Below are 55295 nucleotides of genomic sequence, written 5' to 3'. Positions count from 1 at the left end.
CCAACCCATCCTGCGCCGCTTCGGCCTGGAGGCGACGGTACGGCCCTCGCTGGCCTTCTACAACACCTGCGAGGAGATCGACCTGCTGACCGATGTGGTGCGGCGCCTGGCCACCAGGCGCTGATGAAGCAGCGGCAGGCCCTCAGGCGCGGGCGAGGCGCGAGGCGGCGGCGGCCAGGCGATGCCAGGCGCCGCTGCCCAGCAGCAGGCCCGCGCCGATCAGGCCCATGCCCGCGAGCTGGGTCGCGTCCGGCCGGGCCCCGCCCAGCAGCAGGCCGAAGCCCAGCGCCCAGATCGGCACCAGCAGAGCCACCGGCGCCACCGTCGCGGTGCCATGGCGCAGCAGCGCCCGGTTCCAGACCCAGTAGCCCAGCAGGGTGACCGGATAGACCTGGAACAGCAGCGAGCCCAGCGCCGGCCAGGCCGCGAGACGCCCGGGCAGCGCCAGCATCGCCGCGCCGCCGTTGATCGCCCAGGCCGCACCCAGCAGCGGCAGGGCCGCGAAGGGCGCGGACCAGACCATCAGCCCCATCAGCTCGGCAACCGGCAGGCCGCAGCGCCGCAGCAGCAGATTGGCCAGGCTCAGGCTCAGCGCGGCGGCCAGCGCCGCCGCCAGGGCCGCGGCCGGCGTCGCACCGCGCATCGCGAGCAGCACCAGCGCGAAGCCGAAGAAGGCCAGTATCGCGCCGCGCCGCTGCGGCCCGGTCCAGGGCTCGCGCAGCAGCAGCGCGGCCAGCGCCGGGGTCAGGAAGGCGCTGGCCTGCAGCAGCCAGGCGCTGGGCCCGGCGCCCAGGCCCAGGTGCAGGGCCACCGTCATCAGCCCCCAGGTGCCGGCGCCGAACAGCAGGCCATAGGCCGCCAGCCCTCCCCAGCCGATGCCGCGCGGCCGCGGCAGCCAGGCGATCAGCGGCAGCGCGCAAAGCAGGAAGCGCAGGCCGGCGAGGCTCAGCGGGTCCAGGTGGGCCACCCCGAGCTTGATGACCGAGAAGTTCAGCCCCCACAGGGCCGTGATGGCGAGTAGCGGCAGCCAGTCCTTGTGCTTCATGGCAGCGATTCTGGGCGCGGGCAATCCGCACGAAAAGCGCAATCGGCGCGCATTAAGCATGCGCAGCACGCACAATGGCGCGATGTCCCGACTCGACCTTCCCCCGCTGCATGCGCTGCAGGCCTTCGAGGCCGCGGCCCGGCTCGGCAGCTTCAGCGCGGCCGCGGCCGAGCGCCACCTGACGCACAGCGCGGTGAGCCGGGCGGTGGCCCTGGTCGAGCATGGCTGCGGCGAGGCCCTGTTCACCCGCAGCGGGCCGCGCATCCGCCTGACTCCCGCCGGCCAGGCCCTGCTGGCGCGCCTGGCCGAGCCGCTGCACGCGCTGCATGCGGCCCTGCATGGGCCGCAGCAGGCCTCGGCCGACGCCGCGCCACAGCCGCTGGCGATCCACACCCTGCCCTCGTTCGCCCAGACCTGGCTGCTGCCGCGGCTGCAGGACTTCATAGAGCGGCATCCGGCCATCGTGCTGAGCCTGCAGGTCGGCTACACGCCGGTCAGCCTGCCGCCGCTGGAGCCGGCGGTGGCGCTGCGCTTCGGCCAGTTCGAGCGCAGCGGGCTGCAGAGCTGGCTGCTGTGGCGCGACATGCTGGTCGCGGTCGCGACGCCGCGCTGGGTCGAGGCCCGGGGCCGCGATCCCGGCGCCTGGCCGGGCCGGCAGCTGCTGCGCCTGGCCGGCCAGCCCTGGCCGCGGCGCCTGGAGGGCGCGCGGCTGGAGCCGCCGGCCGCGCTGGAATGCGCCGACGCGCTGCTGGTGCTGCATGCCGCGCTGCGCGGCCTGGGCGTGGCCTGGCTGCGGCGCTCCCTGGTCGAGCCCTGGCTGAGCTCGGGCGAGCTGATGTGCCTGTCCAGCCAGGCCGCCGGCGCCACCGACAAGGCGATGTGGATGGCCTGCCGCCAGGAACTGGCGGAGAAGCCCGCGGTGCGCGCCTTCACCGACTGGATCGAACAGCAGGTCGCGCAGGGCCCGCTTTGATGCCACCATCGGCCGATGCCCGCCTATTCCCTCGAGCCCCCCGACCCCGCCGAGCTGGCTCGTGCCCGCGCCGGTGATGACAGTGCCTTCGAGCGCCTGCTCGCGCCCTGGCGCCGCCCGCTGCACCGGCATTGCTACCGCCTGCTCGGCTCGCCGCTGGATGCCGACGATGCGCTGCAGGAGACCCTGCTCGCCGCCTGGCGCGGGTTGGCCGGCTTCGAGGCGCGCAGCGCCCTGGGCACCTGGCTCTACCGCATCGCCACCCATGTCTGCCTGCGCCTGATCGCGCAGCGCCCGCGCCGCCTGCAGTCGCCCGACTACGCCCCGCCGCTGCAGGACACCGCCGAGCTGGGCGAGATGGTGCCGGGCCCGGTCTGGCTGGAGCCGCTGCCCGAGGAGGACGCCGCAGACCCGGCCGCGCTGCTGCTGCGGCGCGAGCAGGTGGCGCTGGCCTTCGTTAGCGCGCTGCAGCACCTGCCGGGCCGACAGCGCGCGGTGCTGCTGCTGCGCGAGGTGCTGGAGTACAGCGCCGCCGAAACGGCCGAGCTGCTCGACAGCACGGTCGCCGCGGTGAACAGCGCGCTGCAGCGGGCGCAGGCCAGCCTGCGCGCGCGCCTGCCCGGGCCGCCGCAGGAGCTGGAGCTGCAGCGCCTGGGCGAGGACGGCCTGCGCGCGCTGCTGGCCGATTTCGTCGGCGCCTGGGAGCGGCGCGACCTGCCGGCGCTGCTGCGGCTCTTTACCGAGGATGCCCGCTTCACGATGCCGCCGCTGCCGGCCTGGTTCGATGGCCGGCATTGGGTCGGCAGGTTCATCGCCGAGCGGGTGTTCGCGACGCCCTGGCGGCTGCGGCCGCTCTGGGCCAACGGGCAGCCGGGTTTTGCCTGCTATATGGGCAGCGAGAAAGGTGACGATGGCCCGTTCCGGCTCGGCGCGATCGTGCTGCTGAGCCTGCGCGAGGGCCGCATCGCCGGCCTGCACAGCTTTCTCGAGCCCGCGCTGTACCGGCGCTTCGGGCTGGCCGAGCAGCTTTACTGAGCTGGACCGATGAGTTTTGCCCGCACCGCGTCTCTGAAGCAGTGACGGCTCGCGCCGCGCGCGGCCGTCGTTGCCTCAATCAGACCCCAGCAACGATGACGAAAGGTGCTCTCCCATGGCCAAACTCGTGTTCAGCCACATGGTCTCCCTCGACGGTTTTTGCGCCGGCCCCGGCGGCGTGCTCGACCGCCTGCCGATGGGCCCGGCCTTCGACCGGCACAATCTCGAGCTGCTGCGCGGCGCCGGCACCCTGCTGTTCGGCCGACTCACCTTCGAGCTGTTCCAGGACTTCTGGCCCCGCCTCGCGCAGGATCCGCCCGCCGACGATCCGGTGCTGGCCGAGATCGCGACGCGGGTCGCGCGGGCCGACAAGCTGGTCGTCAGCGACGGCCTGACCTTGAGCGCGGATGCGCCCTGGCGCGACGCGACCGTGCTGCGCCGCGCGCAGGCGCACGCGGCCATCCGCGCGCTGAAGGCGAGCGCGCCGCGCGACCTGCTGGCCTATGGCAGCCGGCGGCTGATGCAGGGTCTGCTGGCCGAGGGCCTGGTCGACGAGCTGCGCCTGCTGGTCGCGAACGTGCTGCTGGGCGAGGGCCAGCGCCTGTTCGAGGTGGCGCCGCCGCCGCTGCGCCTGGAGCTGCTGGAGCAGCGCCGCCTGGCCGACTCCGAGCTGGTGCTGCTGCGCTACGCCTGCAGCGCCGAGGCCTGAGAGGTCGCTCAGTTGAGCTGGCCGCCACCGGCCCGGATCTCCTGGGCCGTCAGGGCCAGCTCCAGCGCCAGCCGGGTGCCGGCCACCAGGGTCTCCAGCGGCAGGCTGGGCTGGCCCGGGTGCTGGGCCGCCTGCTGCGGCAGGTAGGGGATGTGCATGAAGCCGCTGCGCGCGCCTTCTTGGCCGCGCAGCTGGTGCTGCAGGCCGTAGAAGAGATGGTTGCAGACGAAGGTGCCGGCGGTCTGCGACACCGAGGCCGGGATGCCGGCGGCGCGCAGGCCGGCGACGATGGCCTTGATCGGCAGGCTGCTGAAATAGGCGGCCGGCCCGTCGGCGATCACCGGCAGGTCGACCGGCTGCGCGCCGGCGTTGTCGGGGATGCGCGCATCGTCGACATTGATCGCGACGCGCTCGAAGGACAGGTCGCTGCGCCCGCCGGCCTGGCCGGTGGCCAGGGTCAGCACCGGCGCGACGCGCTTCAGCGCCTCGGCCAGGCTGTGCAGGGCCGCGCCGAAGCGGCAGGGCAGTTGCACCGCCACGACGCGCGCGCCGGCGATCAGCTCGCCGTCCAGCGCCCGCGCCAGTTCCCAGGAGGGGTTGATCGACTCGCCGCCGAAGGGCTCGAAACCGGTCAGGAGGATGTTCTTCATGTTTGTCGGACTCCGCTTCACTCGATGCGCGCCAGCGCGGCGCCGGCCGCGAGCTGCGCGCCGGCCTCCGCCAGGCGGCTCAGGCGCCCGGCATGCGGCGCCAGCACCTGGGTCTCCATCTTCATCGCCTCCAGCACCGCGATCAGCTGGCCGGCGGCAACCTCGGCGCCCTCCTCCACCTTCCAGGCCTGCAGCTGGCCGGCCATCGGCGCGGCGACCACGGCCAGGTCAAGCACGGGCTCGGGCGCAGCGGCCGCGAGGGGCGCCTGCGCGCCGCTGGCCAGGCCGCGCAGCAGCTCGCTGGGCAGGCCCAGGCTGACACGCCGGCCGTCGATCTCGATCGCCAGGCGCTGCAGCGGCTGCGCGGCCAGCGGCTCGGGGCGCAGCGCGGCGGCCAGGGTCGGCGCGAAGTCGGTCTCGATCCAGCGCGTGTGGACCTTGAATCCGTCCGCGGCGATGAAGTCCGGATGCTCCAGCACCGCGCGGTGGAAGGGCAGCACCGTCGGCAGGCCCTCGATGCGGAACTCCGCCAGCGCACGCCGCGCCCGCGCCAGCGCCTGCTCGCGGGTCGCCCCGGTGACGATCAGCTTGGCCATCAGCGAGTCGAAGGCCGGCGGCACGATGGAGCCGCTGGCGACGCCGCTGTCCACCCGCACGCCGGGGCCCGAAGGCGGCGCGAAAAGATCGACCGGCCCGGGCGCCGGTAGGAAGCCGCGGCCCACATCCTCGGCATTGATGCGGAACTCGATCGCATGGCCGCGCAGCGCCGGCGTCTCGCGCAGGCTCAGCGGCAGGCCGTCGGCGATGCGCAGCTGCTCGACCACCAGGTCCAGCCCGCAGGTCTCCTCGGTGACCGGATGCTCCACCTGCAGCCGCGTGTTGACCTCCAGGAAGGAGATCGCGCCGGAGGCGCTGAGCAGGAACTCCACCGTGCCGGCGCCGACATAGCCGGCGCGCGCGCAGACATCGCGCGCCGCGGCATGGATGCGCTCGCGCTGCGCCTCGCTCAGGAAGGGCGCGGGCGCCTCCTCCACCAGCTTCTGGTTGCGCCGCTGCAGCGAGCAGTCGCGCGTGCCCAGCACGAGGACATGGCCCTGCGTGTCGGCGATGACCTGGGCCTCGACATGGCGCGGCCGGTCGAGGAACTGCTCGACGAAGCATTCGCCGCGCCCGAAGGCCGCGGTCGCCTCGCGGACCGCCGAGGCGTAGAGCTCGGCCACCTCCTCCAGCTGCCAGGCCACCTTCATGCCGCGGCCGCCGCCGCCGAAGGCCGCCTTGATCGCGATCGGCAGCCCATGCTCGCGCGCGAAGGCCAGCACCTCCTCGGGGCTGGACACCGGCCCGGGCGAGCCGGCCACCAGCGGCGCGCCCGCCTCCATCGCCAGGCGGCGCGCCGAGACCTTGTCGCCCAGCTGCTCGATCGCCTCGGGCGGCGGGCCGATCCAGATCAGGCCGGCGTCGAGCACCGCGCGCGCGAAGGCCGCGTTCTCGGACAGGAAGCCGTAGCCGGGATGCACGGCATCGGCGCCGCTGCGCCGCGCCAGCTCCAGCAGCTTGGCGATGTTCAGATAGGTGTCGGCCGGGCGCTGGCCATCCAGCCCCCAGGCCTCGTCGGCCAGGCGCACATGCTGGGCGTCGATGTCCGGATCGGCATAGACGGCGACGGAGCGGACGCCGTAGTCGGCGCAGGCGCGCACGATGCGCACGGCGATCTCGCCGCGGTTGGCAATGAGGACCTTCTGGATGGGCATGATGGAAAAGCTCGGAAGATGTCTGGAATCAGCGCGGCAGCCGCTGCGGCTCGAAGCCGGCGACGATGTTGAAGCGCAGGCGCGCGCCGACCGGCATCTGGCCCGCGAGGTCCAGGTGCCAGGGCGCGATGCAGGCGATGACGGGATAGCCACCGGTCAGCGGATGGTCGGCCAGGAACAGCACCGGCTGGCCGCTGGCCGGCACCTGGATTGCGCCCAGCGCGGTGCCCTCGCTGGGCAGCTCGCCGCCGACCGCGCGGCTCAGCGGCTGCGAGCCCTGCACGCGCAGGCCGACGCGGTTCGACTGCGGCGTCACGGCCCAGTCCTGCTCGCCCAAGAGGCGCAGCGCCTCGGGCGTGAACCAGTCGCTGCGCGGGCCCAGGGTCACGTCCAGCGTGACCAGATCACCGGCGCGCGGCCAGGCGGCCAGCGGCGGCTCGGCATGGCCGACCGGCGCCGCGCCGCACGGGGCTTTGAGCGCCAGGCGCTGGCCGGCGCGCAGCGGCGCCGGACCGACCTCGGCCAGCGAGTCGTAGGACAGGCTGCCCAGCACCGGCGCCTGCGCGATGCCGCCACGCAGCGCCAGATAGCTGCGCAGGCCCGCGACCGGGTCGCCGATGTGCAGCCGGTCGCCGGCGGACAAAGCCAGCGGTGCGTGCCGCTCGACCGGCCAGCGGCGCCCGTCCGGTGCGACCAGGGTCAGCGGGCCCTCGGCGCCGGTCACCGCGACGACGCAGTCGGTCAGGCTCTCCAGCTCGAAGCCGCCCAGCAACAGCTCGATGCCCGTCTCGCCGGCGGCATTGCCGACCAGGCGGTTCGCCGCCTTCAGCGAGCCGCGGTCCATCGCGCCGGAGGCGGCCACGCCCTGAGCGGCCCGGCCCGGCCGGCCCAGGTCCTGCAGCAAGGCCTGCAGGCCGGTGGCGCGGATCGCGATCGCAGGATGCTGCGGCGCCTCGGCCACCGGCTCGGCCGGGGTCGCGAGCGCGGCCGGCCGCGGCCCCGCGTCGACGAAGCGCACGCGCTGCCCCGGCTGCAGCAGCGCCGGCGGATCGCGGCCCAGGTCCCACATCGGGGTCGGGGTCTGGCCCAGCAGCTGCCAGCCACCCGGGCTGGCCTTGGGGTAGACGCCGCTGAAGCCGCCGGCCACCGCGACCGCGCCGGGCGGGATGCGGGTGCGCGGGCTCGCGCGGCGCGGCAGCTGGCGCAGCAGTTCGTCGCCGCCGGTCAGATAGGCAAAGCCGGGCGCGAAGCCGGTGAAGGCGACGAACCAGTCGCTGCCGGTATGGCGGCGCACCACCTCATCCGGCGTGATCTGCAGCAGGGCCGCCACCTCGGCCAGGTCCTCACCGTCGTAATGCACCGGGATCTCGACGCGCGGCCCGTCCTGCCGGTCAAGCAGCGCCAGCGGGCGCCGTGCCAGCTCGGCCGCCAGTTCTGCGCGGCTGAGCTTCAGCGGGTCGATGTCCAGCAGCAGGCTGCGGGCGCCCGGCACGATCTCGCGGATGCCGTCGATCGGCTCGGCCTGCAGCGAGGCCAGCAGGCCCAGCATGTGGGACAGGTCGTCCAGCTCGACCAGCACCGCCTCGCCGGCGGGCAGCAGACGGATCCCTTCGTTCATGCCGCGGCGTCCATGAAGGGGCGGATCGTGACGCCCTCGGCCACCAGCCGCTCGCGCAGGCGCCGCGCCATCGCGACCGCACCGGGGCTGTCGCCATGCACGCAGATCGAATCGGCGGCGATGCGCACCGCGTTGCCGTCGTTGGCAGTCACCGTGCCCTCGCGCACCAGGCGCAGCATGCGCGCGGCCACCGCCTCGGGATCGTGCAGCACGGCGCCGGGCTCGTGGCGCGGCACCAGGCTGCCGTCGGCACGGTAGCCGCGGTCGGCGAAGGCCTCCTCGATGGTGCGCAGCCCGGCGGCGCGGGCCCAGCCGGCCAGGGCCGAGCCGGCCAGCACCACCAGGCCCAGGCTCGCGTCGAGCGCGTGCAGCGCGGCGATCACGTCCTGCGCCTGGCGCTCGTCATGGGCGATGAAGTTGTAGAGCGCGCCATGCGGCTTCACATAGCGCACCCGCGTGCCGGCCGCGGCGGCCAGGCCCTGCAGCGCGCCGATCTGGTAGATCACGCTGGCGCGCAGGTCGGCGCTGGCCATGTCCATGTTGCGGCGGCCGAAGCCGACCAGGTCCGGATAGGCCACATGCGCACCGATGCTCACGCCGCGCTCGGCGGCCGCGCGCAGGGTGGCCAGGATGCCGGCCGGGTCGCCGGCGTGGAAGCCGCAGGCGACGTTGGCGCTGCTGACGAGGTCCAGCATCGCGGCGTCGTCGCCCATGCGCCAGGCGCCGTAGCTCTCGCCGAGGTCGCTGTTGAGATCGATCAGGTTCATGGCAAGCAAGGAATCAGCGGAACATCAGGAAGTTCAGCAGGAACACATTGACGAGCAGCAGGGTCAGCGCGGTCGGGATCTGCGCGCGGATCACCGCGTTCTTGTCCGGCAGCTCCAGCAGCGCGGCCGGCACGATGTTGAAGTTGGCCGCCATCGGCGTCATCAGGGTGCCGCAGTAGCCCGAGAGCATGCCGATCGCCGCCATCACCGCCGGGTCGCCGTGGTAGACGCCGACCAGCACCGGCACGCCGACGCCGCCGGTCATCACCGGGAAGGCCGCGAAGCCGTTGCCCATGATGACGGTGAAGAGTGCCATGCCGATGACATAGACGGCCACCGCGACGAAGCGCAGGTCCATGTTGATATAGGTGGTCGTCACATGGGCGACCGCCTTGCCGACGCCGGCGTCGGAGAACACCAGGCCCAGCATGCCCAGCATCTGCGGCAGCACCAGGGCCCAGCCCAGCGCGTCGATCAGGCGGCGCGCCTCGCGCACGCCCTGCACCGGGGTCTCGCGGGTCTGCCAGCAGGCCAGCCCCAGCGCGACGATGCAGGCCAGGCCCAGGCTGACCAGGGTGGCGTTCTTCGGATCGATCAGCGGCGCGCCGCCGACCACCAGATGCTTGGCCGACAGGGTGCCGACCATGGTCAGCAGCGGGATCGCCAGCGCCGGCACGAACAGGCGATGCCCCAGGCGCTTCGCGCTGGCGGCGCAGGCGGCCGCCGACGGCAGCCGGGCCTGGCCCGCGCCGACGCCCTTGCAGGCCACGATCAGCGCCATCGTCAGCACGCCCGCGCCGACCAGCTCCGGCGGCAGCAGATGGCCGCCCAGGAACATCGCCGCATACAGGCCCCAGAAGAAGCCGGTCGTGTAACGCTTCGGATGCTGGCGGTCCAGCAGGGTCATCACCGCGATCAGCGCCAGCAGCACGCCGGCCAGATTGAACAGCAGGTCCAGAGAAATGGTCATGTCAGGCCTCCTTGGTCTGGCCGTTCAGGGGGCTGGCGCGCGGGGCGTCCAGTTCGCGCTTGAGCGCCTCGTCCAGGCGGCGCAGGCGCCAGGCATGGATCACGAAGGCGGCGATGCCGGTCGGGATGCCCCACAGCGCGACATGGATCGGCTCGACGTCGATGCCGGCCTCGTGCAGGAAGGTGGTCATCAGCACCACCGCGCCGAAGGCGACGAAGATGTCCTCGCCGAAGAACAGGCCGACGTTGTCGGTCGCCGCCGCATAGGCGCGCAGCTTGTGGCGGACGCGGTCCGGCAGGCGACCGTGGCGCGCCTCGGTCGCGCCCTCGGCCATCGGTGCGAGCAGCGGACGCACCATCTGCGGATGGCCGCCCAGGCTGGTCAGGCCCACCGCGGCCGACAGCTGGCGCGCCGCCAGATAGACCAGCAGCAGGCGGCCGGCGGTGGCCGACTTGAAGCGCGCGATCCAGTCCTGCGCATGCTGGCGCAGGCCATGGCGCTCCAGCAGGCCGATCACCGCCAGCGGCAGCAGCAGGATCAGCGGCAGGTTGCGCGTCTTGATGAAACCGGTGCCGATCGTGGCCAGCACCTTGTCCAACGGGAAGCCCGCCGCCACCGCGGTGACGAGCGCGGTCACCGCCACCACCGCCATCGGGTTGAAGCGCAGGACAAAGCCCAGGATGATCACCGCGACCCCGATCAGGGGCCACAAGGAGGGGATGGATGTCATGGTGTGAGAAGCTCCAGATCGTTTTGATTGAAGGGCAACACGGATAAATTGTTCAACAATTCATATTGTGTTGATCATTCAAAAAACTGTAATCCTGGTACAAACCCGCGAACTTGTGCAGGTTTAAGGGCGGTCTGCGCCACAATGCGGCGCGGCATCCCGCCCGCAGCCACGCCCACTTCTCGACGCACCACGCCATGACCGCCACGACGACGCCTCCGCCCGCCCCGCCCCTGAGCGAAAGAGTCGCGGAGCAGCTGCGCCAGAAGGTGACGGCCGGCGAGTTCGCGCCGGGGCAGCGCCTGTCCGAGCAGGCGCTGGCGGATGCGCTGGGCATCTCGCGCAACACCCTGCGCGAGGTGTTCCGGGTGCTGACCAAGGACGGCCTGCTGCGCCATGAGCCGAACCGCGGCGTGTTCGTCGCGGTGCCCAGCATCGCGGCCATCATCGACATCTACCGGGTGCGCCGCCTGATCGAGTGCCAGGCGCTGGCGCAGGCCTACCCGCGGCATCCGGCCAAGAAGCACATGCACCAGGCGGTCGAGCAGGCCTTCAAGGCACGCGAGGCCGGCGACTGGCTGGCCGTGGGCACGGCCAATATGGCCTTCCACATGGGCGTGGTCGAGCTGGCCGACAGCGAGCGCCTGAACCTGCTGTTCGCCCAGGTGCTGGCCGAGCTGCGCCTGGCCTTCGGCCTGCTGCGCGACCCGGAGTTCCTGCACGCGCCCTATGTCGACATGAACCGCGAGATCCTGGAGCTGGCCGAGGCCGGCGAGTTCGGCAAGGCCGCCGCCAAGCTGAACGACTACCTGGTGCATTCGGAGCGCATCGTGCTGGCCGTCTATGCGCGCAAGCTCGACGAAGGGGACTGGGCCGCCTGAGACACTTGCCGCATGGACACCCTGCTGCATATGCGCGCCTTCCGGCGCATCGTCGAACTGGGCGGCCTGGCGCGGGCGGCGGACGACCTGCAGGTCTCCTCGGCCGGCCTGAGCAAGCAGCTGCGCACCCTGGAGGCGCATCTGGGCGTGGTGCTGCTGCAGCGCACCACCCGCCGCATGGGCCTGACCGACACCGGACGCGCCTATTACGCCGAATGCTGCCGCCTGCTCGACGAGGTGGACGCGCTGGAGAAATCGGTGCGCGAGCAGACCCAGCGCGTCGCCGGGCGGCTGCGCGTCAATGCGCCGCAGTCCTTCGCGCTGGCGACCTTGGCGCCGCTGCTGGCCGAGTTCATGGCGCTGCACCCGGCGCTGGAGCTGGACCTGGCGATGGAGGACCGGCTGGTCGACGCGGTGGGCCAGGGCTTCGACGTGTCGATCCGCCTGAGCGCGGCGCTGGCCGACTCCTCGCTGATCGCGCGGCGCCTGGCCTCGCTGTCGCAGCTGCTGTGCGCCGCGCCGGACTATCTGCGCCGCCGCGGCATGCCCAGCAGCGCGGCGCAGCTGCGCGAACACGACCTGCTGGCCTACAGCCTGGCCCATGAGCCGGGCGTCTGGCCGGTGCCCGAGGAGGCTGCGCCCGAGGCCGCGCCGCGCATCCGCGCCAACAACAGCCTGATGCTGCGCGAGCTGCTCATCGCCGGCCTGGGCATCGGCGCGCTGCCCTCCTTCCTGGCGCGGCCCGCGATCGCGGCGGGACAGCTCGTGCGCATCCAGCTGCCCGACGCGGCCGAGCCACCGCGCCATGTCTACGCGGTCTATCCCACGCACCGGCATCTGCAGCCCAAGGTGAAGGCTTTTGTCGACTTCCTGGCCGAGCGCCTGCCCGCCGCCGTCGGCGCGGACTGATCGACCGACCGATTCTTAAGCGCCAGCGAAGAGTCTCGCCACCGCGCGGGGCTTATTCGCCAAGCCCCCGAAGCCTACGCTTGCGTCCATCGGCCATGTCGGCCGGAGGACCTTTCGAATGACGCTTCTTCCCTCTTCTTCCCGCATCACCGCTACCCTGCTCGGCTGGATCACCGCCGCCGCGCTCGGCGCCCTGGCCATCCCGGCAGCACAGGCCCACGGCCCGCATGGCCACCCGGCCGGTGCCAGGCAGGATGTCGGCACCAGCCCCTGGGGCCCCACCGACGAGATCGGCCGGCTGAACCTGATCACGCCGGCCTCGCGCGCCGCCATCCTGCAGCGCATCAGCGGCGGCCAGGTCTACGACTTGGCCACCGAGTACTACATGGGCATGCCCAGCTGGCAGGACGCGGGCGACCCGCATTACCAGTTCTGGATGACGCACACGCCGCGCGGCACCGTGGTCGACGACCCGATGAACGTCGGCAAGGACATGAACGCGACGCGCAGCTACACCGGCACCGCCTTCTCGATGTACAGCCACACCGGCACCCATATCGACGCGCTGAACCATTTCGGCATCCGCGGCAAGATCTGGAACGGCTTCAGCGCCGACGAGCATCTGGGCGACCGCGGCTGGCGCCGCACCGGCATCGAGAAGTTCCCGCCGCTGGTGGCGCGCGGCGTGCTGATTGACGTGGCCGGCGCCAAGGGTCTGGACATGCTGCCCGACCAGTACCGCATCACCCGCCAGGACCTGCAGGACGCGCTGGCGCGCCAGAAGGTGAGCCTGCGCGAAGGCGACATCGTGCTGGTGCGCACCGGCCGCATGAAGCTCTACGGCCAGCCGCAGGCCTATATGGCCAAGCCACCCGGCCTGGGTCTGGACGCGGCCCGCTTCCTGGTCGAGGACGGCGGCGCGATGATCCTGGGCGCCGACAACCTGAGCCTGGAGACCTTCCCCTCCGAGGTCGATGACGACTATGTGCCGCTGCACACCTACCTGCTGGCGCAGAAGGGCGTGCCCATCATGGAGCTGGTGGCGCTGGACGAACTGGCCCGCGACAAGGTCTACGAGTTCGCCTTCATCGGCGGCCCGCTGAAGATCCGCGGCGGCGACGCCGCGCCACTGCGGCCGATTGCGATTCCGGTGCGCTGAGGAGACGGCCCGATCGTCACGGATCGGGCAACTCAACGATAGGGGTTGGCCGCTGGCACAACATGCTGCCGATGACCAGCAACGTGCCGTTGCGGCGCCCCTGTCCCGCCGTCCAATCATGTCGCGCTGGCACAGGCCACCCCACCCAGGCTGATGGCGGCGTCGACGTCGTCAGCGGCCGGCCAGGGGTGGCTCGTGGGAACTGGGCCGCGGGCATCGGATGGCGGCGATGGACGCAGCGGTAGGCGACAAGCCCTGCTGCATCGACTACTTGCCTTGGAATTGCGAGCCATGTCGCCACGGTCGCCTCGGCACGGTCGATGACTTTGCCGACGAACTCGATGTCGCCCACGGCCTCCCCCGGGAAAGCGCCAGCACTATGTACGGGCCATGTTGAAACCGATTGACCACACCAAATTCGCTGCCCATGATGGCGGAGAAGTGGCAAGCCAAGCGATAGTTCACCGATGGCCGCTCCGATGCGACGTGACAGAGTCGCGGCAAGTCAAGGAACTGTCCAAGCACCCCAATATGTAAACACCCGCTCGGCAGGGTCATAGGCGATAGCTCGCTGCAAGATCCCGCGCCGCCTGCAGACCGGACAGGGTAGCCGGAGGGCTCCACGACGACACGTACGAGGAACGATCTTGAAGACACGGATTCCCGTCACCGACCTGCAGCTCGGCATGTTTATCCACAAGCTGGGGGGCTCCTGGTTGAAACATCCGTTCCTGCGAGGCAGTTTCCTGCTGACCGACACCCGCGACCTGATGGCGATTCGCGAGTGTGGCATCCAGGATGTTTGGATTGATCCGAGTCAAGGCCAGGTTGTGGACACGCGATCGAGGCTCGCCGCGGATGCCCAGGCACCCAGCCCTCCAACAACGCCCGAACCCGATACCGCCTCTCGTCCTTCCGGCGAAATGACGGAAGGGACCGCGTCATCGACCAGGTCATCCCCTGGCCCGACCTCGATCACACAGGAGATCGAGCGCGCGAAGCGGATCTGCCTGTCCGCAAAGTCCCAGGTCAAGGACATGCTCCAGGCTGCGCGCCTCGGAAAAGCGATCGATGCAGGAACCACGCAGCTCCTCGTCAGGGAAATCGCGGCCTCGGTCGAGCGTCAACCCGTGGCGCTGCTCAGTGTGGCCAGGTTGAAGACCCACGACGACTACACCTACATGCACTCCGTGGCCGTCTGCGCATTGATGATCGCGATGGCCCGTCAGCTCGGATTCGATGACGAGCGCACCCGGCTGGCCGGTGTCGGCGGACTGATGCACGACTTGGGCAAGGCGGCGATGCCCCTTGACGTGCTCAACAAGCCGGGCCGCCTGACCGATGCCGAGTTCAGCGTCATGAGAAGCCACACGGTAGCCGGCGCCAACATGCTTCGCTCAAGTGGCGCCGATTCGACGGTAGTTGACATCGCGCTGCACCATCACGAGAAGATCGACGGCACCGGCTACCCGCATAAGCTGCCGGGCGCCAGGATCTCCGAGCTCGCGCGCATGGGCGCCATCTGCGACGTCTACGATGCCGTGACCTCGCAGCGAGCTTACAAGGAAGCTTGGAATCCTGCTGAAGCCATGCGCCAAATGGCCAAATGGGAGGGCCACTTCGACAAGCAGCTCTTCAGCGCTTTCGTGAAGTCGGTCGGCATCTATCCCGTCGGATCGCTGGTGAGGCTGGCTTCTCAGCGATTGGCCATCGTCCTCGCGCCGGGAGCCGAGTCGCTACTCACGCCGGTGGTCCGCGTGTTCTTCTCATTGCGCTCCGAAGAGCAGATTCCGGTCCAGACAATCGACCTGGCCGCGCCCAATGCAACCGATCGCATCGTCGGCCCTGAGGATCCGTCGAAATGGGGGTTCCCGGGATTGGAGGACCTGTGGCTGAAGTAGGCATCGGGTGAACGCCAGCCGCGCCACGATCACCGGCTTCGCCTCCAACAGCAATTGCTCAACCGCCGCATGATTTTCGCCTTGGGCCCGCACCAGCGTCAGCCGCGTCAACGCGATCAGCAGCTCGTTGTCCTGTTTGCGCCCATGCGCCTCCTCAATGAGCTGGCGCCCCGTCCTGTGCGCCTCCTCGAGGGTCTCGCCCATCGACAACGCAAAGATCAGGTCCAGCCGCATCAAATCCCGACTCACTCGAGAGTTCGCCAACCAAGAAAAAGCCCAGCAGGCCTCCCGGCCTCTGGGCAAATGCTCAAGGTCCTTGGGGGGCGGCCTTGAGGTACACGGTGCCCAGGCTGATGTCGGCGTTCTCTTCCAGCAGCACTCGATAGACGTCATCGGCAGACAGGTGCCGGTGCTGGGACTGATGAAAGACTCCGAGGACCTTCAGGCGAGGCACCGTGGCCTTCAGACCGTTGGTCTTCAGCTCGTCCGCTCTCACGTTCACGGGACTTCTTCGCGCCATGCGCTGCCTCTCCATCCACGGCATGGCCGCTAACACCACGTTCCACCGAACGTGTCTTGCACTTCATCATCAGGGCTCGGGCTCAAAGAAGCGCCCCAGGGCCTCGCGGCACCGGGGCGAGAAAGCAATGCCGCTGTCATCACGGCATGGCGTCCTGCTCAGGGGGGAGGAAAAACAGGGGCAAGCAACTTGCCCACCTCGGCCATGGACTTGAACGCTGCTAGGTCCCCTTAGTAGCTGGCTTTGAGCGTCAACACGGCGTTGCGCGGTTCGCCATAGAAGTTCCCGTAGCCGCTCTGCCCGATCGTGCTGAAGTAGTGCTTGTCAAACAGGTTGTTCAGATTCAAGGCCAGGCTCAGTTGGGGCGTGATGTCGTAGGCCGCTCGCAAGGACCAGACCCCGTAGCCCCTCTGCACGAACGCGTAGTTCTGCCAGGCACCATCGAACTCGCCAGAGGCCGGGTTGTAGGCCTGAACCGAACCTGACTGGTAGCTCTTGCTCTGCGCCGAGACCCCCCAGCCCATGCTGAAGCCGGGGATGTAGGCTTGCAGGTCGTGGTTGGACCAGATCTTCAGCAGGTTTCTCGGGGTCAGGGTGTTGAAGCGAGCGTCATCGGCTCTTTCGTTCTTGTTGTCGTTGTAGGTGTAGCCCACGGACAGATTCCAGCCGGGCTGCACCAGACCGTTCAGTTCCAGGTCTGCACCACGACTGGCCTTGCTGCCGGTAGCGACGTAACAGCATGAGGCGTTGTTGCCTGTGGGCGTCCAACTCTTGTAGACAGCCTCCTTGTCCTTCTTGATGTCGAAGACAGCCAGGCTTGCCGCCAGACGCCCTTTGACCAGTTCGCCCTTCACACCGAGCTCGGTGTTCTTGCCGGTAGCGGCAGGAAGCGATGGACCCGTGGCCGACTCGAAGTAGTTCAGCTGGGATTGGTTGATCTCCGCACGGCTGAAGTACAGGGCCCACTGAGGCGTCAGGTCGTAGACCGCGCCAAGGTAAGGCACGAAGTCGCTCTTCTGCGTGAAGTCATTGCTGGCATTGGTGTTCTTGTTGAGGATGCTCTGGGATTCGCTGAACACCTTGCGTCCGCCGACCATCACAGCCAGTCGATCGACAGGGCGCAAGCGCAACGACGCGTAGACGGCGGAGGCGTCGCCCGCATTGCGCGTGGACGTGTCCCAGCTGCTCGGCGGGAAATCCCAGGCCGGGGGTGGCGTGCGGTCAAAGGCATTGCCTGAACCGTAGAAGACCCAGTTCTGCTTGTAGTGCTTGGTGGACTTGGCGTGGTCCAGGCCGACGATCACGTCGTGCGTGCGGCCGAGGGCATCGAAGCGGCCTTGCAGGTTGGCATCCAGCAGGGTCTCGCTACCTCGGTTCTTGTCCTGATAGCGCCACCAGTCCGACTGGCGCGTGCTGTACTTGACACTGCCTTCCATCTCCGCGCCGTTGATCGCGTCATCGCCTTCCATATGCCGCATGTTCAGGGTTGCCTTCCAGCGCGGACCGAACTGTTGGGACACGATGCCAAAGAGCACGCGGTTCTCTCGCTCGATCCAGCCCCAAGGCGCGCCCATGGTCGTGCTGCGAGGGAACTGGGGATCCGCGCCGTCCACATAACGCGGCAGGCTGGCATTGAACGCGTCCTGCCTGTCTTTCTGGAAGCTGATTCCGGCCAGCACGGAGGTGTCGGGGCTGGGATCAAACTGCAGCGCGCCATAGACCATATGGCGACGGCTGTGGCTGGGCTTGAAGAAGTGGTCCCGATCCTGCAACACGGCCACGGCACGGCCCTTGAGCCGGTGGTCCCCGGTCAACGAGCCGGTCGCGTCGATCTCGGCTCGGTAGTTGTTCCAGCTGCCGGCGCTGACGCTCGTCACGAGCGCGCTGTGGGCTTGTGGTCGCTTCGACCGCAGGTTGATCACCCCGCCGGCATCACCCGCACCGAACAGGCCGTCCACACCGCGCATGATCGAGACTTCCTCGAACTGCGCCAGGTCGGCATTGTTGTTCCGATCGGTGATGACCGACGTCGCGCCACCGTCGTAGCGGATGTTCTTGATCTCCAGGCCGCGCGAGTAGTACTTGTTGTTCAACCAGAGCTGCTCGCGTGTCACGCCTGTCGTTTGAAGCATGGCGTCATCGAGTGTCTGCAGGCCCTGCTGTTCGATACGCTCCTGGGACAACACCGTGACCGACTGAGGAATCTCCTTGAGCGCCTGGTCAAGCTTGCCCACCGTGGCGTACAGCGTCTTGATCTTCGTCCCCGTCAGCTCCACCACTGGCAGCGTGTTCTTGCCGGAAGCATCAAGCTGGGACACGACGACACTGTCGCCCCGCTTGTCCGATTTCTGCTCGGTCGAAGCAGCCGAGACGGATCGTGCTTCTTGGGCCTGAGCGCCCAGCGGCAGCAGAGCACCAAGTACGACCACGCTGCACAGCGCGTGCCCGGGTAGGCGACGCGCTTTACCGGGAGTTCTAAAGGGTGAGGGAGATGACGAGTACGACTCGCGAGTTTGAAGGGTGAGGACCTGCATCTTCTTTAATGCTATTGAGAATGATGCGCATTATCTTTTTAGACTGGGTCCGGGCTTGTTGGGTGCTCGCCACGTCACCCCAGGGGAAAGCCTTTTCCACTTGCCCGGTGCTAACTGAGCCCTGCCGTTTCCGGGACAAATCCAACAGTCGCAGCGGGAACCTGAGCGTGCGGCAATCGCACCCTGCATCAAACGATGCCCGTGCATCTGCATCAGCAACGGGTCATTGGCCTCGACTGCGCCGACTGCTGAGCCTCAGCCAAGCTCTGTGCTGGACACGGAACGTCACCAGGCAATGCATGCGGTTCTTGACGGAGCCTGCAGCAGAACGCTCTGCGGGCAGCGGACTCACCGATTCAGGCTCCAGACCGCCTCAAGATAGCCTGCGTCTGTCCCGCAACCATCCCACGCCTGCCGCCGGTACTGCCGGCGGTCCGGCGCAGCGCAATGGCCTTTACGGCCCCCGACAAGCTGCAAGCCCCAGTGGGATTCGGTTGCCAATACGCTGCCCTGCCGGCTTTGGATGCAAGACATCTTGGCGCAATGACCGTCAATGCGCCCGCACCTGCCGAACGCATCCAAGCAGGCTGAGCGCTAGTTTTTCTTGCCCTTGCCGTCGCTTTGCGCGGTCCCCCTGAAAGGCTAGACTGACCCCCAATGCAACTTTGCCGCGACGATGTGCATTGGCACGACGTGGGGACCGTTTGGGGGTCAGGCGGCAAGACACAAATAAAAATACCTTAATAATCAACAAGTTAAGATGCCAATACAACTTGCCACCTGGAACGTGAACTCGCTGGCGGTGCGCCTGCCGCAGCTGCTGGACTGGCTGGCCGCGAATCCGGTCGATGCCATCGTGCTGCAGGAGACCAAGCTGACCGACGACAAGTTCCCGACCCAGGCGATCCTGGATGCGGGCTATCAGGTGCAGTGGTTCGGCCAGAAGACCTACAACGGCGTCGCGCTGCTGAGTCGCGAGCCGGCCACCGATGTGGTGAAGAACATCGTCGGCTTCGCCGACGAGCAGGCGCGCGTGATCGCCGCCACCGTGGCCGGCGTGCGGGTGATCGGCGCCTATTTCCCCAACGGCCAGGCGCCGGACAGCGACAAGTTCGTCTACAAGATGGGCTGGCTGGACGCGCTGCGCGCCTGGATCAAGGCCGAGCTGGCCGCGCATCCGCAGCTGGTGCTGATGGGCGACTTCAATATCGCGCCGGAGGACCGCGACGTCTACGACCCGGTCGCCTGGGCCGGCCAGATCCATTGCACGCCCGAGGAGCGCGCGCATTTCCAGGGCCTGCTGGAGCTGGGCCTGGTCGACGCCTTCCGCCTGTTCGAGCAGCCGGCCAAGAGCTGGAGCTGGTGGGACTACCGCAACCTGGCCTTCCGCAAGAACCAGGGCCTGCGCATCGACCATATCCTGGTCAGCCGGACGCTGCAGCCCCAGGTCAGTGCCTGCGTGATCGACAAGCTGCCGCGCAAGAACGAACGCCCCAGCGACCACACGCCGGTGGTCGTGACACTGACGCGCTGAAACGGCAGCTCAGGCTTCCTCGCCATCCAGCGCGGCCTGCATCGCCGCGTAGAAGCGACCGACATGCAGCCCGTCCATCAGCGCATGATGGACCTCGACGCCCACCGGCATCAGCCGTTGCCCCTGCTGCTCGACGATGCGGCCGAAGGCCAGCTTCGGCACGTCGTCGCCCGCGCCGCGGGCATGGCTGAAGCTGCTGAAGAACAGCCAGGGAATCGTCGTCATGTGGATCAGCGGCGCCTGCTCGTCCAGCGCCGCGCCCTCCGCGCCGAGCCCGGGCGCCGGCCGGCGCGCGGCCGCCAGCACCGGCAGCGCCCGCGCGACGAAGTCCGCCAGCTTCGGCTCATAGGGCAGATCGGCGAAGCCCAGGCTCTCGCCGTCCTCGCGCAGCACCGTGGTGCTGCCATTCACCCGCGCATGCACCCGCACGCCCGCGCCGTCCAGCCGGTAGCGGAAGGGCTCGACCACATTGGCCGCGCGCAGCGCCGCATGGTGATAGACCAGGAAGGGCGTCGCGCCGGGGCAGGCCCGGACCCGCGCGGCCAGCGCGCCGACATCGACGGTCGCGCACAGACTGAAGAAGGGCTGGGCCAGACCGCGGAAATGTTCGAACGCCGCCCGCCGCGGCCAGCCTTCCAGCCGGAGTTGTTTAGCTGCACTCATCGTCATCGTGACATCGTACCGGCGCCCGCGCCCACACCCGCGCGCCGGTCCGCGACTTGAGCCATATCAAGTCCACACGGTGCAAACCCTGACAAGCTGTCTCCAGAACACCGGAGACCTTGATGCGAGACAACCAGCCCGTCACCCAGCGCGAGTACCCTTTTCCGACGGGGCGCAGCCTGGTCTCGACCACCGACCTGAAGGGCCGCATCCTGCATTGCAACGCGGCCTTCGTCGAGGTCAGCGGCTACACCCGCGAGGAACTGCTGGGCCAGCCGCACAACCTGATCCGCCACCCCGACATGCCCGCGGAGGCCTTCCGCGACCTCTGGGCCACGATAGCCGCCGGCAAGCCCTGGTCCGGCCTGGTGAAGAACCGCCGCAAGAACGGCGACCATTACTGGGTGCTGGCCAACGTGACGCCGCTGCTGGACGGTGGCCGGCCGGTGGCCTATATGTCGGTGCGCAGCGAGGCGAGCCGGGCCCAGATCGAAGCGGCCGAGACGCTCTACGCCCGCATGCGCGCCGAGGCCCACGAGGGGCGCTCGCCCCAGCACCGGCTGCACGAGGGCCAGGTCTTGCGCGGCGGCTGGTCCGGTGCGCTGCTGGGCCACGCGCGGCGCGTGGCGCGCCAGTTCGACGGCTGGCTCGGCTACCTGCTGATGGGCGGCGCCGGCGGGCTGATGGCCGCCCTGCCCTGGTACGGCGCCCTGCCCGCGCTGGCGCTGCTGGCCGGAGCGGCCGGCCTGTGGCTGCAGGCGCGGCGGCGCCGCGCGCTGGCGCCGGTGCTGGCCTTCGCGAACCGCCTGGCCGCCGGCGACCTCAGCCAGCAATTGCAGACTAGCGGCAACGGCCTGACCCGTGGCCTGGAGCTGGCGCTGAATCAGCTGGTGGTCAATATGCGCGCGCTGGTCTCGGACAGCCAGCGCGAGCTGGGCCGCATGGTGGCGGCCAGCGACGAGATCGCACGAGGCAACCAGGATCTGGCGGCGCGCACCGAATCGCAGGCCGCCAGCCTGCAGCAGACCGCGGCCAGCATGGAGCAGATCACCGCCACCGTGCGCGCCAGCGCCGAGGCGGCGCGCCAGGCCCATGGCGTGGCGGACCAGCTCAGCGCGGTGTCGCAGCGCAGCGGCGCGGTCGTGCATTCGGTGACCGACACGATGGGCGACATCGCCGGCGCCTCGCAGCGCATCGCCGAGATCATCCAGCTGATCGACGGCATCGCCTTCCAGACCAATATCCTGGCCTTGAACGCCGCGGTCGAGGCGGCGCGCGCCGGCGAGCATGGACGCGGCTTCGCGGTGGTGGCGGCCGAGGTGCGCGCGCTGGCGCAGCGCAGCTCCGGCGCGGCGCGCGAGATCAAGCAGCTGATCAGCGATTCGGCCGCGAAGGTGGAGGTCGGCGAGCAGCAGACCCGTGCGGCGCGCCAGAGCATCGACGAGACCCTGCTGTCGGTGCGCGAGTTCGCCGGCCTGATCGACGGCATCGACCAGGGGGCGCACGAGCAGCTGCAGGGCATCTCGCAGGTGCACGAGGCGGTGCAGCAGCTGGACGGCATCACCCAGCACAACGCCGCGCTGGTCGAGCAGCTGGCGGCTTCGGCCGAGCAGCTGCAGCAGCAGGCCGGCGAGGTCAACGCGGCGCTGCGCGTGTTCCGCTTGCAGGAGCACCTGTCACCCGTGGCGCAGCCGGATGCGCCGGCGCTGCGCCGCGCCGCCAAGCTGCGACGCGAGGCAGCGCAGATGACCTAGTCAGCCCGGCTGGCCGGACTTGCTCTGGCGGGCCACCGGCTGGCCGCCCTCGATGCGGCGCACCTCGGCCAGGAAGGCAGGGCCCTGGCGCAGGCGCTGGTACTCGGCGAACGCGGCCTGGTAGCTGGCGCTGCTGGTATCGACCGTCTGCTCGCCATAGGCACCCGGCACGCCGGCACGGCGCCACAGGGCCAGGTCGGCCTGCACCTCGGCGCGAGTCAAGGTCGAGGGCTTGCTAGCGTTCTGCAGCGCGGGGTCGATGTCGTCGCGCGAGCTGTCGGCCAGGGCCAGGCCGCTGGCGGCGATCAGGGCCAGGGCGATCAGGGGCTTGTGGTTGAACATGGTGGCGTTCCTTCCTTCGTTGCGGTGCCGCGCGGGATGCGAGGCCATGGACCGAAGTCTGCGCGGCCGGCCGCGGCCCCGCAGTGCCTAAACGCACAGTTCCGGACAGATGCTCGTCAGGGCCTGCGGCGATAGGCCGCCAGCGGCGCGCTGCGCCCGCGCAGCTGCAGCAGCAGCCGCTCCCCGGCCGCCGGCAGCGGCTCGGCGGCGGCCTGCAGCACCGCCTCGGACACCAGCAGGCGCGTGCCGGCCTGCTTGCACTGGTCCTGCAGGCGGCTCGCGGTGTTGACCACCTCGCCGATCGCGGTGAGGCTGGTGATGTCGCGATGGCCGACCTCACCGATCGCCGCGGCCCCGCAATGCAGGCCCATGCCGTAGTCGATCGCGTGGCCGAACTGCTGCTCGATCTCGGCGCGCCAGGCCTCCATGCGCGCGGCGATCAGCCCGGCCGCCCGCAGTGCGCGGCGGCTGGCCTCGGGCAGCGGGCAGTCCAGGCCGAAGATCGCCATCACGCCGTCGCCGACGAACTGATTCGCCAGGCCGCCGGCCTCGCCCACCGCCTCGCCGACCAGGGCGAAATAGCGGTCCAGCACATAGACCAGGTCGGCCGGCCAATGCCGCTCCGAGAAGCCCGACCAGCGCCGCAGGTCGACGAACAGCACCGCCACCTCGCGCTCCGGCCGCTCGGCCGGCCGGCGGCTGTCGATCAGCGGCGTGATGCGCAGCGCGCCGCGCGGCCGCAGCTGGCAGGCCAGGCGCACGTCCGGCCCCGCACCGACCCGCGCCAGGGTGCGGCGCTCGTCGGCGCCGATCGGATTGGCATGCGCGGCCGGCCCCTCGACTCTCACCCGGCAGGTCGAGCAGCGCGAGCGCCCGCCGCACATCGCCGCATGCGGGATGCCATGCGCCAGGCTGGTCTCCAGCACGCTCCAGCCGGCGCGCGCCAGCACGCGGCCCTGCGGATAGTCCAGCGCCACGGTCGCGCCGCGGCGCCGCTCCAGCAGCGCGCGCAGGCTGCGCAGCGCCACCAGGGTCAGCAGCGCCAGGCCGTAGAGGCTCCAGGCCAGGCGCTTGAACTCGGCCACCAGCGCGGCCTGGGCCGGCGTGGTGCGCAGCGCCTCGGGCAGCTCGCGCCAGGCCAGCTCGCGCCCCATCATCAGAAAGCCCAGCGCGGCCAGCAGCGGCAGCAGCACCGCGACCAACAGCAGGCCCGGCCGCGAGCGCCGGTACAGCGGGCGCACCCGCCAGGCGATATGCAGGCCCAGGCAGGCGTGGCTCCAGGCCACAGTCATCAGGCCCAGCTGCAGCAGCGCGCCATCGGCGGTCCAGAGCCCGCGCACCACCCGCGCATAGGGCGCCTCCAGCCCGAACTGCTCATAGGCCCAGCGCGTGCTGGGCACATGGGTCAGCAGCAGCAGTGGCAGCAGCAGGCCCAGCGCGATGCGCAGCGCGTCCAGCGGCGCCATGCGCAGGCTGCGCCGCGCCAGCAGGCTCCACAGGGCCAGGCCCAGGTGCAGCGCCGCCGCGCCGTACAGCAGCAGGGTGCCGAACGGGCCTCGCCAGAAGCCATGCAGCAGCAGACGCAGGGCATCGGCCGCCTGCAGCGACAGCAGGCCCAGCGCATGGTTGGCCAGGTGCAGCGTGACGAAGCTCAGCAGCACCCAGCCGCTGATCCAGCGCAAGCGGTTCGCCGAAGGCAGAATGCCCCCACCCGAACTGCTCATCCTGCCCTTGATGCCCGCCGTACCGTCCAGCTTCGCGCTCCGCGATATGCCCTTGTTGCAAGGATTATCGGCCGAGCGGCTCGAGACGCTGGCGCGCCAATGCCGCTGGCGCAGCACCGAGGCGCAGATCAGCCTGGTCGCGAACGCCGCGCCGGACGCCGACCTCTACCTGCTGGTCTCGGGCCGGGTGCGGGTCACGACCTATTCGGCCGGCGGCCGCCAGGTGACCTTCAGCGACTACGACGCGGGCGACTATTTCGGCGAGGTGGCGGCGGTCGACGGCCGGCCGCGCTCGGCCGACGTGCTGACCCTGGAGCCCAGCGTGCTAGCGGTGCTGCCGCGCGCCGACTTCCTGGCGCTGATGCGCGACGAGCCGCTGATCGGCCAGCGCGTGATGGAGCGCCTGGCCGGCATGGTGCGGCGCCTGTCGGGCCGGGTGGTCGAGCTCAGCACCCTGAACGTGCAGCAGCGCCTGTGGGCCGAGCTGCTGCGCCTGGCGCAGGCCGGCGGCGCCGCCGTCGACGGCAACCAGGCCCGGCTGACCCCGGTGCCCAAGCATATGGACCTGGCCAGCCGCATCAGCACCAACCGCGAGCAGGTGGCGCGCGAGCTGAGCGCGCTGAGCCGCGAGGGCCTGGTGCGAAAGGAGGGCAAGACCCTGCTGCTGGCCGATCTGGCGACCCTGCGCGCGCGCCTGGAGGCCGCGCGCGAGGAGGCTTGATCCCTTAGTTAGCCATCCAGCAGCGCCAGGCAGTCGTCCAGCAGCGCATGCAGGCGCGCCACCCGCTCCTCTCCCAGGCGACGGTTCAGCGCCAGCTGGGCCCGCTTCCAGTCGGCCTTCATCTCGGCGCGCTTGGCGCGGCCGGCGGCGCTGGCCTGCACCAGGCTGCTGCGCGCATCGCCACCGGCGACCAGTTCCACCCAGCCCGCGGCCAGCAGCGGCTGCAGATTGCGCGACAGGGTCGAGGCGTCCAGCCCCATGCGGCGCGCCAGCTGGCTGGGCTGCACCGGCCCCAGCACGTCGACATGGGCCAGCAGCGAATACTGCGTGGTCTTCAGCCCGCTTGCCGCGAAGAAGGGTTCGCAATGCTGCGAGACCCGGCGCGTCAGCTGACGCAGCTTGAAGTTGGTGCAGCCCTTGGGACCGGCCGGGTCGGCGCCCGCCCGGGGCGGTTTGCCCTGGCGGGCTGTAGCGCGGGTGACAGTGGCCATTTGATGATTGTATCTACAATGGTTGCAGCTACAACTTTTGGAGCGAACGATGTCCGAGGCTCACGAGCAGGTGCTGCGCCAATGGATGGCCGACGAGGAGGCCGTGCGCGGCCGCATGCTGGCCGAACCCGGCCTGGCGCGGCCGGACCAGCTGGCGGGCCGCACCGGCCTGCAGCAGATGCAGGCCCTGCTGTCCGGCGAGGTGCCGCCGCCGCATATCGCCAAGACCATGGACTTCACCCTGATCTCGGTCGCCCATGGCGAAGCGGTGTTCCAGGGTACGCCGCTGCTGCGCCACTACAACCCGCTGGGCGGCGTGCATGGTGGCTGGTTCGCCACCCTGCTGGATTCGGCGCTGGGCTGCGCGGTGCACACCATCCTGCCGGTCGGCAAAGGCTACACGACCCTGGAGTTCAAGGTGAACCTGGTGCGCGGGCTGAACGCCAAGGTGCCGCTGGTGCGCGCGATCGGCAAGGTGGTGCACACCGGCAAGCAGATCGCCACCTCGGAGGCGCAGTTGCTGGGGCATGACGGCCGGCTGTATGCCCACGCCAGCACCACCTGCATGATCTTTGACCTTCAATAGCCCACCCCCTACGCGCTGCGCGCGCCCCCTCAAGGGGGCACATCCGTAGGACCGGCGGAGCCGGATCCTCGGATGTCGTGGTCGCAAAGACCTTATTGCTTGCGCAGGGCCTGCGCCTCGGCGGCCAGGCGCGTGATGCGCGCCCAGTCGCCCTGCTCCACCGCGTCCTGCGGGGTCAGCCAGGAGCCGCCGCAGACCTTGACATTGGGCAGCGACAGGAACTGCGGCGCGCTCTCCAGCGAGATGCCGCCGGTCGGGCAGAAGGCCACGTCCGGGAAGGGGCCGGACAGCGCCTTCAGCAGGTTCACGCCGCCCACCGCCACCGCGGGGAAGAGCTTCAGGAAGGAATAGCCGGCGGCGTTCGCCTGCATCACCTCGCTGGCGGTCGAGACGCCCGGCAGCAGCGGCAGGCCCTGCTCACTGCAGGCCGCGCCGATCGCATCGGTATAGCCCGGGCTGACGCCGAACTGGCAGCCGGCGTCGCGCGCCGCCTTCACATCGGCCACCGTGCGCAGGGTGCCGGCGCCGACGATGGCCTCCGGCACGGCCCTGGCCATCGCTTCCATCGCCTGCAGTGCCACCGGCGTGCGCAGGGTCACCTCCAGCACCCTGACGCCGCCCGCCACCAGCGCCTCGGCCAGCGGCACCGCGTCCTGCAGGCGCTGGATCACGATCACGGGGATGACGGGGCCATGGCCGGCCAGGCTGAGGGTGTCGGTGCTGATGCTCATGTCGATCGATTCGCAAGAATGAGGAAAGAAGAAATCAAAGCCACGTGACGGCGCCCTCTTCGGCGCTCTTCACATTGCGGCGCATGCCGGCAAACAGCTCGCGGCCGATGCCCTGGCCGTTGTCGTCCACCGCCTCGGGGCGGATCTGCGCCACCTCGCGTGCGGCCCATTCGGCCGCCGGCACCAGGGCCTCGAGCAGGCCGTTGACGCCGTCCATGCGCACCAGATCGCCGTCGCGCAGCTTGGCCAGCGGGCCGCCGGCCAGGGCCTCGGGCGAAACATGGATCGCGGCCGGCACCTTGCCGGAGGCGCCGCTCATGCGCCCGTCGGTCACCAGCGCCACCTTGAAGCCCTTGCCCTGCAGCACCGCCAGCGGCGGTGTCAGCTTGTGCAGCTCCGGCATGCCGTTGGCCTGCGGGCCCTGGAAGCGCACCACGACGACGACGTCGCGCTCCAGCTCGCCGGCCTTAAAGGCGGCCTGCATCGCTTCCTGGCTGTCGAAGATGCGCGCCGGCGCCTCGATGATGTGGCGGTCCTCGGGCACGGCCGAGACCTTGATCACCGCGCGGCCCAGGTTGCCGCTCAGCAGCTTCAGGCCGCCGGTCGGGCTGAAAGGCGCGGCAGCACCGCGCAGCACGCCCTCGTCGCCGCTGGCCGGGGGCAGGTCTTGCCAGGCGGCGCTCTTGCCATCGGCCGCCAGCACCGGCAGGCGGGTCTGCGGGCGCAGGCTGGTGCCGTTGACGCTCAGCACGTCCTCATGCATCAGGCCGGCGTCCAGCAGCTCGCGGATCACGAAGCCGGGGCCGCCGGCCTGCTGGAACTGGTTCACATCGGCCGCGCCGTTCGGATACACGCGTGCCAGCAGCGGCACCACCGAGGACAGCTCGGAGAAATCGCTCCAGTCGATCAGGATGCCGGCCGCGCGCGCCACCGCGACCCAGTGGATCAGGTGGTTGGTCGAGCCGCCAGTGGCCAGCAGCGCGACCATCGCGTTGACGATCGCGCGTTCGTCCACCACCCGGCCGATCGGCGCGAGATTGCCCGCCTCGACACTGCCGCCGCGCTGCGAGATCGCCAGCGCGCGCTCCACCGCGGCCTCGGTCAGCGCGTCGCGCAGCGGGTCATGCGGATGCACGAAGGCCGAGCCCGGCAGGTGCAGGCCCATCGCCTCCAAGAGCATCTGGTTGCTGTTGGCCGTGCCATAGAAGGTACAGGTGCCGGCGCCATGGTAGGCGGCCGACTCGGCCTTCAGCAGTTCCTCGCGCCCCACCTTGCCGGCCGCGTACTGCTCGCGCACCTTGGCCTTGTCGCTGTTCGACAGGCCCGAACTCATCGGGCCGGCCGGCACGAACACGCAGGGCAGATGACCGAAATGCAGGGCGCCAATCAAGAGGCCCGGCACGATCTTGTCGCAGATGCCCAGCAGCAGCGCGGCATCGAACACATCGTGGGACAGCGCTATCGCGGTCGACAAGGCGATGTTGTCGCGCGAGAACAGGCTCAGCTCCATGCCGGGCAGGCCCTGGGTCACGCCATCGCACATCGCCGGCACGCCGCCGGCCACCTGCACGGTGGCGCCGCGCTTGTGGGCCGCGGCGCGGATCAGGGCCGGATAGGTCTCATAGGGCTGGTGCGCCGACAGCATGTCGTTGTAGGAAGTCACCACCGCCAGATGCGGCGCCTTCTCGGCCACGATGCGCAGCTTGTCGTTGGCCGGCATCGCCGCCACCGCATGGGCGACATTGGCGCAGCCCATGCGCTCCACCCCGCGCTGGCGCCCGGCCAGGCGGGCCATGCCGTCCAGATAGCGCTGGCGCGTCGCGGCGCTGCGCTGGCGGATCCGATCGGTGACGCTGCTGATGGTCTTGTTCATGCCTTGGGTCGATGTAACTCGACGGGTAGGAAATTGGTAACCATATTACACGCTCACGCGCGGCCGGGCTCTCTCTACAGGGTGAATATCTGAGTACGGCGCGGTTACAGGGAAAGCTGCTTGACGCTCCTGTTGTAGCGCAGGTCCAGCCACCGCAAGGTTTCCTTGGGAAACAGGCACGGCCCGCGCATACTCACGCTCACCGCTGCTCTGGGAGGAGCCATGGCCGTCGTGCGCTATCTGGTCGAAGACGTGGATCGTTCCCTGCCCTTTTACCGGGCGCTCGGCTTTCGGTTGGCGGACCGCTGGGGGCCGCCGTTTGCGGTGATGAAGGGCCATGGCCTGTCGATCTGGCTCAGCGGCCCTGGCACCTCGGCGCGCAAGCGCCTGAAGTCGGGGCAGCTTCCCGAGCCCGGCGGCTGGAACCGCCTGGTCATCCCGGTCAAGGACATCACGGCGACGCTCGCCCGGCTCGACGAGATCGGCATCACCTTCAGGAGCCGCCCGATCAAGGGCCCGGGCGGCCAGCAGGCGCTGATCGAGGATCCGTCGGGCAACCCGATCGAGATCTTCCAGCCGCGCGAGGACGCGGCGTAAAAACCAGAGCGTCGCGGCAAAGTTACACGGGCAGTACGGCACCGGCCGGGCGCACGCCTTGCCGTGGCAATATGCTGAGCCGATGAGTGCTCCGCTTGACCCTGCCTTTGACGAGCCGCGGCAAACCGCACCTGCCGAGAGTCATGATGCCGACTGGGCGCCACGCAGCGAACGGATGCTGCAGGAGTACCTGGACCATGTGCGCGGGCGCGACCTGCACCTGTTCGCCTATGGCTCGCTGATCTGGCGCCCGGAGTTCGAGTTCGACGAGCAGCAGCGCGCCCGCATCCAGGGTTTTCATCGCGCGCTGCGCATGCATTCGCGCCTGTACCGCGGCACGCCGGAGCGGCCGGGCCTGGTGCTGGCCCTGCTGTCGGGCGGCTGCTGCGTCGGCATGCTGTACCGCATCGGCGCCGCGCGAGCCGAGGCGGTGCTGCGCCAGGTCTGGGCGCGCGAGATGGTCAGCGGCGTCTACCGGCCGCGCTGGCTGTCCTGCCAGCCGCAGCATGGCGGCCAGGGCGTGGTACCGGCCCTGGCCTTCACCCTGTCGCGCCGCAACCCGCACTGGACCGGCGCGCTCAGCGACGCGGAGCTGCTGAGCGTGTTCCGCCATGCGCGCGGCCGCTACGGCTCGACCCTGGACTATCTGCAGCGCACCGTGCAGAGCCTGCGCAGCCATGGCATCCATGACCGCGAGCTGGAGCGCCAGCACGCACTGGCGGTCGGCCATGGCCTGTGCGAGCCGCTGCCGGTGCACCTGGCCCGGCCGGCCCGCTCCGCCTGCTGAAAAGCAAGATCAAGCCGCGTCGGTCTTGACCTCGACGCGGTGGCCGTCCAGGTCGCTGAACATCGCGCCGTAATAGCTGTCGCTGATGTCGGGTCGGGTGCGCGGTGCCCACAGGTCGGCGCCGGCGGCGGCCAACGCCTCGGCATGCATCTGCTCCACCGCGGCGCGCGAGGGCGCGCCCCAGGCGATATGGGCGCCCGCCGCGGTCACGGCCTGGGCCGTCTCCGCGGGATAGACGAAGAAGCACCAGCGATCGGCGGTGCCGAAGGCAGCCTCCTTGCCGGTATCGCGCTGCAGCGACAGGCCCAGCGGCGCAAGCACCCGGCCGTAGAAGGCGACGGCCTCGGCGTAACGATGGGATCCGATGGAGATATGGTCGATCATGGGTTTGGAGAAGCTTAATCAACAATAATCGCGAGGCTTCCACTGTCGCCGCAGGGCGCTGTCGTCGCGGCGCATTCCGGCCCTCGTGAATGCGGCCGCGCCGCAAGCTGGCCCCGCCCGACGCTCCGACCCGCGCCTCATGCCCCTGGACCGACTCGACCTCCGCATCCTCTCGCTCTACCAACGCGACACCACGCTTTCCGGCGAACAGATCGGCGCCCAGGTTGGCCTGTCCGCCGCCGCGGTGCAGCGCCGCCTCAAGCGCCTGCGCGACGAGGGTGTGATCCAGGCCGAGACCGCGCAGCTGGACTGCCGCCCGCTGGGGCTGAACCTGACCGCCCTGGTGCATGTGGACCTGGTCGACGAGTCGGCGCGCGCCGCGCGTGCCTTCGTCGAGCGCGTGCTGGCCCGGCCCGAGGTGCAGCAATGCTATGGCGTCACCGGCGAGGCGGACTATGTGCTGGTGATCGTCGCGGCCGACCTGCCGGCCTACGAGGCCTTCTGCCAGGCCTGCCTGCTGCACGACCCGAATGTGCGCAGCTTCAAGACCCAGATCGTGCTGGACGCGCTGCGCCGCGGCGGCCCGCTGGCGCTGCCCGAGGACGGCCCGGCTCAGGCGTCGCCGCCGCCCCCCGCCTGAGCGCCCGGCCAGGGGGTCGCGGCCGCGCCGGGCGGCTGCGGCAGTTGGCCCTGCAGGCGCGCCAGGTCTTCCTGGGTGTCCACGTCGATCAGCACGCCGGCATCGTCCAGCTCCACGCCATGCGAGGGATAGCGGGCCAGGATGCGACGCGCGCCCTCGTCGCCCTGCAGCGCCATCAGTTCGGAATAGAGCTCGGCATTGAAGCCCACCGGATGGCCGCGCTGGCCGCGATGCTGGGCGAAGGCCACCGGATGCTGCTCCAGCGCTTCGGCCACCGCCAGCACGCTGGCCGGCTGCAGCATCGGCATGTCGGCCGGCAGGATCAGCCAGCCGTCGGCATCGCCGGTGGCGGCCACGCCGGCCGCAATCGAATGGCCCATGCCGACCGGCTGCGCCCGCCCCTTGGCGTCCAGCTCGACCAGCTCGATCACGTCGCGGCTGGCCACCAGGCTGCGCACCGCCGGCGCCAGCCGCGGGCTGGTCACCACCACCACCGGCAAGCCGGTGCCGATGGCGTTCTTCAGCGTGCAGCCCAGCACCGTCTCGGCGCCGAGCGCCTGCTCCAGCTTGTGCCCCGGGCCGCGAAAGCGCAGTCCGCGCCCCGCCGCCAGCACGATGACAACCGGCCGACCTTTCATCATCCGCCGCGATCCTTCTGCAACTGCTCCAACCACTTTCACTACGGCAACACCATCCAGGTCAATCGATCCCTGAAGCCGCCGGTCTGCGCCGGCCCAGCTCCTTACGAGACAGCATGCCAGCGGCTCCCGGGGATGGCACTGGGAGGTTCACTTACAGGTTTTTGACTACCGGTTAACCCTTGGTGCGAGCGTCGGACCGCGGCGGCGGCATTTGCCGACATACTTGCCGCCATGAGCAAACTATCCGATCTGCGCAAGAGCTACGAACAGGGCGAGCTCGACGAGCACCAGGTGGCCGGCGAGCCGCTGGTCCAGTTCAAGACCTGGCTGGCCGAGGCCCTGGCGGGCGACGTGCCCGAGCCGAACGCGATGACCCTGGCCACCGTCGGCGCCGATGGCCGGCCCTCGACCCGCATCGTGCTGATCAAGGACTATGACGAGCGCGGCATCGTCTGGTACACCAACTACGACAGCCGCAAGGGCCGCGAGCTGGCCGCCAACCCGCATGCCGCGCTGCAGTTCCACTGGGTGGAAATGGAGCGGGTGGTGCGCATCGAGGGCCGGGTCGAGCCGGTCGAGGCGGCACAGTCCGACGCCTACTACCGATCGCGCCCGCTCGATTCGCGCCTGGGCGCCTGGGCCTCGCCGCAGAGCCAGGTGATCGCCTCGCGCGCGGTGCTGGTGGCCAATGCCGCCAAGGCCGCGGCCCAGCATGGGTTGAACCCCGAGCGCCCGCCGCATTGGGGCGGCTACCGCCTGGTGCCGGAGCGCTGGGAGTTCTGGCAGGGCCGCAAGTCGCGCCTGCACGACCGCCTGAGCTACCGCCTGCAGGCCGACGGCAGCTGGCTCAAGGAGCGCCTGGCCCCCTGAGCCCTGCGCCTCAGAAGCGCAGCTGCAGCCCCATCAGCGCCGAGCGGCCCGGCAGCGGCGCGAGGTCGCGCAGGGTCGCCATGCTGGTGGCGCTGTAGGCTTTGGTATTGCCCAGGTTGTCCAGCTTTAGATACCACAGCGCGTCATGGCCGCCGAGCTTGAGCTGGCGCGCCAGGCCGACGCGCACGAGGCCGTAGCCGGGTGTGGGCTTGTCCAGCGCCGGCACGCGGTCCTGGCGCGCCGCCAGGCGCAGCTCCAGGCTGGCGCTCCACAGGCCGCCATCGTCGGCCGTCAGCGACAGGGTCGCGCGCTGCGGCGCCAGGCGCGGCAGGGCCTCGCCGGTGGCGCGGTTGCTGCCGCGCACCACATCGAACTGCCCGCCCAGGGTGAAGCGCCAGGGGCCGGCCCAGTCCATCTGCGGCAGGCCGGTGCGCGCCTCGATCTCCAGGCCCGAGAGCCGCGCCGGCACGCCGCGGTAGCGGTACTCGGGCAGGCTCTCGCCCTCCTCGTTCTCGAAGCTGGCGCCGGTGGCGTCCAGCGCGATGTAGTTGCGAAAGCGCGTCTGGTAGACGTTCAGGCGCAGCAGGCGCCTGTCGGCGCCCTGCCAGCGCAGGCCCAGGTCGACGCCGCGCGCGCGCTCCAGCCCCAGGGCCGGATCGCCGCGCTCGTAGGCGCCGGTCGCCACATGCACGCCGTTGGCATAGAGCTCGTAGAACATCGGCGCGCGCTGCGTGTCGCTCAGGTTGGCCTGCAGGCTCCAGGCCGGGCTCAGCTGGTAGCCGCCGGAGAGCGACAGGCTGCGCGGCGCGAAGCGCCGGCCCTCGGCCGCGCCGAAGCGCGGCTCCTCGGCGCCCGGCAGATCGCCGCTGGAGTCAATGCGCACCGACTCCTTTCGCGCGCCGGCCGACAGCGACAGCCGCCCGCTGCGGTACTGCTCGAGCAGGAACAGCGCGCCGGAGCGGCTGCGCGTGGCCGGCACCAGCGCCTCCTCGCCCAGCGCCGAGAAGTCGGAGCGCTCCCATTGCAGGCCGACCACGCCACGCAAATCCCCATGTGAAAGGCCGATCGGCGCATGCTCGGCCTCGACGCGCAGGTCGTTGCCGCGGCTACGGAACAGGGTGCCGACCTCGCCCGAGCCCTCGACCTCCTTGTGCTCGTAGATCGAGCGGCTGGCCTGCCACTGGATGCGAGGCAGCGGGCCGCCGGCATCGCGCCATTCGCCGGCGGTGGCCAGGCGCTGGCGCTGCATCTTGATCGTCACGTCCGGCTCGACCGTGACGCCATAGTCGTTGCGGTAGTCCTCCAGCGAGACGCCGGCATAACCCTGCGAGAACAGCGCCGAGGCACCGATGGCGCCGCCATGGCTGTCGCTGGCCGAGTTGCGCACGCGGCCGCCGGGCACGCGCTGGTCGTCGGCCTTGCGGCCGGAGAGATCGGCATGCCAGGCCCAGGCCTGGTTGCCGCCGTCCAGGGTCAGGGCGCCGTTGCGCTCGTTCGCCGCGCCGCCCAGGCGCAGCTCGGCCGCGCCGCACAGGCCACGCGCGGCCGCGCGCGGGATGCGCTTGTCCAGGGTGTTGACCACGCCGCCCACCGCGCTGCCGCCATAGAGCAGCGCGGACGCGCCGCGCAGCACCTCGATGCGATCCACCACCAGCGGATTGACCGGCACCGCATGGTCATAGCTGAGGCTAGAGGCGTCGATCGAGGCGCCGGAGTTGCTGAGCAGGCGCACCCGGTCGCCATCCAGGCCGCGCAGCACCGGGCGGTTCGCGTTCGGGCCGAAATAGGTGGCCGCCACGCCGGGCAGGCCGTCCAGGCTCTCGCCCAAGGTCGCGGCGCGGCGCAGGGTCAGCGCGTCGCCGGACAGCTGCAGGCTCGGCTGGGTCGACTCCTTGTCGCGCAGCGGGTTGCCGGTCACCAGCACCGGCTGCAGTTGCTCGGGGGCCGCCGTCATTGCCTGCTGCTGGGCCCAGCCATTGCCGGCGCTCAGGCAGGCCAGGGCCGCCGCCAGCGCCAGGCGGGTCTTGATCGTGGTCGTCGTGTTCATCGGGGACTTCTCCAGGGTCGCGCGCAAGGGCGCGAGGCCGCGCCGCGCTTCTGGGCGCGGCCGGCCGTCGATTCAAAAGAGGGAAAAAAGAAAGAGAAAAGAATCAGGCCTGGAGAGGCCGAGGCGGTGCGCGCGCGCCGTAGGACCAGCGTGCGCTCAGGAAGACGGGGCTGGGCGCGGCCGCGGCCGTCCAGCCCTGGGGCAGTGGCGCCGGCGCGAGCTGGGCCAGCGGGAGCGGCCCGCCCTCATGGGCGAGATGGTCGAGGATCTGGCAGTCGGCGCTGCCGCTGGCATGGCCCCAGCCATCCTCGTGATGCGAATGAGAGTGCTGCTGCGGCGCATGGGCGATGCGGTGCAACTGGCCCAGCCCCTGCGCGCTCAGCAGCAGGGCCAGGGCCAGCCAGAGCAGCCAGCGCGTCAGCGCGGGTTGCGGCCGGGGCATCGGGCGCGGCAGGGTCATCGGGAAGAGAAAAAATAGAACAAGTCAGGCCACCACATCATCCGCAGCGCCGAAAGCCGGCTCAGCCCAGCAACGCCCGAGGATCCGGCTTTGCCGGGCCTGCGGGCGTGCCCCCTTGAGGGGGCCGGCGAAGCCGGTAGGGGGTGGGCCTTCATTTCAGTTGATCGGCTGCGCGTCCATCACGCGGTAGAACAGGCCATAAGGGTCGTTGCTCAGCACCGCCATCTGGCCCTCGACCGTGACCGGCTCCAGGGTGTAGCGCACCGGCGTCTTGCTGCGCACCTCGATCAGCCCCTCCGGGCCGGCCGGCACGCAGAAGGAGCAACTGGTCGGCACCGAGGACAGCAGGAAATGGCGCTGCTTGTCGCCCGGCTCCAGCGGCATCATGAAGCCCTGCACCTTGACGGTCTTCTTGTCCAGCGCCTGCACCGGCGCCGGGAAGCTGGGCACCAGCTTGTTCTTCTCGGCCTTCACCGTCACCGAGGACAGCAGCGGCCAGGACACCACGCCCTCGCGCTCCTGCAGCGGCTTGAAGGGGCTGCGCGGATCGTGATAGCCGGGGCCCTGCCCGACCGCGGCGCCGCCGTTGGCGTCCAGCGCTTGCGCGGAAGACAGCGCGGCCAGGCCGCACAGCGCCGCCAGCAGGGTGCGACGGATGAAGGAACGAGATTCAGTGTTCATGCTTCAAACCACAGTATTTGCCGATCGCCAGGCCCTTGCAGGCGGCCAGCAGGGCCTTCTGGCAGCGTTCCTCGGTCTCGCCGCCTTCCAGGCAGCGGGCCGCGTCCTCATGCGCCTTGGCCATCGCGCGATGGCGCGAGATGTCCTTCTTCGCATGTTCGCTCAGCGCGGCCGTGGCGGCCGGCGCTGGGCTCGATTGTGCCGGCGCCGCGGTGGCGGCGCCCAAGGCCAGAAGGATGGCGGCGATCAGAGACTTCTTCTTCATCAGGTGCTTTCGTTGGGGTCTAGTGGGGGGCTTGCAGCAGCTCGGTCACGTCCAGGCGGTAGGCCCGCCAGGCCGGCCAGGCCGCGCTGAACAAGGCCAGCAGCACCGCGACGGCCGGCACGGCCAGCTCCCACCAGGAGAACCAGGTCCCGACCACGCGCAGCGATTGCTGCTGGGCCAGCAAAAAGCCTAGCAAAGCTGTCAAGCCATGGCCCAGCAGCAGGCCCAGGGCGCTGGCCAGCAGGGCCAGCCAGAGCGCCTCCAGGCCGATCAGGGTCGCCACCCGCGGCGCCGGCGCGCCCAGCATGCGCAGCATCGCCAGGTCGCCCTGGCGCTCGCGCACCGCATGCAGCAGCGCGACGAACACCGACAGCCCGGCCGCCAGCAGCAGCACCGCGCCGAAGCCGCGCAGCACCTCGGTGCCGGCGCCCACCATGCGCAACAGGCGCGCGGTTTCCAGCGCAGGCGCCGCGGCCTGCAGCGCGTCCTGCGCATTGACCCAGCGCGGCAGGCTCACCGCGGCCAGCGGGCTGCGGTAGCCGACCAGCACCATCGTCACCTCGCGCTCGGCCTCCAGCGCCGCGCGGTCCTCGGCATCGACCGCATGCATTTCCTCGTGCACCTGCCAGACCGAGGCCAGGTCGGTCAGCACCAGGCGGTCCAGCACGCTGCCGCCGGGCTCCAGCACGCCGACCACCTGGTAGCGGTGCTCGCCATGCTCGTGCCCGCTCTCGCCCAGGCCATGGCTGCCGGCGAAGCGGTCGCCGATCTTGAGCCCGCTGGCGCGCGCCGCCTCGGCGCCCAGCACCGCCTGCAGCGGCGCCTCCCACAGCCGGCCTTCGCGCAGCTGGCCTTTGTAGAGCTGCAGATAGTCGGGCGTGGTGCCGACGATGCGGTAACCCTTCAGGCTGTCGCCCAGCGACATCGGCACCGCACGCGCCACCAGCGGATGGCCGCGCAGCTGCTGGACCGTGGCCAGCGGGATGTTGCCGGTAGGCACGTCCAGGTGGAACACGCCGGCCAGCATGATCTGCATCGGACTGCCCTTGGCGCCGACCACCAGATCGATGCCGGCCAGGTCGCGCCGCACGCCGGCCTCCAGCTGCTCGCTGACCAGCAGCACGAAGCAGGTCGCCGCCAGGCCCAGACTCAGCAGCAGCAGGTTCAGCGCCGCCACCAGGGGCCGCGCCCAGAGATAGCGCCAGGCCAGGCCGGCCAGCCGCCTCATCGCACAGCTCCCAGCTTGGGCAGCACCAGGCTCGGCAAGCTAGCGCCCAGGCGTTCGGCGACGCGGCCGTCATGGGTGGCCACCACCAGCACCGCGCCCTGCTCCGCCGCGGCCTGCTGCAGCAGGTCCAGGCTGGCCGCGGCGGCCTCGTCGTCCAGATTGGCGGTCGGCTCGTCGGCCAGCAGCAGGCGCGGCCGGCGCAGCAGCGCACGTGCCAGCGCGACGCGCTGTGCCTGGCCCAGGCTCAGCTGGTGCGGCCGGCGCTCGGCCTGGGCGCGCAGGTCCAGGCGCGCCAGCAGTTCCTCGACCCGCGCCGCCTCGACGCCCAAGCCGGCGGCCAGATAGGGCAGGCCCAGGTTGTCGCGCACGCTCAGCGCGGCGCTCAGGTGCAGGCGCTGCGGCACGAAGCCCAGGGTGGCGCCGCGCCAGGCATCGCGCTGGCGCGGGCTCATCGCGCCCAGCTCGCTGCCGGCCATCACGACCTTGCCGGCGCTGGCGCTCAGGAGCCCGGCCATCAGGGCCAGCAGGGTCGACTTGCCGCTGCCCGAGGCGCCGCGCAGCAGCAGGCCCGGGGCGTCGCCCAGCGCGAAGTCGGCGAAGGCAATCTCGGGGCCCTGGTGGTAGCGGTAGCGCAGCCCCTGCAGCTCGATCATGCGGGATCGCGCACCAGGCGCTTGAAGGTGGACAGGAACTTGTCCACCTTGGCGGCGACCACGAAGGCGCAATAGCCCTGGTCCGGATTGCGGGCGTAGTAATGCTGGTGATAGTCCTCGGCGCGGTAGTAGTCGGCCTCGGGCAGCAGCTCGGTGACGACCTTGCCGCCATGGGCCGTTTGCGCCTCGGCCAGCACCTCGCGCGCCACCGCCGCCTGCTCGGGCGTATGGAAGTAGATGCCGGAGCGGTACTGGGTGCCGACATCGGCGCCCTGGCGGTTCAGCGTGGTCGGATCATGGATCGCGAAGAACACCTCCAGCACCTCGCGCAGGCTGAGCTGCGCCGGATCGAAGCGCACGCGCACCACCTCGGCATGGCCGGTCTGGCCCGAGCAGACCTGCTCATAGCTGGGGTTGGCAAGCTGGCCGTTGCTGTAGCCGGACTCGACCGACAGCACGCCGCGCACGCGTTCGTAGACCGCCTCGGTGCACCAGAAGCAGCCGCCGCCCAGGGTGATGGTTTGTGGTTCCTGGCTCATGGATGGAATCCCGCTGATGAAGCCCGCTTGTTGCCGGGCCGAGAGCATAGCCGAGCGCCGGTGACTACTGTGCGGCCAGCGCCAAATCCACCCGCGGGGTCCAGGGCTTGTCCTCCTGGGCCTTGGCCGCCTGCAGATGCGGCGCGGCCAGGAACAGGCGCGCGTTCGGCACGCCCTTGGCGATCAGCGCGTCGCGCACCGCCACCGCGCGCTGCAGCGCCAGCTGGCGCATCGCCTCCTCGTCCACCGCATGGCTGGCCGCCAGCATCGCCTGCATCTGCTCGGCCGGGACCTCTTTCAGCAGGCCGATGAAGTTGCGCGGCCGGTTCGGCAGGTTGCTGTTCTGATAGACCGCGCGCAGCAGGCGCTGGCGCTCGGCCGCGCTCAGCGGCGCCTCGGCCACCTCTGCGGCGGCCTGGCCGCTGGCGTTCTGCTGGCGGCGCAGCTCGCGCCGGCGCTCGGCCTGCAGCGAGGCCTCGACCCGCGCGGCCTGCAGCGCGGCCTTCTCGGTCTGCGGATCGGCCCAGCCGGTCAGGGTGACGTTCAGGCCGGGGCGCTCGGTCAGCGCCTTGGCCACCTTGTCCAGCTGGGCCTGGGTCGTTTCCTGCAGCGCGCTGCTGGCCGGGGCGAACTCGGCATGGCTCTGCTCCGCACCGCCGCCGCCCATCAGCAGCGAGAACGGCGAGGTCAGCGCCTTGCCCAGCAGGTTGATGATCAGCCGGAACACCAGGCCGCCGATGCTGAACTCGGGGTCGTTGAGCGAGCCGCTGACCGGCAGGTTGACGTCGATCACGCCGTTGCCGTCCTTCAGCAGCGCCACCGCCAGCAGCACCGGCAGCTTGGTCGCGTCGGGGCTGTCGATCTTCTCGCCGAAGCTGAGCTGGTTTAGCACGATCTGGTTGTCCGCCTGCAGCTGGCCGCCGGCGGCGATGCGGTAATGCACCTTGGTCGAGAGCTTGCCGCGCTCGATCGCATAGCCGGCGTACTTGCCGGCATAGGGCGACAGCGGCGCCAGCTCGATGTCGGTGGCGGCGGCCCGGATGTCCATCGCCAGCGGCGTGCCGGGATTGAGCTGGCCGCTGATGTCCAGCAGCCCGGTGCCCGCCACCCGACCCTTCAGCGTCAGCGGCGCCATCTCGGGGCTGCCGCTCTCGAAGCCGCCCAGCCGCCCCTGCAGCTCGGTGAGCTTGGCGCTGTAGTTGGGGCGGATGAAGCGGTCGCTGAAGTCCACGCTGCCATTGCTGACTAGGGTCTCGCCCAGCTTCAGCCGCAGCGCCGGCGCCGGCTCGGCGGCCGGGGCGCTGGCCGGTGCGGCGGGCGCCGACGCAGCGGCGGCAGCGGCGGCCTCGGCCGCCTCGCGCGGCCCCAGGTCGCGCAGATTGAAGCGGCCCTGCTCGTTGACGATCAGGCGGGCATAGAAGTCGTTCAGGCTGGCCTTGGCCACTTCGACGCGCGGCACCTGCTGCGGCTGCAGTTCGAGCTTGAGCCCGGCCAGGTTCAGCGCCTGCCAGCTCAAGAGCTCCTCGCCGACCTCGCGCCGGCCCTTCTCCGGCTCGCGCGTCTGCAGCAGGCGCAGGTCGGCCAGCAGCAGGTCGCCACGGGCCTGGGCCGACAGGCCGGCCGCGGCCTGGCTCAGTGCGAAATCGCCGCGGAAACCTGCCTCGGCGCGGCGCAGGTGCAGGCCCAGCGCCGGATCCAGATAGGGGTCGAAGGCCTGCAGCGGCAGGCGCTCGGCGCGCAGGCTGCCGCGCGCCGCCAGTGGCGCCAGCACCAGATCGCCCTGCCATTGCACGCTGCCCAGGCCGGCCGCGGCGCCGCGCCGCGCCCCCGGCCGGCCCAGCTGCAGGCTCAGCTGCACCGGCGAACGGGTGGCCTGGCCCGGGCTCAGGTTCTGCGCCTTCAGGCGCAGTTGCTCGACCACCAGCTGGTAGGGCGCGCCCACGGCCTCGCCCTCGCGCCGGTTCAGCGGCTGCACCGCGGCATCGCTGAGCTGCAGGCCGCCGCGCTCCACCGTCAGGCCGGCCAGGCGCAGCGCCCAGGGTGCCTCGGCACTCGTTGCCGCTGCCGGCTTGGCCGGCGCCGGCAGCAGCTCCTGCACATTCCAGACCCCGGCGGCCGAGCGGCGCAGCTGCAGGCGCGGCTCGCGCAGGTCCAGCTGGCCCAGCTCGACGCGGCGCTTGGCCGGGTCCAGGCTCACCTCGTCCAGGCTCAGGCCGGCCAGGCGCAGCAGCTCCTGGCCTTGCTGACCTTTGTGCAGTTGCCGCGCCTGCAGCCCGTCGAGCGTCAGCTCGCGCAGCTTGGCGACCAGGCGCTGCTCGGGCGCGGGCTCCAGCGGCCGGGCCAGCTCCAGCGCGGCCTTGCCGGCCAGCCGGCCCTGCAGCGCCAGCGGCAGCTCGGCCTGCAGATAGGGCGACAGCCACTCCAAGGCCAGGTCTTGCCAGCCGGCCTCCAGCGCCAGGGCCTCGGCGCCGAGCCGGCCCTGGCCGTCGAGCTTGGCCGCGGCGGCCTTGTCCGGGCCCTGCAGCGCGGCCGCGAAACGCAGCTCGGCGGGCCCCTGCAGCGGCCAGCTCAGGCCCTTCAGCTCCAGCCCCAGCTCCTGCAGTTTCAGCTCGGCGCCGACGCCGGCGTCCGACCAGTCAAGCCCGGCCTGGCGCAGCTCCAGGCGCTGCAGCGCGATCTTCCAGCCGGGCTCCGCGGCGGCTTGCTTGCCGTTGTTCTTCTTGCCCTCATCCTTGCTGGACGCGGGCGGCAGCGGCAGCAGGACACGCCCGGCCGCGTCGCGGCGCAGCGCCAGGCGCGGGCCGGTCCACAGCAGCTCGTCGATCAGCAGCTGGCGCTTCAGCGGCTGCAGCTCCTTCAGCTTCAGGCTCAGGTCCTGCCAGCCAAGCCAGGCCTTCTGCTCGCCCTGGTCCAGCAGCACGTCGCGCAGGCCGAGGCTCCCGCTCAGGCGCAGCTCCGGCGCCTTGGTGGGCGCCTGCGCGAAGGCCAGGCGCAGCTCGGCGCTGAGCCGGCCGCTCTGCGGCGCGAGCGGAAGCTGGCGCGGCCAATAGGCCAGGTAGGGCTTCAGGTCCAGGTCGGCGAACTTCAGGTTCAGCGCCGCCTCGCGCGTCTCGGCGAAGGGCAAGGCCTCGCCGCCGAAATCGAAACCCTGCGCGTTCAGCCGCCCGGACAGATGCGGCTCGACATGCACTTTCACATGGGCGTCGAGCTGGGACAGGAAGGGCAGATCCAGGCGCAGCTGGTCCAGCACATGGCGGCGCTGGTAGGGCCGGTCGTCCAGCAAGACCTGACCCTCGCTCAGGCGCAGGTTGTAGAGCGCGAAGCCGGGGCCGTCGGACTCGGCCTTCGGGTCGGCCGGCGGTTTCGTCCAATGCTCGATCAGGTCGTCGATGTCGTAGCGCCCCTCGGCCAGACGGGCCAGGCGCAGGGTGGGCCGCTGCACCGTCAGCGACTCCAGCACCAGGCTGCGATGCCACAGCGAGCGCAGCGACAGCGCCAGGTCCAGCTCGCCGACCTCCAGCAGGGCCGGGTCCTCGGCCTCGCGGCCCGAGATCTTCAGATCCCGCAGCACCAGGCCCAGCCGCCAGGGCTGGAAGCGCACCTCGCCGACGCTGGTCGGCCGGCCCAGGGCCTCGCTGGCCAGCTTCATGCCCGAGCCGGCCAGCCACCAGGGCAGTAGCAGCATCGTCAGCCCCATCAGCGCCACCGCCACGGCCAGAATGATCAGCAGGCGGCGTAGCCAGGGATGGGACGACAGGGCAATGGACATGGAACTGGGCGATTCTTGAACCGGCCGGATTATCGGGCGGCCGCGCTAGGGCCGGCGCCGATTGCATTCCGTTGCATGCTGAGCATCATGCGCCTGCCCGCGCCCGCCCTTCTCCTTTTTCCTTCTTGCTGTCACCGGTCCGATGAACGAGCTGCTCCAGAGCCTGCACGAACTCAAACCCCTCTTGCTGCCCCTGCTGCTGCCGCCGGGACCGCTGCTGGTCCTGCTGCTGCTCGGCGCCGGCCTGCTGCGCCGGCATCGCTGGCTGGGCCGCGGCCTGCTGGGTGCGGGGCTGCTGGGCACCTGGTTTGCCTTCACCGAGGTCGGCGCCGACGGCCTGCAGCGCGCGCTGCTCGGGCCGGTGCAGGCGCTGGACGCGGCCGCGCTGGAGCGGCTGCGGCTGGACCCGGCCGACTCGGCCGTGCTGGTGCTGGGCGCCGGCGCGCAGCGCGAGGCCCCGGAATATGGCGGGCCGACCCTGAAGCCGCTGAGCCTGGAGCGGCTGCGCTATGGCGTCTGGCTGGCGCGCCGCACCGGACTGCCGCTGGGCTTCACCGGCGGGCCGGCGCGCGAGCTGATGGAACTGAAGCTCACCGAGGCGGCGCTGGCGCGCCAGGCCGCGCGCGAGGAATGGCAGCTGCCGCTGCGCTGGGCCGAGGACCGCTCGCGCGACACGCGCGAGAACGCACGCATGAGCCTGCCGCTGCTGCGCCAGGACGGCGTGCGCCGCGTGCTGCTGGTCACCCATGGCCAGCATATGCCGCGCGCGTTGCGCGCCTTTGGCGAGGCCGCCGCCGGACTGGGCATCGAGGTCGTGCCGGCGCCGCTGGGGCTGCGGCCCACGACGCCCTACAGCCTGGGCGACTGGTTCCCCTCCAGCGACGCGATCCGCAAGACCCGCTATGTGGTCTATGAATGGCTGGGGCTGCGCAGCGGCCGTTGATAAACAGCAGCCTCCAGAAACGACAAACCCCTCCCAAGCCTGGGGCCGGGAGGGGCGGGTGGCTTACGCCACCATTGGGGCTCTGCAGCCATCTGCTACAGGGCTCCTGGCGCGCAGAGACTGCGCCAGAGGTTTGACCTGCTTGGCAGGCCATACAACAGTAGGCCAGCGTCCACGGGCGTTCAAGCCTGGGCGAACCCTAGTTGAAACGGCCGCCCTCAGCCGAAGAGGCGCCGGTACAGATCCTCCATGCGTGTCGAGACCTCGGGCGTCATCGTGATCGTGCGGCCCCATTCGCGCGGGGTCTCGCCGGGCCATTTGTTGGTCGCGTCCAGTCCCATCTTGCCGCCCAGGCCGCTGACCGGCGAGGCAAAGTCCAGGTAGTCGATCGGCGTGTTCTCGACCAGGGTGGTGTCGCGCACCGGGTCCATGCGGGTGGTGATGGCCCAGACCACCTCCTTCCAGTCGCGGATGTTCACGTCCTCGTCCACCACCACGATGAACTTGGTGTACATGAACTGGCGCAGAAAGCTCCACAGCCCGAACATCAGGCGCTTGGCATGGCCGGGGTAGGCCTTCCTGATCGAGATCACCGCCATCCGGTAGCTGCAGCCCTCGGGCGGCAGATAGAAGTCGACGATCTCGGAGAACTGCTTTTGCAGAATGGGCACGAACACCTCGTTCAGCGCCTCGCCCAGGATGGCGGGCTCATCGGGCGGCTTGCCGGTGTAGGTGCTGTGATAGATCGCATCGCTGCGCCGGGTCAGGCGCTTGACCTCGAAGACCGGGAACCAGTCCTGCTCGTTGTAGTAGCCGGTGTGGTCGCCATAGGGCCCCTCCAGCGCGTGCAGATAACCGCCCTTCTCCTTCAGCGGCACGCCGTCCTCGCTGACGGCGCTGTAGCCCGGCTCCGCCACCGGGATATGGCCTTCCAGCACGATCTCGGCGCTGGCCGGCACCTGCAGCGGATGGCCCGGCTCGCCGACGCCGCTGTCCACCACCTCGGTGCGCGAGCCGCGCAGCAGGCCGGCGAACTGGTACTCGGATAGGCTGTCCGGCACCGGCGTCACCGCGCCCAGGATCGTGGCCGGGTCGGCGCCCAGCGCCACCGCGATCGGGAAGGCTTGGCCGGGATTGGCCAGCGCGAAGTCGCGGAAGTCCAGCGCGCCGCCGCGGTGAGCCAGCCAGCGCATGATCAGCTGGCGCCGGCCGATCAGCTGTTGGCGGTAGATGCCCAGGTTCTGGCGCCGGCGCGGCTGGGCCACGCCCTGCGGGCCGCGGGTCACGACCAGGCCCCAGGTGATCAGCGGGCCGGCATCGCCGGGCCAGCAGGTCTGGATCGGCAGGCGCTTCAGGTTGACCTCGGCGCCTTCCAGGATCTGCTGCTGGCAGGCCGCCTCGCGCACCCGGCTGGGCTTCATGTCCCAGAGGGCCTTGGCCATCTGCAGCAGGCGGCCGGCGTCCTTCAGCCCCTTGGGCGGCTCGGGCTCCTTCAGGCTGGCCAGCACATGACCCACGTCACGCAACTCCTGCAGGTTCTCGGCCCCCATGCCCAGCGCCACGCGACGGGTGGTGCCGAACAGATTGGTCAGGGCCGGCATGCTGTGGCCGGTCGGTTTTTCGATCAGCAGCGCGGGGCCGCCGGCACGCAAAACCCGGTCGCTGAGGGCCGTCACCTCAAGTAGGGGGGATACCGGCTCGGAAACGCGCCGCAGCTCTCCCATCCCCTCCAAATTGTGCAGAAAGTCGCGAAGATCACGGTACTTCATAACTGTAAGTAATTTTAACTTGGCCTTATAAGCTTGACGGGTTATTTTTGGTCTTTAGAATCCGCCTGCCCTGAAGCCTTCAGGGTTAACCCGCGTCGTCGCCTTGGGACGGTGATGACGCCCCGCTGCCGATGGACCCGGCCCGGGTCTCGCCAAGCTTGTCGCTTGGCTGGATCCGAGATGTGCCGGCCCATTATCACTGCCATGTCGGCAGGCCCTGCTCCACCAGGAACGGGCCCGATGACAGGGCGGAGAAGAAAGGAGTCGCATGACAGCGCGTCGTGATTTCGTATCCCTCACCCGCGGTGCCGCCGCGGCCGCTACCTTGTTCGTCAAGGACATCGGCCAAGGCCTGCTGGTGGTCAGCCACAACACCCTGGCCCTGCTGGGTCTGGCCGTTGTGGCTGTGCTGCTGATGTTCAGCAGCCAGGCGGATCTCCGCCACAAGCTGGAAACCGAGGCCTTCGGCTGGCTGACCGCCCGCCAGGAGGCCCGCGCCGAGGCTTCCGGCAACACGCTGGCCGGCCTGTCCGAGCCCGAAGCGCTGGTGCGTGCCACCGCGGCCGATCCCAAGGATCTGCCGCGCCAGCAGGCCGCCGTCGCGATGTGGCTGTCGCGCCGCTACAAGGTTGCGCCCGAGCCGATCAGCCGCCTGGTGCAGGAAGCCTGGACCGTGGGCCAGCGCGCCCGCGTCGAGCCGACCCTGATCCTAGCCATCATGGCGATCGAGTCCGGCTTCAACCCCTTCGCGCAGAGCTCCGTCGGCGCCCAGGGCCTGATGCAGGTGATGACCCGCGTGCATGACGACAAGTACGAGGCCTTCGGCGGCAACCTGGCCGCCTTCGACCCGATCACCAATCTGCGCGTCGGCGTGCAGGTGCTGAAGGAGTGCATCCAGCGCGCCGGCAGCCTGGAGGACGGCCTGCGCTACTACGTCGGCGCCGCCAACCTGCCCGACGATGCCGGCTACGCCAACCGCGTGCTGGCCGAGCATGAGCAGATGAAGTCGGTGATCGCCGGCCGCGCCTACACCCCGCCCGCCCGCCCGGTGCGCGAGGCCGCCGCGTCGGCCCCGGCCGCGACGCCGGATCCGGAGCGCGTGGCCCTGCTGAACTGAGCGCGCGAACCGCACATTTTTCTCTCTCCGAGAAGGCCCCGGTGTCCGCTACACTGGGGCCTTCGCGCAACTGGCGATCAAGGCTGCGGACGGCATCAACCGGCCGACGGCCCGAGGTGGTGGACCACCGGGGAGCGCGAACGGTTCAGGGCCCGGGCCCGGCCGACATCAGCCGTTCGCCTGGGCAGCCCAGCACCTGTCGCGATGTGTCGCGGCGGATCGTCTCGGGCCCAACCCTCACCATGACCCACCACCATCATGTTTGATCGCAGCCAATCGACCCTCGCCAACGTCGACCCCGAACTCTGGGCCGCCGTCCAAAACGAAAACCGTCGCCAGGAAGATCACATTGAGCTGATCGCCTCGGAGAACTACACCTCGCCGGCCGTGATGCAGGCGCAGGGCAGCCAGCTGACCAACAAGTACGCCGAGGGCTACCCCGGCAAGCGCTACTACGGCGGCTGCGAATATGTCGACGTGGTGGAGCAGCTGGCGATCGACCGCCTGAAGCAGCTCTACGGCGCCAACTTTGCCAATGTGCAGCCCAACTCCGGCTCGCAGGCCAACCAGGGCGTGTTCTTCGCGCTGCTGCAGCCGGGCGACACCATCATGGGCATGAGCCTGTCCGAAGGCGGTCACCTGACCCACGGCATGGCGCTGAACATGAGCGGCAAGTGGTTCAACGTGATCTCCTATGGCCTGAACGCCAAGGAAGAGATCGACTACGACGCGATGGAAGCCCTGGCCCGCGAGAAGAAGCCCAAGCTGATCATCGCCGGCGCCTCGGCCTACAGCCTGCGCATCGACTTCGAGCGCTTCGGCAAGATCGCCAAGGAGATCGGCGCCTACTTCATGGTCGACATGGCGCATTACGCCGGCCTGATCGCCGCGGGCGCCTACCCGAACCCGGTGCCGCATGCCGACGTGGTGACCTCCACCACCCACAAGAGCCTGCGCGGCCCGCGCGGCGGCATCATCCTGACCAATAGCGAAGAGATCGCCAAGAAGATCAATTCGGCCATCTTCCCGGGCATCCAGGGCGGCCCGCTGATGCATGTCATCGCCGGCAAGGCCGTGGCCTTCAAGGAAGCGCTGTCGCCTGAGTTCAAGGCCTACCAGGAACAGGTGGTCAAGAACGCCAAGGTGCTGGCCGAGACCCTGATCGAGCGCGGCCTGCGCATCGTCTCCGGTGGCACCGAGAGCCATGTGATGCTGGTCGACCTGCGCCCCAAGGGTCTGACCGGCAAGGAAGCCGAGGCCATCCTGGGCGCCGCCCACATGACCTGCAACAAGAACGGCATCCCGAACGACCCGCAAAAGCCGATGGTCACCAGCGGCATCCGCTTAGGGACCCCGGCGATGACCACGCGCGGCTTCAAGGAAGAGCAGGTGCGCGCCACCGCCCACCTGATCGCCGATGTGCTGGACAAGCCGCATGACGAGGCCAACCTGGCCGCGGTGCGCGAGAAGGTCGCGGCCCTGACCCGCGACTTCCCGGTCTACCGCTAAGCCGCGCCCGAAGCCCGCCGATGCGCTGCCCCTTCTGTACCCATACCGAGACCCAGGTCGTCGAGACCCGGGAGTCGGATGAGGGCGATGTGGTGCGGCGCCGGCGGCGCTGCCTGGGCTGCGACAAGCGCTTCACCACCTACGAGCGAGCCGAGATCGCGCTGCCCGCGGTGGTAAAGAAGGACGGCACCCGGGCCGACTTCGACCCGAGCAAGCTGCGCGCCTCGATGCAGCTGGCGCTGCGCAAGCGGCCGGTGAGCATCGAACTGATCGATGCGGCCCTGGCCCGCATCGAGGAAAAGCTGCTGACCAGCGGCGCGCGCGAGCTGCCCTCCACCAAGCTCGGCGAGCTGGTGATGCGCGAGCTGAAGAAGATCGACAAGGTCGCCTATGTGCGATTTGCCTCGGTCTACCGCAGCTTCGAGGATGTCGACGAGTTCCGCCAGCTGATCCGCGACATCTGATCCAGCCCCTCTGAAAAGGGGGGATGCATCCCCCGACGGCAGGAAAGAAAGCGCCGAGCGCGCCTTCTAGATTGGGTTCATGCTCAGTCGCCCCAGCCCTCATCCCTCGCTCCCGCAACGCGGCCTCAGCCTGGTCGAGAGCTGCGTTGTCTGCCTGATCCTGGGCATCCTGCTGGCCACCGCCCTGCCCGCGATGCAGCGGCTCATGCAGGGCCAGCGGTTGCAGCAGATCGCCCACACGCTGATGACCGATCTGCAGCAGGCCCGCAGCGATGCGGTGCGGCGTTCGGACAGCGTGCATTTCCGCTTCAGCCGCCATGCCCTGGGCAGCTGCTATGTGATCCATGGCGGCAGCTCCGGCGATTGCCGCTGCAGCGATGCCGGCCAGGCCGTCTGCAGCGATCCGGCCCTGCTGCTCAAGCTGCAATGGCTGCCCGCCAGCCTGGAGGCCAGCATCAGCGCCAATGTGGCGAACCTGAGCTTCCAGCCGCGCCAGGGCGCGGTCACCTCCACCGGAAGCATCGACATCGTGGCCAGCAACGGCCAGTCGATCCGCCATGTCGTCAGCATCGCCGGCCGGGTGCGCAGCTGCTCGCCCAATGGCAGCGTCGGCGGCCTGCCGCGCTGCGCGACCTGAGGCCTGGCCATGAACATCGCCACCCCACATCGCCAGGGCTTCACCTTGATCGAGGTGATGCTGGCCGTCGTCATCGCCAGCATCCTGGCCGCGTTGACCCTGCCCTCCTACCAGCGCATGGTGCAGAAGGGCCGCCGCGCCGATGCGATCGCGGCGCTGACCACAGTGCAGCAGGCCCAGGAGCGCTGGCGCACCAACCAGGCCAGCTATGCCGACACATTGGACTCGCTGGGCATCCGCTCGGCCGAATCGCCCGCGGGCTACTACCAGATCCGGCTCAGCGAGGTCAGCCACAGCGGCTACACGATCACGGCCACGCCGGTCGAGCGCCGCGTGCAGGCGCAGGATCGGTCCTGCGCCGCCATCACCGTGGTCGCGGAACGCGGTCAGGTGCAGTACGGCGGCAGCAATGCCGCCGGCACCCCCACCACCGAGTGCTGGGCCCGATGAGAGCCGCACGCCGCGCCCCTCGAAGCCGAGCCTCAGTGCGCGGTCTGGGCCTGGTGGAGCTGATGGTGGGCCTCACCGTCGGGCTGATCGTCGTGGCCGGCGCCTCGGTGATGATGGTCGGACAGATCGGCGAGCATCGCCGCCTGATGCTGGAAACCCAGATCCAGCAGGACCTGCGCGCCGCGGCCGATCTGATGCTGCGCGACCTGCGCCGCGCCGGCTACCGGGGCCGGGCCGAGGAAGCGGTCTGGGCCAGCGGCGCTTCGGCGACGACCGCCAACCCCTATGCCCAGGTCCTGTCCGTCGCGCGCGAAGGCGGCGAGGTCAACTACAGCTACTCCAGCGCCCGACCGGACCGGGTGACGACGGAGAACAACCAGGTCGACGCCAACGAGCGCTTCGGCTACCGGCTGCAAACCGGCGTGCTGCAGTTCAACCAGGGCGGCACCTGGCAGCCACTGACCGACCCGCAGACCTTGAAGGTCACCGACTTCCAGGTGCGCATCAACACGCAAGACCTGTCCCTGGAGGAGTTCTGCCTGCAGCCCTGCCCGGCCGCGGCCGCCGACTGCCCGCCACGCCAATTGGTGCGCGATGTCAGCCTGCGCATCGAGGGCCAGGCCGCCCATGACAAGGCGGTCGTGCGCAGCGTCAATCTCAGCGCCCGCCTGCGCAACGACGCCATCGAAGGGAGTTGCGGCACATGAGTTCCATACTGATCCCGCGCCGGCACCAGCGCGGCGCCGCCACGATCGTCGTCGTGATGGTGCTGTTCTTCCTGATCGCGCTGGTCGCGGCCTACACCAATCGCAACCTGGTCTTCGAACAACGCATCTCGGGCAACCACTACCGCGCAGCGCTTGCCCTCGAGACCGCGGAAGCCGGCGCCGAATGGGCGCTTGGCCTGCTGAACGGCGGTTTCATCGATGGCGCCTGTGCCGGCAGCAGCGGCGCCGGCAAGAGCTTTCGCGAGCGCTACCTGAACATCGCCGAGGACCGCCGCATCACGCGTCATCTCGCGGTGGCGGAGCGCGCGGCGGTCAGCGCCTGCCAGCGCAAGGCCGAGTCGGGCTGGGTCTGCCAATGCCCGTCCAACGGCGCGGTCGATCTGTCGGAACCTGGAGAGGCCAGCGCGCTGCAGCCGATGTTCGGCGTCCGCTTCGGCGAGCTGGCGCGGCCCGGTGTGGTCCGCGTGCTGGTGCAGGGTTGCACCGGCGCGCTGGGCCAGTGCCGCAACGCGGCCACCGACCGTGTCGACCTGGCGCAGAACACCCTGCAGTTCCATGCGGCGCTGGTCAGCGCGCTGAAGACGCCACCGGCCGGCCCGCTGACCGCACGCGACACGGTCGACCTCGGCGCCGCGGGCCTGGGCCTGCACAACACCGATCCCCGTCAGGGCGGCTTGCTGATGCAGATCGGCGCGACCGAGTACAGCGGCTCGCTGGCACGCTCGAGCAGCACGCCCGGCACACCGCCCGGCAGCGCCCTGGTGCGCGGCGACAGCACCTTGACCCGCGGCAGCCCCGAGGACATGTTCCGGCTGTTCTTCGGCATGAGCGCGGCCACCTACAGCCAGCAACCCGCGATGCGCGGCGTGGGCTGCGCCGCTGGCGACTGCGGCACGGCCCTGGTCGAGGCTCACGGCCGCGGCGCGGACCTGCTCTGGGTCGAGGGTGGGGCCAGGATCGCCAGCAATATCGAGCTGGGCACGCTCGAACGGCCGGTGCTGCTGGTCGTCAACGGCGCGCTGAGCCTCGACGGACCGATGCGACTCAACGGCCTCGTCTATGTGCGCGGCGACGCGAACTGGAGCAATGGGAGCGGCCAGCCGGCCCGGCTGACCGGCGCCCTGCTCAGCGAAGGCAAGGTCACGGCCGCTGGCCTGGTGGACATCGACTATCACGCCGGCCTGATCCAGATGCTCAGCAATCAGCGCGGCAGCTTCGTGCGGGTGCCGGGCAGCTGGATGGATGCGGTCCAACCATGAAGCAGCGCGGCATCACGCTCGTCGAGGCGCTGGTCGCGCTGCTGATCATGGCCTTCGGCATGGTGGCGCTGGGCGGCCTGCAGGGCCGACTGCGGCTGGGCGCCGACCTGGCCCGTCAGCGCAGCGAGGCCGTACGCCTGGCTCAGCAGGATCTCGAGACCTTGCGCGGCTTGCAGTTTGCGGATGTGGTGGCCGATGACCCGGCGCAGGCCTTCGCTCAGCTCCTCGCGCTCGAACCCACCGCGGCCGGCGACGGCAAGTCCAACACCAGCTACCGGATCGCGCGTCGGGTGGATGCCAGCCCCGACGGCGGCGGCAGCGCGGTCAAGGTGACCGTCAGCTGGCAGGACCGGACCGGCCAGACCAGCGAGCTGCGCTTCGACAGCTTCATCGCCCGCAGCGATCCGCGCCTGGCCGGCGCGCTGGCGGTGCCTCCGGACGGTGCCCCGGTGCGCCGCCCGCTGGGGCGCCATCCGGCGATCCCGGCCGAGGCCGGCGACCTGGGCGACGGCCGCAGCCTGCTGAGACCGTCGTCCGGCGGCATCGCCTGGGTGTTCGACAACCGCAGCGGCGCGATCGTGCGGGTCTGCAGCGCGCTGTTGGGCGCCGCGCCGACGGCGGCCGACGTCGCGGCCCAGTGCAATACCGAGGTCAACGCGATGCTGCTGTCCGGCTTCGTGCGTTTCTCGACCGGCGACCGGCCCGACCCCGAAGCGCCGCTCGATCCGGCTCTGCCGCTGAACCTGGGCCTGATGCCCGCCGGCACCGCATCGGCAGCCCCGCCCCATCAATGCTTCGACAACGCGCCGGCCGCCGCCGATCCGACCCGGACCGAGGGCGTGCGCTTCTACTGCATCGTCCATCCGCTGCTGCGCAGCACGCCGAGCTGGGATGCCCGCCTGGTGCTGCTGGATCTGCCGCTGGGTGTGGGCGGTTACCGGGTCTGCCGCTACAGCGCCAACTATGACGGCGACAAGGAACAGAAGATCGGCAATGCCGAGCACCCGCTGGACTACCTCAAGGTCGACGGCCCGCTGACGCGCCAGAACTTCCTGGTGATCCGCGCCGAGCAGGCCTGCCCGATCGGCCATCGCGTCGATCCCGGGCTGGGCCATTTCTTCGACAGCGCGACCGTCGAGCATCAGCCCGACCCAAGATAAGGGACAGGAGCGCCGGCTAGACTGCCGCCATGCCCGCCCCTTCTTCCGCCTCCATCTCCCCCCAAGACGAAGCCGCGATGCGCCAAGCCCTGGCGCTGGCGACCCAGGCCATCGGCCTGTCCGATCCCAATCCGCGCGTCGGCTGCGTGATCCTCGCGGCGGACGGCCGGCTGCTCGGCGCCGGTCATACCCAGCCGGCCGGCCAGGCCCATGCCGAGGTCATGGCGCTGCGCGATGCCCAGGCGCGCGGTCACGAGGTGCGCGGCGCCACCGCCTATGTAACCCTGGAGCCCTGCTCCCACCATGGCCGCACCCCGCCCTGCTGCGACGCGCTGGTCGCGGCCGGCCTGGCCCGCGTGGTCGCCGCGGTGGGCGATCCGAACCCGCTGGTGGCCGGTCAGGGCATGGCCCGGCTGCGGGCCGCCGGCATCGCCGCCGAGCTGGGCCTGCTGGCCGAGGAGGCGCGCGAGCTCAATATCGGCTTCTTCTCGCGCATGCAGCGCGGCCGGCCCTTCGTGCGACTGAAGGCCGCGGCCTCGCTGGACGGCCGGACCGCCCTGCCCGATGGCCAGAGCCAGTGGATCACCGGCGAGGCGGCGCGCCGCGACGGCCATGTCTTTCGCAAGCGCGCCAACGCGATCCTGACCGGCATCGGCACCGTGCGCGACGACGACCCGCGCCTGGACGTGCGCTTCGTCGAGACCGCGCTGCAGCCGCTGCGCGTGATCGTCGACTCGCGCCTGGAGACCTCGCCGGCCGCCCGCATCCTGCAGCCGCCCGGCCGGGCGCTGATCTATGCCGCGGTCGAGGACGCCGCGCGCGCTCGCGCGCTGGCCGACACCGGCGCCGAGATCGCCTTCAAGCCCGGCCCCGGCGGCAAGGTGGACCTGGCGGCGCTGCTGGCCGATCTGGGCGCGCGCGGTGTCAACGAGCTGCATGTCGAGGCCGGCCACAAGCTCAACGGCTCGCTGCTGCGTGCCGGCCTGGTGGACGAATTCCTGATCTATCTGGCGCCCAAGCTGCTGGGCCAGGGCCGCGAGATCGCCGCCTTCGGCCCGCTGGCCAGCCTGGGCGAGGCCCTGGAGCTGAACTGGCGGTCGGTCGACCCGGTCGGCGCCGACCTGCGCCTGATCGCCCGCCCGGTGATGCCCAGGCCTGAAGCGCCTTAAGCCCCCTACAATTCGCCCCTATGCCCATTTCACCCGTTCCCGAGCTGGTCGCCGAACTGGCGGCCGGCCGCATGGTCATTCTGGTCGACGAAGAAGATCGCGAAAACGAGGGCGACCTCGTGCTGGCGGCCGACCATGTGACGCCCGAGGCGATCAACTTCATGGCCAGGTTCGGCCGCGGCCTGATCTGCCTGACCCTGACCCGCGAGCGCTGCGAACGCCTGCAGCTGCCGCCGATGGCCACCCGCAACGGCACCAAGCATGGCACGGCCTTCACCGTGTCGATCGAGGCCGCCACCGGCGTCACCACCGGCATCTCGGCCGCCGACCGCGCCCGCACCGTGCAGGCCGCGGTGGCCCGCCATGCCGAGGCCGCCGACCTGGTGCAGCCCGGCCATATCTTCCCGCTGCAAGCCCAGGACGGCGGCGTGCTGATGCGCGCTGGCCATACCGAGGCCGGCTGCGACCTGGCCCAGATGGCCGGCCTGAGTCCCGCCTCGGTGATCTGCGAGATCATGAAGGACGACGGCACGATGGCCCGACTGCCGGACCTGGAGCTGTTCGCCCAGGAGCATGGCCTGAAGATCGGCACCATCGCCGACCTGATCGAGTACCGCAGCCGCAACGAATCCATCATCACCCGCGTCACGCAGCGTCCGCTGCAGACCGCGCAGGGCGAGTTCCAGGCCGATGTGTTCCGCGACCGCAGCGGTGCGGTGCACCTGGCGCTGAGCCTGGGCCAGTGGAGCGCGGCCGACGAGGTGCCGGTGCGCGTGCACGAGCCGCTGTCGGTGCTCGACCTGCTGGAGACCGGCCCCTGCAGCCATTCCTGGCCCCTGCCCGCCGCGCTGGCCGAGATCCAGCGCGCCGGCCGCGGCGTCGCCGTGCTGCTGAACTGCGGCGAGGAGGCCGAGGGTCTGCTGGCGCGCCTGCAGCAGCCCAGCGCCGCGCCGCCGCGCAGCACGATGGACCTGCGTACTTATGGCGTCGGCGCGCAGATCCTGCGCGAGCTCGGCGTGCACCGCATGAAGCTGCTCGGCAGCCCGCGCCGCATGCCCAGCATGACCGGCTACGGCCTCGAGGTGACCGGTTTCGTCGCCTCCGGCAACCCCTGTTAATTCCAAAGGATCCTCTTTCATGCAAGCAGCCGACAAAGGCCAGGCCGTCGATCTGAACGGCCAAGACCTGCGCATTGGCATCGTGCAGGCCCGCTTCAACGATGCCCTCACCTCCGCGCTGGCCACGAACTGCCTGGCCGAGCTGAAGACCCTGGGCGTCACCGATGAGCAGATCCGTCATGTCACCGTGCCCGGTGCGCTGGAGGTGCCGGTGGCCCTGCAGGTGATGGCCGAGAGCGAGAACTTCGACGCGTTGATCGCGCTGGGCTGCATCATCCGCGGCGAGACTTACCACTTCGAGCTGGTCGCCAACGAGAGCGGCGCGGGCGTCACCCGCGTCTCGATGGACTACCAGATCCCGGTGGCCAACGCGATCCTGACGGTCGAGAACGAGACCCAGGCCTGGGCCCGCGCCGAGGAAAAGGGCCGCGACGCCGCCAAGGTGGCGGTCGAGATGGCCAATCTGCTGGACACGCTGCGCTGAACCCCTACCCCATCATGGCCGACGATAAAAAGACCCCCAGCCCCAAGCCCGCCGCCAAGCGCGCTCCCGCGAAATCCGCCCGCCGCCGCGCCCGCGAGGCCGCGCTGCAGGGCCTGTACCAATGGCTGCTGGCCGGCGAGGATGCCGGCGCGATCGACGCCCATATGCGCGAGCAGGATGGCTTCGGCAAGGCCGACAAGGCCCATTACGACGCGCTGCTGCATGGCTGCATGCAGGAGGCCGCCGACCTGGACGCGGTGCTGGCCCGCCATGTCGACCGCAAGACCACCGAGCTGTCGCCGATCGAGCATGCGGTGCTGATGATCGGCGCCTACGAGCTCAAGCACTGCATCGAC

General features: G+C 70.3%; 54 protein-coding genes, 1 pseudogene and 1 riboswitch (2 of these 56 running past the window's edge). Of the genes and pseudogenes, 29 read left to right on the top strand and 26 right to left on the bottom strand.

Annotation, left to right across the window (positions count from 1 at the left end; all coding sequences use genetic code 11):
- Positions 1-124, top strand: the 3' end of a protein-coding gene (locus G8A07_RS13815) for a family 2A encapsulin nanocompartment cargo protein cysteine desulfurase (RefSeq protein WP_195792634.1). Its footprint begins 1640 nt before the window's first position; the window shows 124 of its 1764 coding nt (coding positions 1641-1764); its start codon lies beyond the left edge, outside the window; its stop codon occupies positions 122-124.
- A gap of 18 nt (positions 125-142) precedes the next feature.
- On the opposite strand, the gene G8A07_RS13810 is transcribed toward G8A07_RS13815, so the two are convergent.
- Positions 143-1045, bottom strand: a complete 903-nt coding sequence (locus G8A07_RS13810; RefSeq protein WP_195792633.1) for an EamA family transporter — start codon at positions 1043-1045, stop codon at positions 143-145.
- A gap of 82 nt (positions 1046-1127) precedes the next feature.
- Here G8A07_RS13810 and G8A07_RS13805 point away from each other — a divergent pair, with 82 nt between their 5' ends.
- The 3 genes from G8A07_RS13805 (at position 1128) to G8A07_RS13795 (ending at position 3762) form a co-directional block, all read left to right on the top strand.
- A complete protein-coding gene (locus G8A07_RS13805; RefSeq protein ID WP_195792632.1) occupies positions 1128-2018 on the top strand; it encodes a LysR substrate-binding domain-containing protein in 891 nt (296 codons plus the stop codon).
- A 15-nt stretch (positions 2019-2033) separates the two neighbouring features.
- Positions 2034-3053, top strand: a complete 1020-nt coding sequence (locus tag G8A07_RS13800) for an RNA polymerase subunit sigma-70 (protein WP_195792631.1) — start codon at positions 2034-2036, stop codon at positions 3051-3053.
- Positions 3054-3168: 115 nt separating this feature from the next.
- Entirely contained in the window at positions 3169-3762 is a 594-nt protein-coding gene (locus G8A07_RS13795; RefSeq protein ID WP_195792630.1) for a dihydrofolate reductase family protein, read from the top strand.
- Positions 3763-3770: 8 nt separating this feature from the next.
- On the opposite strand, the gene pcp is transcribed toward G8A07_RS13795, so the two are convergent.
- The 6 genes from pcp to G8A07_RS13765 are packed head-to-tail and all read right to left on the bottom strand — an operon-like array spanning position 3771 to position 10248.
- Positions 3771-4412, bottom strand: a complete 642-nt coding sequence (gene pcp, locus G8A07_RS13790; protein WP_195792629.1) for a pyroglutamyl-peptidase I — start codon at positions 4410-4412, stop codon at positions 3771-3773.
- A gap of 17 nt (positions 4413-4429) precedes the next feature.
- Positions 4430-6157 carry a biotin carboxylase N-terminal domain-containing protein gene (locus G8A07_RS13785; RefSeq protein WP_195797766.1) on the bottom strand — a complete coding sequence of 576 codons (1728 nt, stop codon included), beginning with the start codon at positions 6155-6157 and terminating at the stop codon, positions 4430-4432.
- A gap of 34 nt (positions 6158-6191) precedes the next feature.
- Complete coding sequence (locus tag G8A07_RS13780) at positions 6192-7769, bottom strand: urea amidolyase family protein (RefSeq protein WP_195797765.1); 1578 nt, start codon at positions 7767-7769, stop codon at positions 6192-6194.
- 8 nt (positions 7770-7777) lie between these two features.
- Positions 7778-8548 carry a LamB/YcsF family protein gene (locus tag G8A07_RS13775; RefSeq protein WP_195792628.1) on the bottom strand — a complete coding sequence of 257 codons (771 nt, stop codon included), beginning with the start codon at positions 8546-8548 and terminating at the stop codon, positions 7778-7780.
- Positions 8549-8561: 13 nt separating this feature from the next.
- A complete protein-coding gene (locus G8A07_RS13770) occupies positions 8562-9518 on the bottom strand; it encodes a DUF979 domain-containing protein (protein ID WP_195792627.1) in 957 nt (318 codons plus the stop codon).
- 1 nt (position 9519) lies between these two features.
- On the bottom strand, positions 9520-10248 hold the full coding sequence (locus tag G8A07_RS13765; RefSeq protein WP_195792626.1) for a DUF969 domain-containing protein: 729 nt from the start codon (positions 10246-10248) through the stop codon (positions 9520-9522).
- A gap of 197 nt (positions 10249-10445) precedes the next feature.
- Here G8A07_RS13765 and G8A07_RS13760 point away from each other — a divergent pair, with 197 nt between their 5' ends.
- The 4 genes from G8A07_RS13760 to G8A07_RS13745 all read left to right on the top strand — a co-directional run bounded on the left by G8A07_RS13760 (position 10446) and on the right by G8A07_RS13745 (position 15098).
- Positions 10446-11129, top strand: coding sequence for a GntR family transcriptional regulator (locus G8A07_RS13760; RefSeq protein WP_195792625.1), 684 nt, complete (start codon positions 10446-10448; stop codon positions 11127-11129).
- Between the two features lie 12 nt (positions 11130-11141).
- Positions 11142-12038: a LysR family transcriptional regulator gene (locus G8A07_RS13755; protein ID WP_195792624.1), complete on the top strand. Its 897-nt coding sequence runs from the start codon at positions 11142-11144 to the stop codon at positions 12036-12038.
- 118 nt (positions 12039-12156) lie between these two features.
- Positions 12157-13197 (top strand): cyclase family protein, encoded by a 1041-nt coding sequence (locus tag G8A07_RS13750; protein WP_249936989.1) that lies wholly within the window; start codon positions 12157-12159, stop codon positions 13195-13197.
- 647 nt (positions 13198-13844) lie between these two features.
- Positions 13845-15098 carry an HD-GYP domain-containing protein gene (locus tag G8A07_RS13745; RefSeq protein ID WP_195792623.1) on the top strand — a complete coding sequence of 418 codons (1254 nt, stop codon included), beginning with the start codon at positions 13845-13847 and terminating at the stop codon, positions 15096-15098.
- Between the two features lie 334 nt (positions 15099-15432).
- Here G8A07_RS13745 and G8A07_RS13740 read toward each other — a convergent pair.
- Both G8A07_RS13740 and G8A07_RS13735 read right to left on the bottom strand, forming a co-directional pair.
- Positions 15433-15618, bottom strand: a pseudogene (locus tag G8A07_RS13740) (transcriptional repressor); the annotation flags it as partial.
- A 230-nt stretch (positions 15619-15848) separates the two neighbouring features.
- The gene (locus G8A07_RS13735) at positions 15849-18152 is read right to left on the bottom strand and encodes a TonB-dependent siderophore receptor (RefSeq protein ID WP_195792621.1); all 2304 of its coding nucleotides are present in this window, start codon (positions 18150-18152) and stop codon (positions 15849-15851) included.
- Between the two features lie 766 nt (positions 18153-18918).
- Here G8A07_RS13735 and xth point away from each other — a divergent pair.
- Positions 18919-19686 carry an exodeoxyribonuclease III gene (gene xth / locus G8A07_RS13730; protein ID WP_195797763.1) on the top strand — a complete coding sequence of 256 codons (768 nt, stop codon included), beginning with the start codon at positions 18919-18921 and terminating at the stop codon, positions 19684-19686.
- 9 nt (positions 19687-19695) lie between these two features.
- Here xth and G8A07_RS13725 read toward each other — a convergent pair whose 3' ends face one another.
- Entirely contained in the window at positions 19696-20355 is a 660-nt protein-coding gene (locus G8A07_RS13725; protein ID WP_195792620.1) for a CatA-like O-acetyltransferase, read from the bottom strand.
- 116 nt (positions 20356-20471) lie between these two features.
- On the opposite strand from G8A07_RS13725, the gene G8A07_RS13720 reads away from it, so the two are divergent.
- On the top strand, positions 20472-22103 hold the full coding sequence (locus G8A07_RS13720) for a PAS domain-containing methyl-accepting chemotaxis protein (protein WP_195797513.1): 1632 nt from the start codon (positions 20472-20474) through the stop codon (positions 22101-22103).
- Here G8A07_RS13720 and G8A07_RS13715 read toward each other — a convergent pair whose 3' ends face one another.
- Positions 22104-22445 carry a DUF4148 domain-containing protein gene (locus G8A07_RS13715; RefSeq protein ID WP_195797512.1) on the bottom strand — a complete coding sequence of 114 codons (342 nt, stop codon included), beginning with the start codon at positions 22443-22445 and terminating at the stop codon, positions 22104-22106.
- 116 nt (positions 22446-22561) lie between these two features.
- A complete protein-coding gene (locus G8A07_RS13710) occupies positions 22562-24127 on the bottom strand; it encodes an adenylate/guanylate cyclase domain-containing protein (protein ID WP_249937331.1) in 1566 nt (521 codons plus the stop codon).
- A gap of 88 nt (positions 24128-24215) precedes the next feature.
- Here G8A07_RS13710 and G8A07_RS13705 point away from each other — a divergent pair, with 88 nt between their 5' ends.
- Complete coding sequence (locus tag G8A07_RS13705; protein WP_249937330.1) at positions 24216-24890, top strand: Crp/Fnr family transcriptional regulator; 675 nt, start codon at positions 24216-24218, stop codon at positions 24888-24890.
- Positions 24891-24898: 8 nt separating this feature from the next.
- Here G8A07_RS13705 and G8A07_RS13700 read toward each other — a convergent pair whose 3' ends face one another.
- On the bottom strand, positions 24899-25381 hold the full coding sequence (locus G8A07_RS13700) for a MarR family winged helix-turn-helix transcriptional regulator (protein ID WP_195797509.1): 483 nt from the start codon (positions 25379-25381) through the stop codon (positions 24899-24901).
- Positions 25382-25430: 49 nt separating this feature from the next.
- On the opposite strand from G8A07_RS13700, the gene G8A07_RS13695 reads away from it, so the two are divergent.
- Positions 25431-25967, top strand: a complete 537-nt coding sequence (locus G8A07_RS13695; RefSeq protein WP_195797508.1) for a PaaI family thioesterase — start codon at positions 25431-25433, stop codon at positions 25965-25967.
- A gap of 92 nt (positions 25968-26059) precedes the next feature.
- On the opposite strand, the gene G8A07_RS13690 is transcribed toward G8A07_RS13695, so the two are convergent.
- The gene (locus G8A07_RS13690) at positions 26060-26698 is read right to left on the bottom strand and encodes a bifunctional 4-hydroxy-2-oxoglutarate aldolase/2-dehydro-3-deoxy-phosphogluconate aldolase (RefSeq protein ID WP_195797507.1); all 639 of its coding nucleotides are present in this window, start codon (positions 26696-26698) and stop codon (positions 26060-26062) included.
- Between the two features lie 34 nt (positions 26699-26732).
- Complete coding sequence (gene edd / locus G8A07_RS13685) at positions 26733-28571, bottom strand: phosphogluconate dehydratase (RefSeq protein WP_195797506.1); 1839 nt, start codon at positions 28569-28571, stop codon at positions 26733-26735.
- Positions 28572-28793: 222 nt separating this feature from the next.
- On the opposite strand from edd, the gene G8A07_RS13680 reads away from it, so the two are divergent.
- Together G8A07_RS13680 and G8A07_RS13675 are read left to right on the top strand one after the other, a co-directional pair.
- On the top strand, positions 28794-29168 hold the full coding sequence (locus tag G8A07_RS13680) for a VOC family protein (protein ID WP_195797505.1): 375 nt from the start codon (positions 28794-28796) through the stop codon (positions 29166-29168).
- 175 nt (positions 29169-29343) lie between these two features.
- Positions 29344-29955 (top strand): gamma-glutamylcyclotransferase, encoded by a 612-nt coding sequence (locus G8A07_RS13675; RefSeq protein WP_195797504.1) that lies wholly within the window; start codon positions 29344-29346, stop codon positions 29953-29955.
- Positions 29956-29964: 9 nt separating this feature from the next.
- On the opposite strand, the gene G8A07_RS13670 is transcribed toward G8A07_RS13675, so the two are convergent.
- Positions 29965-30339 (bottom strand): VOC family protein, encoded by a 375-nt coding sequence (locus G8A07_RS13670; protein ID WP_195797503.1) that lies wholly within the window; start codon positions 30337-30339, stop codon positions 29965-29967.
- Between the two features lie 139 nt (positions 30340-30478).
- Here G8A07_RS13670 and G8A07_RS13665 point away from each other — a divergent pair, with 139 nt between their 5' ends.
- A complete protein-coding gene (locus G8A07_RS13665; RefSeq protein WP_195797502.1) occupies positions 30479-30979 on the top strand; it encodes an Lrp/AsnC family transcriptional regulator in 501 nt (166 codons plus the stop codon).
- Here the strand turns inward: G8A07_RS13665 and G8A07_RS13660 are convergent.
- The gene (locus tag G8A07_RS13660) at positions 30952-31620 is read right to left on the bottom strand and encodes an NTP transferase domain-containing protein (RefSeq protein ID WP_371816452.1); all 669 of its coding nucleotides are present in this window, start codon (positions 31618-31620) and stop codon (positions 30952-30954) included. The genes G8A07_RS13665 and G8A07_RS13660 overlap by 28 nt on opposite strands.
- Positions 31621-31851: 231 nt before the next feature.
- On the opposite strand from G8A07_RS13660, the gene pdxH reads away from it, so the two are divergent.
- A complete protein-coding gene (gene pdxH / locus G8A07_RS13655) occupies positions 31852-32490 on the top strand; it encodes a pyridoxamine 5'-phosphate oxidase (protein ID WP_195797501.1) in 639 nt (212 codons plus the stop codon).
- Between the two features lie 10 nt (positions 32491-32500).
- Here pdxH and G8A07_RS13650 read toward each other — a convergent pair whose 3' ends face one another.
- The 8 genes from G8A07_RS13650 to G8A07_RS13615 all read right to left on the bottom strand — a co-directional run bounded on the left by G8A07_RS13650 (position 32501) and on the right by G8A07_RS13615 (position 42132).
- A complete protein-coding gene (locus G8A07_RS13650; protein WP_195797500.1) occupies positions 32501-34537 on the bottom strand; it encodes a TonB-dependent receptor in 2037 nt (678 codons plus the stop codon).
- Positions 34538-34640: 103 nt separating this feature from the next.
- On the bottom strand, positions 34641-34979 hold the full coding sequence (locus G8A07_RS13645) for a hypothetical protein (protein ID WP_195797499.1): 339 nt from the start codon (positions 34977-34979) through the stop codon (positions 34641-34643).
- Positions 34980-35153: 174 nt separating this feature from the next.
- A complete protein-coding gene (locus tag G8A07_RS13640) occupies positions 35154-35678 on the bottom strand; it encodes a DUF3299 domain-containing protein (protein WP_195797498.1) in 525 nt (174 codons plus the stop codon).
- Positions 35668-35943: a hypothetical protein gene (locus tag G8A07_RS13635; RefSeq protein WP_195797497.1), complete on the bottom strand. Its 276-nt coding sequence runs from the start codon at positions 35941-35943 to the stop codon at positions 35668-35670. The genes G8A07_RS13640 and G8A07_RS13635 overlap by 11 nt, the downstream gene beginning before the upstream one ends.
- Positions 35944-35962: 19 nt before the next feature.
- Positions 35963-37171: an ABC transporter permease gene (locus G8A07_RS13630; RefSeq protein WP_195797496.1), complete on the bottom strand. Its 1209-nt coding sequence runs from the start codon at positions 37169-37171 to the stop codon at positions 35963-35965.
- The gene (locus tag G8A07_RS13625) at positions 37168-37824 is read right to left on the bottom strand and encodes an ABC transporter ATP-binding protein (protein WP_195797495.1); all 657 of its coding nucleotides are present in this window, start codon (positions 37822-37824) and stop codon (positions 37168-37170) included. The genes G8A07_RS13630 and G8A07_RS13625 overlap by 4 nt, the downstream gene beginning before the upstream one ends.
- The gene (gene msrA, locus G8A07_RS13620) at positions 37821-38363 is read right to left on the bottom strand and encodes a peptide-methionine (S)-S-oxide reductase MsrA (protein WP_195797494.1); all 543 of its coding nucleotides are present in this window, start codon (positions 38361-38363) and stop codon (positions 37821-37823) included. The genes G8A07_RS13625 and msrA overlap by 4 nt, the downstream gene beginning before the upstream one ends.
- Before the next feature lie 64 nt (positions 38364-38427).
- Positions 38428-42132: a DUF748 domain-containing protein gene (locus G8A07_RS13615; protein ID WP_195797493.1), complete on the bottom strand. Its 3705-nt coding sequence runs from the start codon at positions 42130-42132 to the stop codon at positions 38428-38430.
- 142 nt (positions 42133-42274) lie between these two features.
- Here G8A07_RS13615 and G8A07_RS13610 point away from each other — a divergent pair, with 142 nt between their 5' ends.
- Entirely contained in the window at positions 42275-43075 is an 801-nt protein-coding gene (locus G8A07_RS13610) for a YdcF family protein (protein WP_195797492.1), read from the top strand.
- Positions 43076-43293: 218 nt separating this feature from the next.
- Here G8A07_RS13610 and ubiD read toward each other — a convergent pair whose 3' ends face one another.
- Positions 43294-44844: a 4-hydroxy-3-polyprenylbenzoate decarboxylase gene (ubiD, locus tag G8A07_RS13605; protein WP_195797491.1), complete on the bottom strand. Its 1551-nt coding sequence runs from the start codon at positions 44842-44844 to the stop codon at positions 43294-43296.
- 268 nt (positions 44845-45112) lie between these two features.
- Here ubiD and G8A07_RS13600 point away from each other — a divergent pair, with 268 nt between their 5' ends.
- The 12 genes from G8A07_RS13600 to nusB form a co-directional block, all read left to right on the top strand.
- Positions 45113-45961 (top strand): lytic transglycosylase domain-containing protein, encoded by an 849-nt coding sequence (locus G8A07_RS13600; RefSeq protein WP_195797490.1) that lies wholly within the window; start codon positions 45113-45115, stop codon positions 45959-45961.
- 56 nt (positions 45962-46017) lie between these two features.
- Positions 46018-46154, top strand: a riboswitch (ZMP/ZTP riboswitch).
- Positions 46155-46219: 65 nt separating this feature from the next.
- Positions 46220-47470 carry a serine hydroxymethyltransferase gene (gene glyA / locus G8A07_RS13595; protein WP_195797489.1) on the top strand — a complete coding sequence of 417 codons (1251 nt, stop codon included), beginning with the start codon at positions 46220-46222 and terminating at the stop codon, positions 47468-47470.
- A gap of 20 nt (positions 47471-47490) precedes the next feature.
- Entirely contained in the window at positions 47491-47934 is a 444-nt protein-coding gene (gene nrdR / locus G8A07_RS13590; protein ID WP_195797488.1) for a transcriptional regulator NrdR, read from the top strand.
- 79 nt (positions 47935-48013) lie between these two features.
- Positions 48014-48571 carry a GspH/FimT family pseudopilin gene (locus G8A07_RS13585; protein WP_195797487.1) on the top strand — a complete coding sequence of 186 codons (558 nt, stop codon included), beginning with the start codon at positions 48014-48016 and terminating at the stop codon, positions 48569-48571.
- Between the two features lie 9 nt (positions 48572-48580).
- Positions 48581-49021 (top strand): type IV pilin protein, encoded by a 441-nt coding sequence (locus tag G8A07_RS13580; protein ID WP_195797486.1) that lies wholly within the window; start codon positions 48581-48583, stop codon positions 49019-49021.
- 35 nt (positions 49022-49056) lie between these two features.
- Entirely contained in the window at positions 49057-49728 is a 672-nt protein-coding gene (locus G8A07_RS13575) for a PilW family protein (protein WP_195797485.1), read from the top strand.
- Complete coding sequence (locus G8A07_RS13570; protein WP_195797484.1) at positions 49725-51008, top strand: PilX N-terminal domain-containing pilus assembly protein; 1284 nt, start codon at positions 49725-49727, stop codon at positions 51006-51008. The genes G8A07_RS13575 and G8A07_RS13570 overlap by 4 nt, the downstream gene beginning before the upstream one ends.
- Positions 51005-52168 carry a prepilin-type N-terminal cleavage/methylation domain-containing protein gene (locus G8A07_RS13565; protein WP_195797483.1) on the top strand — a complete coding sequence of 388 codons (1164 nt, stop codon included), beginning with the start codon at positions 51005-51007 and terminating at the stop codon, positions 52166-52168. The genes G8A07_RS13570 and G8A07_RS13565 overlap by 4 nt, the downstream gene beginning before the upstream one ends.
- 77 nt (positions 52169-52245) lie before the next feature.
- Positions 52246-53337 carry a bifunctional diaminohydroxyphosphoribosylaminopyrimidine deaminase/5-amino-6-(5-phosphoribosylamino)uracil reductase RibD gene (ribD, locus tag G8A07_RS13560; RefSeq protein ID WP_195797482.1) on the top strand — a complete coding sequence of 364 codons (1092 nt, stop codon included), beginning with the start codon at positions 52246-52248 and terminating at the stop codon, positions 53335-53337.
- 20 nt (positions 53338-53357) lie between these two features.
- Positions 53358-54455 (top strand): bifunctional 3,4-dihydroxy-2-butanone-4-phosphate synthase/GTP cyclohydrolase II, encoded by a 1098-nt coding sequence (ribBA, locus tag G8A07_RS13555; protein ID WP_195797481.1) that lies wholly within the window; start codon positions 53358-53360, stop codon positions 54453-54455.
- A 19-nt stretch (positions 54456-54474) separates the two neighbouring features.
- Positions 54475-54939 (top strand): 6,7-dimethyl-8-ribityllumazine synthase, encoded by a 465-nt coding sequence (ribH, locus tag G8A07_RS13550; protein ID WP_195797480.1) that lies wholly within the window; start codon positions 54475-54477, stop codon positions 54937-54939.
- A 14-nt stretch (positions 54940-54953) separates the two neighbouring features.
- Positions 54954-55295, top strand: partial view of a transcription antitermination factor NusB gene (gene nusB / locus G8A07_RS13545; protein ID WP_195797479.1) — the 5' portion only. The gene runs 144 nt beyond the window's last position; 342 of the gene's 486 nt are visible here — the first part of the coding sequence; its start codon is at positions 54954-54956; its stop codon lies off the right edge, out of view.

Origin of the sequence: Roseateles sp. DAIF2 (assembly GCF_015624425.1) — a bacterium.
Lineage (GTDB): Bacteria > Pseudomonadota > Gammaproteobacteria > Burkholderiales > Burkholderiaceae_C > Kinneretia.
Note: the sequence above shows the minus strand (reverse complement) of the source record. Positions and strands in the feature narration are given on the sequence as shown.

Coding starts and splice junctions, on each gene's coding strand:
- G8A07_RS13810 (WP_195792633.1), bottom strand. CDS start 1,045: ATGAAGCACAAGGACTGGCTGCCGCTACTCGCCATCACGGCCCTGTGG.
- G8A07_RS13805 (WP_195792632.1), top strand. CDS start 1,128: ATGTCCCGACTCGACCTTCCCCCGCTGCATGCGCTGCAGGCCTTCGAG.
- G8A07_RS13800 (WP_195792631.1), top strand. CDS start 2,034: ATGCCCGCCTATTCCCTCGAGCCCCCCGACCCCGCCGAGCTGGCTCGT.
- G8A07_RS13795 (WP_195792630.1), top strand. CDS start 3,169: ATGGCCAAACTCGTGTTCAGCCACATGGTCTCCCTCGACGGTTTTTGC.
- pcp (WP_195792629.1), bottom strand. CDS start 4,412: ATGAAGAACATCCTCCTGACCGGTTTCGAGCCCTTCGGCGGCGAGTCG.
- G8A07_RS13775 (WP_195792628.1), bottom strand. CDS start 8,548: ATGAACCTGATCGATCTCAACAGCGACCTCGGCGAGAGCTACGGCGCC.
- G8A07_RS13770 (WP_195792627.1), bottom strand. CDS start 9,518: ATGACCATTTCTCTGGACCTGCTGTTCAATCTGGCCGGCGTGCTGCTG.
- G8A07_RS13765 (WP_195792626.1), bottom strand. CDS start 10,248: ATGACATCCATCCCCTCCTTGTGGCCCCTGATCGGGGTCGCGGTGATC.
- G8A07_RS13760 (WP_195792625.1), top strand. CDS start 10,446: ATGACCGCCACGACGACGCCTCCGCCCGCCCCGCCCCTGAGCGAAAGA.
- G8A07_RS13755 (WP_195792624.1), top strand. CDS start 11,142: ATGGACACCCTGCTGCATATGCGCGCCTTCCGGCGCATCGTCGAACTG.
- G8A07_RS13750 (WP_249936989.1), top strand. CDS start 12,157: ATGACGCTTCTTCCCTCTTCTTCCCGCATCACCGCTACCCTGCTCGGC.
- G8A07_RS13735 (WP_195792621.1), bottom strand. CDS start 18,152: ATGCAGGTCCTCACCCTTCAAACTCGCGAGTCGTACTCGTCATCTCCC.
- G8A07_RS13725 (WP_195792620.1), bottom strand. CDS start 20,355: ATGACGATGAGTGCAGCTAAACAACTCCGGCTGGAAGGCTGGCCGCGG.
- G8A07_RS13720 (WP_195797513.1), top strand. CDS start 20,472: ATGCGAGACAACCAGCCCGTCACCCAGCGCGAGTACCCTTTTCCGACG.
- G8A07_RS13715 (WP_195797512.1), bottom strand. CDS start 22,445: ATGTTCAACCACAAGCCCCTGATCGCCCTGGCCCTGATCGCCGCCAGC.
- G8A07_RS13705 (WP_249937330.1), top strand. CDS start 24,216: ATGCCCTTGTTGCAAGGATTATCGGCCGAGCGGCTCGAGACGCTGGCG.
- G8A07_RS13700 (WP_195797509.1), bottom strand. CDS start 25,381: ATGGCCACTGTCACCCGCGCTACAGCCCGCCAGGGCAAACCGCCCCGG.
- G8A07_RS13695 (WP_195797508.1), top strand. CDS start 25,431: ATGTCCGAGGCTCACGAGCAGGTGCTGCGCCAATGGATGGCCGACGAG.
- G8A07_RS13690 (WP_195797507.1), bottom strand. CDS start 26,698: ATGAGCATCAGCACCGACACCCTCAGCCTGGCCGGCCATGGCCCCGTC.
- edd (WP_195797506.1), bottom strand. CDS start 28,571: ATGAACAAGACCATCAGCAGCGTCACCGATCGGATCCGCCAGCGCAGC.
- G8A07_RS13680 (WP_195797505.1), top strand. CDS start 28,794: ATGGCCGTCGTGCGCTATCTGGTCGAAGACGTGGATCGTTCCCTGCCC.
- G8A07_RS13675 (WP_195797504.1), top strand. CDS start 29,344: ATGCTGCAGGAGTACCTGGACCATGTGCGCGGGCGCGACCTGCACCTG.
- G8A07_RS13670 (WP_195797503.1), bottom strand. CDS start 30,339: ATGATCGACCATATCTCCATCGGATCCCATCGTTACGCCGAGGCCGTC.
- G8A07_RS13665 (WP_195797502.1), top strand. CDS start 30,479: ATGCCCCTGGACCGACTCGACCTCCGCATCCTCTCGCTCTACCAACGC.
- G8A07_RS13660 (WP_371816452.1), bottom strand. CDS start 31,620: ATGATGAAAGGTCGGCCGGTTGTCATCGTGCTGGCGGCGGGGCGCGGA.
- pdxH (WP_195797501.1), top strand. CDS start 31,852: ATGAGCAAACTATCCGATCTGCGCAAGAGCTACGAACAGGGCGAGCTC.
- G8A07_RS13650 (WP_195797500.1), bottom strand. CDS start 34,537: ATGAACACGACGACCACGATCAAGACCCGCCTGGCGCTGGCGGCGGCC.
- G8A07_RS13645 (WP_195797499.1), bottom strand. CDS start 34,979: ATGCCCCGGCCGCAACCCGCGCTGACGCGCTGGCTGCTCTGGCTGGCC.
- G8A07_RS13640 (WP_195797498.1), bottom strand. CDS start 35,678: ATGAACACTGAATCTCGTTCCTTCATCCGTCGCACCCTGCTGGCGGCG.
- G8A07_RS13635 (WP_195797497.1), bottom strand. CDS start 35,943: ATGAAGAAGAAGTCTCTGATCGCCGCCATCCTTCTGGCCTTGGGCGCC.
- G8A07_RS13630 (WP_195797496.1), bottom strand. CDS start 37,171: ATGAGGCGGCTGGCCGGCCTGGCCTGGCGCTATCTCTGGGCGCGGCCC.
- G8A07_RS13625 (WP_195797495.1), bottom strand. CDS start 37,824: ATGATCGAGCTGCAGGGGCTGCGCTACCGCTACCACCAGGGCCCCGAG.
- msrA (WP_195797494.1), bottom strand. CDS start 38,363: ATGAGCCAGGAACCACAAACCATCACCCTGGGCGGCGGCTGCTTCTGG.
- G8A07_RS13615 (WP_195797493.1), bottom strand. CDS start 42,132: ATGTCCATTGCCCTGTCGTCCCATCCCTGGCTACGCCGCCTGCTGATC.
- G8A07_RS13610 (WP_195797492.1), top strand. CDS start 42,275: ATGAACGAGCTGCTCCAGAGCCTGCACGAACTCAAACCCCTCTTGCTG.
- ubiD (WP_195797491.1), bottom strand. CDS start 44,844: ATGAAGTACCGTGATCTTCGCGACTTTCTGCACAATTTGGAGGGGATG.
- G8A07_RS13600 (WP_195797490.1), top strand. CDS start 45,113: ATGACAGCGCGTCGTGATTTCGTATCCCTCACCCGCGGTGCCGCCGCG.
- glyA (WP_195797489.1), top strand. CDS start 46,220: ATGTTTGATCGCAGCCAATCGACCCTCGCCAACGTCGACCCCGAACTC.
- nrdR (WP_195797488.1), top strand. CDS start 47,491: ATGCGCTGCCCCTTCTGTACCCATACCGAGACCCAGGTCGTCGAGACC.
- G8A07_RS13585 (WP_195797487.1), top strand. CDS start 48,014: ATGCTCAGTCGCCCCAGCCCTCATCCCTCGCTCCCGCAACGCGGCCTC.
- G8A07_RS13580 (WP_195797486.1), top strand. CDS start 48,581: ATGAACATCGCCACCCCACATCGCCAGGGCTTCACCTTGATCGAGGTG.
- G8A07_RS13570 (WP_195797484.1), top strand. CDS start 49,725: ATGAGTTCCATACTGATCCCGCGCCGGCACCAGCGCGGCGCCGCCACG.
- G8A07_RS13565 (WP_195797483.1), top strand. CDS start 51,005: ATGAAGCAGCGCGGCATCACGCTCGTCGAGGCGCTGGTCGCGCTGCTG.
- ribD (WP_195797482.1), top strand. CDS start 52,246: ATGCGCCAAGCCCTGGCGCTGGCGACCCAGGCCATCGGCCTGTCCGAT.
- ribBA (WP_195797481.1), top strand. CDS start 53,358: ATGCCCATTTCACCCGTTCCCGAGCTGGTCGCCGAACTGGCGGCCGGC.
- ribH (WP_195797480.1), top strand. CDS start 54,475: ATGCAAGCAGCCGACAAAGGCCAGGCCGTCGATCTGAACGGCCAAGAC.